Origin of the sequence: Rhizobium sp. 0TCS1.26, assembly GCF_050455525.1 — a bacterium.
Classification (GTDB): Bacteria; Pseudomonadota; Alphaproteobacteria; order Rhizobiales; family Rhizobiaceae; genus Neorhizobium.
In genome coordinates this window covers 110,193-165,744 of the sequence record NZ_JBCIYV010000001.1, presented here as the reverse complement: position 1 = coordinate 165,744, position 55,552 = coordinate 110,193, and the positions used below count along the sequence as shown (strand labels likewise).

Genomic DNA, 55,552 nt, shown 5'->3' with positions numbered 1-55,552 from the left:
CGGCAGGCCTCGAAGCAGGCCAAAGCCGATCAGAACAAGCGAGGCCGCCCCCACCGTCCAGGCGATGACGGTGGAGAAGCGGGAAAGCCGGATCATCAGAGGCGGCTGGGATACGGATGCCTTGCCGATTTCCGCGGCAATGGCGCCGATTTCCGTCGCAAGGCCGGTGGCGACGACCACGCCGGTGGCTCGTCCCCGGATAATCAGTGTTCCAGCGAAAGCCCTTGCTGCTTTGGAACCGGCGGTATCGGTGGATGGATGTTCGACCGATTTGCGGACGGGGAGGGATTCGCCGGTCAGCAAGGATTCGTCACAGAGGAGATCATTGGCTTCGATCAGCATCAGGTCTGCCGGGACCCGCCCCCCGGCTTCCAGCAGGACAATGTCGTCCGGAACGAGGAGACGGGATTCGATCTCTCGGGTCTGGCCGTCTCGGATCACGGTCGCCCGGGGTTGCTCAAGGTTGCGAAGAGCCATCGCAGCGCGCCCGGCGGAATACTCCTGAACACTGCCGATGACGCCGTTCACAAGCAGGACAATGCCGATGAAGACAGCGTCTTCCGGTTCGCTGACGACGAGAGACACCGCAGCCGCGATGAGCAGGATATAGATGAGCGGGCTGCGGAACTGGTGCAGAAAGATGGAGAGGATCAACGGCGGCTTGGGCTGCGGCAGAACATTGGGTCCAAATCGCTGCAGGCGCTCGGTCGCCTCCTGCGTCGTCAGGCCGTGCACGACCGCGGCGCCGACCACGGGATCTTTCAAGGCCAGGACAGCCATGTGCTACTCCGGTTTCTCTGCGCTAGGGATGAGAGAACGACACGCAGCCGTCGCCCATAACGACAAGATTGTTCTAGCGAAGCTGGAGCGCGTGCGAGCAGGACTGGCAGAAGGGCGTGTGGGGAACGAGGTCAAGCCGTTCATCGCTGATGGGACTGCCGCATTTGACGCAGATACCGAAGGCGTCCTGCCTCATTCGGCCAAGTGCAGCTTCAATGGCCACGAGTTCCTTTTGCCCGACCTCTCCGAGTTCCTCCAGCACCTCGTCGTTATTGCGTTCGACGGCACGATCGTCGTCACCGCGCTCGCGAGGCTGCTCGAAGTCATGCTCGATCCTTTCAAGGCGGGCCTTCAGCTGCTGCTGTCGCTGCACAAGGATCGGCCTGTACTTTTCGTCGCGCTGCTTCAGATCCGTGGATGAAGATCTCGTCATGATGCCCTCGCGCATTGATGTTCGCAGACCGGAGCCTCCTCTCCTCAGGGGCCGCTGGCATTGATCATGATCAAGGGAAGAGCGGAAAGACGTTGTTCAAACGCAGCCGAAGCGAAGGTTCGGCTGCGTCGCGATGTTCAGCGGCTCATCCAAAAGTCTCCGCCGGTCTCCATTTCCAATCGCGAATTTCCGGCATGTCCTCACCATGTTCACGGACATACCGCGTGTGCTCCGCAAGCTTTGCGTTGAACATCTCAATCACGCCGCCCGCCTTCTCCTTCAGGCCCGGCACCCTTTCGATCGCCTCGATGGCAAGGTGGAAGCGGTCGAGTTCGTTCAGCACCGTGATGTCAAAGGGCGTTGTCGTCGTGCCCTCTTCGATAAAGCCGCGCACATGGATGTTTCGGTGGTTGGTGCGTTTGTAGGTCAGCCGGTGGATGAGATAGGGATACCCGTGATAGGCGAAGATCACCGGCCGGTCGGCGGTAAACAGCCGGTCGAAAGTTTCGTCGGAGAGACCATGCGGATGCTGGTCCTGCGACTGCAGCGCAAGCAGGTCGACGACGTTGACGACGCGAATGCTGAGTTCCGGAATTGCCTCGCGCAGCAGGGCGACTGCCGCAAGCGTCTCGAGCGTCGGCACGTCGCCGGCGCAGGCCATCACCACGTCGGGCTCGACCGCGCCGTTCTCGTTGCTGGCCCAGTCCCAGATGCCGATGCCGGCTTCACAATGTCGGATCGCCTCGTCCATCGTCAGCCATTGCGGTTCAGGCTGCTTGCCGGCAACGATGACGTTGACGCGGTTCCAGGTCTTCAGGCAGTGGTCGCCGATCCACAACAGCGTATTGGCGTCCGGCGGCAGGTAGATGCGCACGATATCCGCCTTCTTGTTGGCGACGAGATCGAGAAAGCCGGGGTCCTGGTGGGAGAAGCCGTTATGGTCCTGCCGCCAGACATGCGAGGTGAGCAGGTAGTTCAGCGAGGAGATAGGCTTGCGCCACGGCAGCTCGCGGGAGACCTTCAGCCACTTTGCATGCTGGTTGAACATCGAATCGACGATGTGGATGAAGGCTTCGTAGCAGGAGAACAGGCCATGCCGGCCGGTCAGCAGGTAGCCTTCCAGCCAGCCCTGGCAGAGATGCTCTGAAAGAACCTCCATCACCCGGCCGTCGCGTGACAGATGGACGTCGTAGGGCTCGATCCTTTCCATCCACACGCGGTCGGTGACTTCGAAGACATTGCCGAGCCGGTTCGATTCCGTCTCATCCGGACCGAAGATGCGGAAGTTCGAACTCGCGTCGTTGAGTTTCAGCACGTCGCGCAGATATCTGCCGAGGATCTCGGTCGTCTGCACCATGTCGGCGCCCCGCGTCTTCACGGGCACCGCATAGGCGCGAATGTCCGGCACGATGAGTTCCTTGCGCAACATGCCGCCATTGGCGTGCGGGTTGGCACCCATGCGGCGTTCGCCGCCAGGCGAAAGCGCCCGCAACTCCTGCTTCAGCCGGCCGTCGGCATCGAACAGGTCGTCCGGATCGTAGCTCCGCATCCAATCCTCGAGGATTTTTCGGTGGCTCTGGTCCTCGCGGCAACCGGAGACCGGCACCTGGTGGGCACGCCAGAAGCCCTCGACCTTCTTGCCGTCGACTTCCTTCGGTCCGGTCCAGCCCTTGGGGCTGCGGAGCACGATCATCGGCCAGCGCGGGCAGCCTTCGGATGATATCCCTTCGCGGGCGTCCGTCTGGATCGCGCGGATGCGGTCGAACACCATCTCAAGTGTCACGGCCATCTGTCGGTGCATGTCTGCCGGTTCGTGTCCTTCGACGAAGAACGGCTCGTATCCGTAACCGCGGAAGAGATGGTCGATATCCTCGTCTGCCATGCGGCCGAGCAGGGTCGGGTTGGCGATCTTGTAGCCGTTGACATGCAGGATCGGCAGCACCGCGCCATCGCGGGTAGGGTTGAGGAACTTGTTCGACTGCCAGCTTGCGGCGAGCGGTCCGGTCTCGGCCTCGCCATCACCGATGACACAGGCGACGACAAGGCCCGGATTGTCGAAAGCCGCGCCATAGGCATGCACCAGCGCATAACCGAGCTCGCCGCCCTCATGGATGGAGCCGGGCGTTTCCGGGGCGGCGTGGCTTGGAATGCCGCCGGGGAATGAGAACTGCCGGAACAGTTTTCGAATGCCGTCGGCATTTTCGCCGATCTCCGGATAGATCTCGCTATAGGTGCCTTCGAGATAGGTACTGGCCACCATGCCCGGCCCGCCATGGCCCGGACCGCAGACATAGATCATGCTGAGATCGCGGTTGCGGATGATCCGGTTCAGATGCGTGTAGATGAAGTTGAGGCCGGGCGTCGTGCCCCAGTGGCCGAGCAGGCGTGGCTTGATGTCCTCCGCCTTCAGGGGCTCGCGCAGGAGCGGATTGTCGAGCAGGTAGATCTGTCCCACGGAGAGATAGTTGGCAGCACGCCAATAACGGTCCATCAGCCCCAGTTCCTGATCGGTAATCGGGGGCGGTGCATTCGGTTGGACGCTATGCTCCATGACTGGCTCCTTGTGTGGCCGTGCGATGATTGCGGTCGTCTTCAGCGTCGAGAAGGGACATTGCTTCCTCCGCGATCATCTGTTCCTCGTCGGTGGGGATGACATGAACGGCGATGCGGCTTGCAGGAGTGCTGATCTTCGAGGCGCTGCGCTCGTTTGCACGTCCGTCGAGTTCCACTCCGAGCCAAAGCAGCCGGTCGGCGATCTGGGCGCGGATCTTCGGCTGGTTTTCGCCGACACCGGCCGTGAAGATCAGGCCGTCTACCCCGCCAAGAGTGGTCGCCAGCCGGCCAATTTCACCGGCGATCCGCAACGTGAACAGGTCGACGGCCTGACGGGCATGCTCGCCGCCGTCTTCCATCAGTTCCCGGGTATCGCCGCTGAGGCCCGAGACGCCGAGCAGGCCGCAGTGGTGATACAGCATGTCCTCCACCTCCTTGAGCGATCGTCCGAGCGGCCCGAGGAAGTGCATCAGGACGCCAGGATCAAGCGCACCTGGACGGGTCGCCATCGGAATACCGTCGAGCGTGGAAAAGCCCATGCTGGTGTCAAGGCTCTGGCCATCATCGATCGCGCAGAGGCTCGCACCGCTGCCGAGATGGGCGATGATGACCTTGCCCTTGGCGATGTCCGGCGCCTTTGTGGCAAGTTCACGCGTCACATACTGGTAGGACAGGCCGTGAAAGCCGTAGCGCTTGATGCCGCGCTCGTGCCAGGCCCGCGGGATGGCAAAGCGCCGGACGAGATCATCCTGGGTGGAATGGAAGGTCGTATCGAACGAGCTTGTCTGGAAAAGCTTTGGGTGAAGATGCTTCACGGCCCGGATCAGCCGCAGCGCCTGAGGTTGGTGCAGAGGCGCAAGTTCGTTGAGCGAGCGGATCTGTTCGAGTGTTTGGGAAGTCAACTCCGCCGGGCCGGTGAACAGATCGCCGCCATGGACGATCCGGTGCCCCGCGGCAATCACCGAATCGAGATCGAAATGTGCACCGAGTTCCCGCAGGACTTCTCCCATCAGGTCGGACAGGTTGTCACCCGCATCGCCTTTCAGCGGCAGCTCGAACCGGGTCGGGCCTTCCTTGAGGTGGAGCATCAACGGGCGGTCAGAAAAATCCACCACGGCCTTGCCGATGCGTTGCGGTCCTGCTCCACTGAGCTGGAAAATGCCGATCTTCACGGTTGAGGAACCGGCATTGAAGGTCAGAAGAAGTCTTCCAGTCATCCAGCGTTTCCGATCTCGTTGCGCCACATCATACGCCCTCTCTCAGCCACCAACTTAGCAAGGGCGGCAGATGCCGTGCGGACCTTGGCGGGATCTGCCCTGCTTGTCAGGATGATTGGAACGCGTGCTCCCAGGACCAGGCCCGCCGCGTCCGCGCCGGCAAAATAGATAAGTTGCTTGGCCAGCATGTTGCCGGCTTCCAGGTCGGGAACGAGGAGTATGTCTGCCTCGCCGGCGACCGGTGAGCGAATGCCTTTGGCGCTTGCCGCCTCGATACTGATCGCGTTGTCGAAGGCGAGGGGGCCATCGACGATCGCGCCTTCGATCTGGCCGCGTGCTGCCATGACGGTGAGCGCTGCGGCATCCAGAGTTGCCGGCATCTTGCTTTTCACGGTCTCGACTGCAGCAAGGACTGCGACGCGCGGCTGGGCAATGCCGAGGACATGCAGGAAATCAATGGCATTCTGGCAGATGTCTCGTTTGTCGTCGAGATCGGGTTTGATGTTGATCGCCGCATCCGTGATGATGAGGAGCCTGTCATAGGCCGGGATATCCATCACGTAGACGTGGCTCATCCGGCGCCCGGAGCGCAGGCCAGGCGAACGAATGACGGCCGACAGCAGCTCATCGCTGTGCAGGCTACCCTTCATCAAGGCTTCGACCTTGCCCGTTGACGCAAGTTCGACGCTGCGGTCGGCTGCTGCATGGCTGTGTTCGACCGGTTCGATCTCGATGCCGGCAAGCGACAGTCCGGCAGCATCCGCTACCGACCTGATCTTGTGCTCGGGTCCAACCAGCACCGGGCCGATCAGGCCCTGTTCCTTCAGTTCGACGGCAGATCGAAGTGTCTCGGTCGAGCAGGGGTGAACGACAGCGGTGCGCATCGGCGGCAGCGCCATCGCCTCGTGAACGAATGTCTCGTAACGGCCGTGATGCCTGAGTGCCAATTCCACAGGATGCTTTCCTTGCTTCAACCGCCACCAGTTTCGCCCAGTGCTCGGCCACGCGCCTTGATGCAGCGCAATGCCTCGCGACGACCCCTGTGACAGCATGTCTCGAAGTCGCCGCCAGACTTTCAGGCCCAGAGAGCTCGGCTGACGGCGCCAGTGACGATGGAAAGGAAGCTATGGTGGAGACAGAGGATCAACGGAGCACCATCGATCTCCTGAGCAACCCGGCAACCTATGGAATCTGCGGGCCTGTCGAGCGGATCGAAACACACATCTCGGTCATCTTTCTTGTCGGCAACAAGGCCTACAAGATGAAGAAGGCACTGCAACTTCCCTATGTGGATTTTTCGACCGCGGCGATCCGCGCGGAGGCTTGTCGCAAGGAGATCTCCTTGAACAGCGAGACTGCGCCAGGGCTCTACATCGGCTTGCGCCGCATCACGCGCAGCGCTGATGGCGGCCTGGAGATTGACGGTAGTGGTCCTTTGGTGGAAGCGGTCGTCGAGATGAAGCGGTTTGATCAGGCGCAGCTTTTCGATCGCATGGCCACTTCCGGCAGGCTGACGCCCGCGCTGCTGACGGAAACGGCCCGCATGATCGCCGGTTACCACGCCACGGCACCGGTGGTTTGCGCCGGCGGCGGGGCCGACAATATTGCCGCAGTGCTGGCAATCAACGCGGCGGGTTTCGCCACCAGCCACGTTTTCGCCTCCGCCGACGTTGCAACGTTTGACGAGCGACTGCGTGGTTTGCTCGGTCGCCATTCCTCCTTGCTCGACCGGCGCGCGCAGGAGGGCAGGGTGCGCCGCTGCCATGGTGACCTGCATCTTCGCAATATCTGTCTCCTCGATGACCGGCCGTGCCTGTTCGACTGCATCGAGTTCAACGCGCGGATTGCCACCATCGATGTGCTCTATGATCTGGCATTCCTTCTGATGGACCTGTGGCATCGCGGCTTTGCCGACTTCGCCAATCTCATCGCCAACCGCTACCTCGATGAAACCGGCGACGACGAAGGTTTCTGCCTGCTGCCATTCTTCATGGCGATCCGGGCTGCGGTGCGCGCGCATGTGACGGCGACCCAGGCCGAGGAACCGGTTCAGGACGTCACGAGATTGTCCGACGAGGCGAAACGGTATTTTCAACTGGCAAATGCGCTGTTGGATGAAAAGCCGCCACACCTGATCGCAATCGGCGGACTGAGCGGGACGGGGAAATCGACCGTCGCGGACCGCCTGGCGCCGAAGCTGGGTGTGGCGCCAGGCGCGCGCCTCGTCGAAAGTGACCGCGTTCGCAAGGCGCTGCATGGAGCGCGAGCAGAAACCCGGCTGCCGGCCGCCGCATACACTGCGGAGGCGTCGCAGCGCATCTACAGCGAGATGGCGCGACGCACGCAGCTCATTGTCGGCCAAGAAAGCTCCGTGGTCGCGGACGCCGTCTTTGCCAAGCCCGAGGATCGGGCGCTCATCGAACATGCCAGCGGGAATGCACACTTCCACGGCATCTGGCTCGATGCACCGCGAACGGACCTCGAGCGCCGGATCGAAGCCCGTCGCGGAAGTTCGTCGGATGCCGATGTGACGGTGTTGGCAAAACAGCTGGAAGCAGAGATTGGCGTTGTTTCCTGGCACCGGATCGACGCCTCGATGTCGGCAGACCGGGTCGTCGATACGATCATCGAATGCATCTGTGATCCACAGAAGAGAATGGCATTGTCAGAGGACAGCAATCGGACGGACCAAGTGGAACCAATCGCAGTCTGAGCCACACCTCTGTTCCATAATCTCTGTTATCTGATCTTTGTTCGGTTGGGGATGGGCTCAAGGATGACGTGCGACTTGGGAAGAACGCGCAACTCGCCTCAAGCCCTGTGTCTCGTCGCCCCTTGCCTGATGACCAAGCCCCAACAGCAAGCGCGACCGTGACGGATCGCTTCGTGACCTCAAGCGATCACGGACCGGGCGTCACCGTCGACTGTGTCATCTGGAAATATACCCAGACCGCCGCGAACGCCGCGAGCGTGACGAGACCGATCGCGACCCGGCGCAGCCATGGCGGCGTCTGGCGCGGCGGCTTGACCGGTTTCGGCTTCTGGAACTTGATGACGTTGTTCATTGTCCACCCATGCTGCTCTCCGATGCCTGCCTAGCCGATTTTCGCTGCATCTGCCAGACGGTTGTCGCCGCAGTGTCTCCGTCGAGAAGCCGGCAACCCGAGGCATAGACGACTTGCCGCCCGATCCAGTACCCGGACTTGCAGGAACCCGCGCCGTTGGCAGGATAGCGTCGCCTGCGCCCGTCGAGCAAAAAGCGAAACGAGCGAGCCAAACCGACACGACCGGTCGCCATGCGACCGCTCTTATTCGAGCACATGGTTCATGCTTCGGCGTCAACAAGGAGGATTTCCGTCATGGAAGCAATCTTCACGCGTGGCAACGCCAGCGACGATACTCTTGGCGGGCGCATCTCGCTTGCCCGCGACACCGTTGGCCTGACCTTAGAAGAGGTCGCGCGAAAAATCGGCGTCGAGGCCGACACGCTGCGCTACTGGGAAAACGACCAGGCCGAACCCGGAGCCAATCGGCTGAGCATGCTCGCCGGCGTCCTGCATGTCAGCCTGTCGTGGCTGCTGACCGGCTTGGCGACGGTCCCGACTGGGCCGGGTTCATCGAGGCGCCGCCACTTGCGCCGCTCCACATCGGCAATCGGATCCCGCCACGCCACTGACGCCCGCGTCACACCGCGCCATCATGGCTGGTCTCCCAGCAGTCGGCCGTCCCTATCCTCATCCTCGACTCAATATGTCCATGTTCGACGCGCACCATTGACCTTCGTGTCGCAAGAGGCGATGTCCGGCGCTGCCTGTCACCGGCATTGTTTCATTTCGGTGCAGGTGGCGGAACCGTCCGGGGACAAAGCCGTTGGTTTGGCGACGGCATGACCTGTCCTGGAACAGGAGGCCGGCGGATCGCGTCACGCGCTTTGCACCGAGCAATCGGCGCCAAGCTTTGCGCAAGCAAGGAGGTCTAGATCTCCCTGCGTGAGCCGGATTGGACGCGGCGAGAAGGGGCTATGACATGAATGACATGGACACGCAGATGGACCTGCAGGACAGCGCGATCGCGCTCTTTTTGGAAGACAACGACGCCGATCAGCTGACCGATATCCTGGTCCAGGCACTCGACGACGCGCTGCGCCTGCTGCAGGAAGACGTCGCCCGCGAAACCCTTCACTGAATTTCACGCCATCCCGTCAGGCGGTATCTGCCGCCGGACGCGGAAACTCGATGCATACCTTCAGGCCGCGCCCGTTGCGGCCTGTCTCGAGCCCGACGCCGCCGCCATGCAGGGCGGCGATCTCCTGGACGATCGGCAGACCGAGACCAGTTCCCGGCCCTTCGCGGCGGCTGCCGCGATCGAAGCGCAGCATGACATCGGCGCGCTTTTCCGGTGCAATGCCCGGCCCGTCATCCTCTACCTCGACAACCACCCGGCCCTGCCGTTCGACGACCCGGACCGTGACCTCCGCGCCCTTGCCCGCATAGAGAAAGGCGTTCGACAGGAGGTTCTTCATCAGTTCCGTCAGCAGCAGCGGCTCGCCGCGCACAATGGCGCTGTCTTCGCCGTCGTAACCGAGATCGATGCCGACTTCGGCAGCCGGCGGCACGTGCTCGGCGGTAACCTCCTGCGCCAGGCGTCCGAGATCGACCGCCTGCATGGCCGAGCGGGCGGCCCGCGATTCGGCATCCAGCCGCGACATCAGCAGCAGCTGCGCCAGTACCCGCTCGATATGGGCGACGGCCTGATCGGCGCGTTCGATCGAAAGCGACGCGACCTCCGGCCGGTCGGCGCGCGCCGCGAGAGCCAGCTGGGTTCGCACCACGGCAAGCGGCGTGCGCAGCTGATGGCTGGCATTGCCGGTGAAATGGCGCAGCGCGTCCAGCGACGACTGCAGCCGCACCATGAAGGAATTGACCGTCTCCACGAGCCCCTCCACTTCGCTCGGCACGTGCTCGCCGATCGGCTGCAGATCGTCGGGATTGCGCCGGCCGATCGCGCCGCTCAGACGGTAGAGCGGCCGCAGCGAGAAGGACACGGCGATCCAGACGATCGCTGCGGCGCCAAGCATCATCAGTCCCAGCCGCGCGGCGGAATGGATGAGGATCGAGCGCGCCAGCTGGCGGCGGGCGATCGTCGTCTCGGCGACGGTAACCGTGAACGGCACCGACGACACGCCGGTCGAGGCGGAGCGGGCAAGCGTTGCGACGCGGATCGGTTCGCCCCGAAACGTGGCGTTGTCGAAGGCGGTGGACTGGCCTTCCCGGCGCGGCAAGGCCGGCAGAGACTGGTAGCCGGTGATGAAGGTGCCGGGCGGACCATCCACCCTGTAGAAGACCCGATCCTGCGCCGCGGACGTCAGCATCTCCAGCGCGACATAGGGGATGTCCACCTGCAGCGCACCGTTTTCCGCCACCACGACACGTTCGGCGATCGCCAGCGCCGAACCAGCCAGGACCCGGTCGGAGACGGAATTGGCGGTCTGCTGCGCCTCGCGCCAGGTGTCCAGCAGCGCCAGCGTGCCGAGCACGGCCGTGCCGGCCAGAAGCCAGGCCAGCAGCCGTCCGCGCAGAGACCGGGAAACGCTGCTCATGCGTCCACGGCGATGGTATCGAGATAGTAGCCGATGCCGCGCGCCGTCTTCACGGTCAGCCCGTGCGACAGCAGCCGCTTGCGCAGGCGGCTGACATACTGCTCGATGGCATTGGCCGACAGGTCGTCATCGAAGCCGGTCAGCGAACCGATGATGGCATCCTTGGCGACCACCTTGCCGGCGCGCAGGAACAGCAGTTCCAGCAGCGCCAACTCGCGCGCCGGAAAGTCGATCGGCCGTCCGCCGGACGAAAAGGTGCGCGAATTGAGGTCGAAGGTCAGCCCGCCGAACTCGACGCGCGACGATCGCAGGCCGGCCTGGCGGCGCAGGAGAACGCGGATGCGGGCTTCAAGCTCGGAGATGTCGAACGGCTTGGTCAGGTAATCGTCGGCTCCGAGGTCCAGCCCCCTCACCCGTTCCTCCGGCGCGCCGCGCGCGGTCAGGATCATCACCGCCGACTGGTTCTGCCGGGCGCGGATCGAGCGCAGCACGTCGAGCCCGTCCATCTCCGGCAGGTTGAGGTCGAGAATGATGAGGTCGAAGTTCTGCGCGGCGGTCACGGCTTCCGCCGAAAGCCCGTCGGCGACAACATCGACCGCATAGCCGCTGCCACGCAGGATGGCCGACAAGCCGTCGGCAAGCGTGCCGTTGTCCTCGACCAGCAAGATACGCAAGAAAGATCGCCCCCGTTTGCGGCGGAGAATACGGGCGAAACGCCCGGCTGTCATCCGCAATTGCTGGTGTCCACGGGCTTCCGGCTTGTGCCGCAAGAGGCGGTCGGGCATCATGTGGGCATGACGTTGCGGATCGCCATCCTTTGCCTGTGTGTCGCACTGGCATCCCCTGCCGGTGCGGAGGCGATCGACTATCCGGCCGTCGACGGCGGGCAGCCGGGCCAGCAGTTGCTGGTCTATTCGTCGCTCGACGAACCGCTGGCGCGGCCAATGCTCGATGCCTTCCAGCGCGCCAACCCGACCATTGCGCTTCGTTACGAGGAAATGCTGACCGGCGAGATCTACGACCGGATCGTCAGCGAGACCGATGCCGGCCAGAAAACCGCCGACTTCGCCTTTTCCTCGGCAATGGACCTGCAGGTGAAGCTTGCCAATGACGGCTACGCGCAGCAGAGCCGCCTGCCGCTCAGTGCCAGCTGGCCGGCCTGGGCGAACTGGCGCGATACCGCCTATGCACTGACCTTCGAGCCGGCCGTATTCGTCTACCACAAGCCGAGTTTTGCCGATCAGCCGCCGCCGGCCAGCCGCGCCGAGCTTGTACGCTACCTTCAGGAGCAGGGCGATTCGGTGTTCGGCCGCATCGGCACCTACGATATCGAGCGCTCCGGCGTCGGCTTCCTGTTCATGTCGCGCGACCAGGAACAGTTCGGCGACATCTGGTCGGTGGTGCGGGCGATGGGCGCCTCAGGCGTCAAGCTCTACTCGACCAGCCAGGCGATCCTCGAGCGGATCGCCGACGGCCGGTTCCTGCTCGGCTACAACATTCTCGGCTCCTACGCCGCCGACTGGGCGTCCAAGCACAGCGATATCGGCATCGTCCTGCCGAAGGACTACACGGTCGTCATGTCGCGAATCGGGCTGGTGCCGCAGGCGGCGCGATCACCCGAGCTCGGCCGGCGTTTCCTCGAATTCTTCATGTCCAAGCAAGGCCAGACGATCCTCACCGAGGAGCTGCAGATCCCCGCGGTCAGCCCTGACGTTTCGGTCGGCAACACGGCCGACGCGATGCGCGAAACGCTGGGCGGCCAGCTGAAACCGGTGCCTGTAAGCCCCGGCCTGATGGTGTATCTGGACCAGGTGAAACGGTCGCGGCTGATTGCCCGGTGGAACGAGGTCCTGCGCCTGCAATAGGCTGGCGCGGCGCTTCATTATCGGCCAATGTGGATGCGTCAGCTAGATGTCAGCATAATATGGTGGCTTGAGGCTATTCGGGCTCGCGTGGAGGCGCACCGAAGCACATGGGAGAGGCAGGGCCGGCCGCGACAGCGGGCCGGCAAGACAGGTCCCTCCCCTGCAAGACGAACAGACGCGCGTCGAAGACGCCAATGGAGGACAGACCCTTGAAACACGTATTTCTCGCATCGCTGATCTCGGCTGCCATGGCCCTGCCGGCCTTCGCCGCAGACTACACGATCATGGCGCCGGCAAGCCCGGGCGGCGGCTGGGACCAGACCGCCCGCTCGCTGCAGACCGACATGCAGAAGGAAAAGATTGCCGGCCGCGTGCAGGTCGTCAACGTCACCGGCGCCGGCGGCACGATTGGCCTTGCCCAGTTTGCCAGCCAGCAGAAGGGTAACCCGAACGCGCTCATCGTCGGCGGCTACGTCATGGTCGGCGCGATCCTCACCAACAAGTCGCCGGTCTCGCTCAAGGACGTCACGCCGATCGCCCGCCTGACCGGTGAGTACGAAGCCATCGTCGTTCCGGCGTCTTCGGAAATCCAGAACATCGGCCAGCTGGTCGAAGCGCTGAAGAAGGATCCGGGCGCGGTATCCTGGGGCGGCGGTTCTGCAGGCGGCACCGACCACATCGGCGTCGGCCTGATTGCCAAGGCAGCCGGCGTCGATCCGACGAAGATCAACTACATCGCCTATTCGGGCGGCGGCGAAGCCCTTGCAGCCATCCTCGGCAGCCAGGTTACCGCCGGCATTTCCAGCTACGGCGAATTCGAATCGCAGGTGAAGTCGGGCACGCTGCGCCTGCTCGCCGTGTCCAGCGAACAGCGCATCGAAGGCGTCGACGCACCGACGCTCAAGGAATCCGGCCTCGACGTGGTTCTGCAGAACTGGCGCATGGTTGCCGCAGCCCCCGGCCTGACGCCGGAGCAGAAGGCCGCCGTTTCCGCCGATGTCGAGAAGCTGGCCAAGTCTGCCACCTGGCAGGAAACGCTGAAGACCAAGAACTGGCAGGATACCTACCTCGCCGGCCCGGCCTTCGAAGAACAGCTCGCCAAGGACGTCGCCGCGACGGAGACCATCCTGAAGGACATTGGACTGGTTAAATGAACCTCGATCAGCAGCCGAAGGCTGACGCGCGCCGCCCGGATTGGGCGGCGTTTGCGATTGCAGCCGTACTTCTCGTCATCGCCGGCGTCATCTTCTGGGACGTCTCGCACCTGCGCTCGATGGGTGGATATTCCGGCATCGGACCGGCAACAATCCCCGACGTGATTGCAGCCGTGCTCGTGGTGCTCGCCATCTGGACCGTTTTTGCCGGCATCCGCCGCGATTTCCCCGCGCGTGAGAAGCAGGAAATCGGCCCCGTCGTCTGGGTCGTGGGCGGACTTGCGGCGCAGATGCTGCTGCTCAACACCGCCGGCTTCTCGATCGCCACAGGCGCGCTGTTTGCCGCGACCGCTGCCGGCTTCGGCCGCCGCAAGCTTTGGATCTCCTTCCCGATCGGCGTCGTCTTCTGTCTGATCGTCTGGCTGATCTTCACCCAGCTCCTCAATCTGTCCCTGCCTGCGGGACCGCTCGAACAGCTGTTCGTCTAGAAAGTCGGATCATGGGCACTTTCGAATTCCTTCTTCAGGGCATCGCTGTCGCAATGCAGCCGATGAACCTGTTCTACGCGCTGATCGGCGTGACGCTCGGCACTGTCGTCGGCGTCCTGCCAGGCATCGGCCCGGCGCTCACCGTCGCCCTGCTGCTGCCGGTCACCTACCAGCTCGATCCGGCGGGCTCGCTGATCATGTTCGCCGGCATCTATTACGGCGGCATGTATGGCGGCTCGACCACGTCGATCCTGCTCAACACACCGGGCGAAAGCGCGTCGATCGTCACCGCGCTCGAAGGCAACAAGATGGCCCGCGCCGGACGCGGCGGCCCGGCGCTGGCGACCGCTGCCATCGGCTCGTTCGTGGCAGGTCTCATCGCGACGCTGGCGCTCGCCTTCATCGCCCCCTACATCGTCAGGCTGGCGCTGGTGTTTGGCCCGCGCGAATATTTTGCGCTAATGGTGCTCGCCTTCGTCACCGTCTCCTCGGCATTCGGCGATTCGACGCTGCGCGGCCTGACCGCGCTGTTCATCGGCCTTGCGCTGTCGACGATCGGCATCGACCAGCTGACCGGCCAGGCACGCCTGTCGTTCGGCGTGCCGGACCTGCTCGACGGCATCGAGGTGACGACACTTGCCGTCGCCATGTTCGCCATTGGCGAGACGCTGTTCATCGCCGCACAGGGCAAGACCGGCCCGGAAACCATCGAGGCCATCAAGGGCTCGGTGTGGATGACCAAGGAAGACTGGAAGCGCTCGTGGAAGCCCTGGCTGCGCGGCACGCTGTTCGGCTTCCCGATCGGCGCGATGCCGGCCGGTGGCGCTGAGATCGGCACCTTCCTCTCCTATGCGGCCGAAAAGCGGCTGTCGAAGCATCCGGAAGAGTTCGGCCATGGCGCGATCGAAGGCGTTGCCGGCCCGGAAGCCGCCAACAACGCATCGGCCGCCGGAACGCTGGTGCCGCTGCTGACGCTCGGCCTGCCGACGTCCGCAACCGCCGCGATCATGCTGGCCGGCTTCCAGCAGTTCGGCCTGCAGCCGGGCCCGCTGCTGTTTGCTACCAATCCGCAGCTCGTCTGGGGCCTGATCGCCTCGCTGCTGATCGCCAACGCCATGCTGCTGATCCTCAACCTGCCGCTCGTCGGCCTGTGGGTGAAGCTGCTGGCAATCCCCAAGCCGTGGCTCTATGCCGGCATCCTGCTGTTTGCGACGCTTGGAACGATCGGCGCCAACCCGTCGGTGTTCGAGCTCGGCATGCTGCTGGCCTTCGGTATCCTCGGCTATGTCATGCGCGTCTTCGGCTATCCGATCGCGCCGGTGGTCGTTGGCCTGATCCTGGGCCCTCTCGCCGAGCAGCAGCTGCGCCGGGCGCTCGCCATCAGCCAGGGCGATCCGTCGGTGCTGTTCACCTCGCCGATCGCCGCCGTACTGCTGATCCTTGCGGCACTGGCGCTGATCCTGCCGCTGATCATGCGTGCCCGCGGCCGTGGTGCCGTGCTGTCGCAGATGGCCGCCAACGAGGACTGAGCACCGCTCCCTATAGCGCTCGATCGAACGACACGTCCGCCGGCCTTCGCGCCGGCGGACGCCGTTCCGGACGCTGGGAGACCGACGCGGAACCAATTGGGGATCCTGCCGTTGTCGGCGAAAATCCCAGGTGGACGGTGATGACCCCATGACTTTCGCGCTTCAACCCTTGCTCCGAGCGACAATCTGCAACGAGCTTCACCACTCTCGCGCGACGTCCCGTCGATGAGCGGCCGCAAGAAGCTCTTCACCTACGGCACGATGATCTTCGGCTTCGGGCTTGCCGGCTACCTGCTCTATGTCGGGCTCAGCCAGTTCACCTGGAAGGAGATCGTCGATTCGGTCCGGGCGATCCCGGCCTGGAACCTCAGCCTCGCCTTCTTCTACTGCGCGGTCTCCTACATCTGCCTCACCGGCTTCGACTGGGCGGGCGTGCGCTACGTGAAGAACGACCTGCCCTACCCGAAGATCGCGCTTGCCTCGTTCGTCGCGCTTGGGCTTGGCCAGAGCATCGGCCTTGCCGGGCTGAGCAGCGGCGCCATCCGCTACCGCTATTATGCCCATTGGGGCATGTCGACGGAGGACGTCGCGAAGATCGTGCTGCTCTCCGGCGTGACGGTCGGCCTCGGGCTCCTGGTTCTGGCCGGGATCGTCATGGTTCTCAACCCGACCGACACGTCGGCGATCCTGCGCATCGGGCCGTCGGCAGTGATGATCATCGGCGTCTGCTGCCTGATCGCGGCGGTCGGCTATGTGGCGCTTGCCGCCTTCCTGCGCACGCCGCTGAAGATCCGCGGCTGGACCTTCCAGATGCCGACGGTGCCGATCGCGATCGCCCAAATTGTCATCGGCACGCTGAACTTCGCCGTCGTCTCGGCCTGCCTGATGGAGTTGATGCAGGCGACCGAGAACGTCAGCTTTCTCAAGGCGGCGACCGCCTTCGTGATGGGCAACATTGCGATCCTGGTGACGCACGCGCCGGGAGGCTTGGGCGTTCTGGAAGTGACGGTGCGCCACGTCATGGGAGACCAGGCCTCGATCGGCGCGCTGGTCGCCTTCCGGGTGATCTACTTCTTCATCCCGTTCTTCATCGCGCTGCCGATCTCGCTGATCGGCGAGGCGGTTTTCCGGGCGGCCAAACGGCGCAAGGCCAACGCTGAGGACAGCCATGGCGGCGCCGTCACTCCGGCCGTCAACCCGTCTTCCGCGTAAGACTTGCCGGCGCCTTCTGCAGGTCTTCTTCCCAGCCGAAGACGCTTCGCCCGGCGAATTCTGCCGAGCGGCGGAACTCGCCGGCAACATATTCCTTGAGGTCTGGGCCGGTGACGTAGCGCTCCATCATGCGGCTCTGATCGTCCAGCCTTTTCAGCGCCTGCAACTCCTCGTCGCGCCCCAGCCGGCCTTTCGATACGGCCGACTTCATCACCTTGATGGTCTCGTCGTAAACCTTCAGCGGCACCGGGAACGGGTGGCGGTCCTTGCCGCCATGCGCCAGGGAATGACGGGCGGGATCGGAGAAGCGGCATGGCGCGCCGTGCACGACTTCGGCCACCAGCGCCAGGGCCTCGACCGTCCGAGCCCCGACCCCCGGCGTCAGCAGCAGGTCCTGAAAATCCTGTGGCCCGCGATCGGCCGCCGCTGCAAGAGCGCCGTGGAGGCGCCGCATGTTGACATCCTTCTCGCGGACGTCGTGATGATCCGGCATGACCAGGTGCGGCAGCATCGGCTGGGCTGCCGGCAGGGCCGGTATCTGCCGCAGCGTGGCAATCTCCTCAACGATCCGGTCCGGCCCCAAAGTGCCCAGCAGGTCCAGCTGTCCATTGCGCGAAGGGGCGGCGCGATGATCCGCAAGATTGACGATGTCCCCCTGCCCGCGCCCCTCGATTGCCGCATGCGGCGAATCGAGGAAGCTGGTCATGCCCTCGGACATCCAGTGGTAGCGGCGCGCCTGCCGGAGCTCGCCATTCATGCCCTGCTGCACCACGACCCAGCGCCCATCGTCGGTGATGATGAAGCCGTGCAGGTAGAGATCGAAGCCATCCTGCACGGCGGCACTGTCGACTTTGGCAACGAGCCGGCTGGTGCGCGCCATCGCAGCACCGTCGAAGCCGACACGGTTGCCGATCGCCATCAGCTCGTCCGGCGTCCTGCGCGACTGCAGGCCACGCCCGCCGCAGACATGAATGCCGAGTTCTCCGGCCATCGGCGTCAGGCCGCGCTTCAGGGCGCCGATGACGCTGGTGGTGATGCCGGACGAGTGCCAGTCCATGCCCATCACTGCGCCGAACGACTGGAACCAGAAAGGATGCGCGACGCGCCGCAGGAATTCGTCGCGCCCGTAGTGCTGGACGATCGCCTCGGTGATCAGAGCGCCGAGCCGGGTCATGCGCTGGCCGAGCCATGCGGGTACGCGCCCGCCATGCAGGGGTAGATCGGCGCTGCCGGCTCTCTTCGTCATGTTCTTCTTTCGTTCGTCGAGCCTGCATAGCATCTAATGCGTGGCAGTGCAGTAGCGCCGGGAACTTTTTGCCCCTTCTGCGCGTCAAAACATCGACGACAGTGACGTTCCGACCCCAAGAGGAGGCAGCATGCAGACCTACTACCGATACCATGGCGGCGAGCCGGCTCCGGGCGCGCTGGTGATCCGCTTCTACCATTCGGGCGGAGAGATCCGCGGCTACATCCGCAAGGTCGCCGAGCGCGGCGGCGAAGACACGATCTTTCCCGGCGAGGAGATGGAGCCGGACGATGCGTTCCGCATGGCCGACAACAAGAACCGCGATCCCGCCGGTCGACCGATTTTCGTCGAACTCTCGGAGGGTGTCGAGTGGAACCCGGCATGGGGCACGCTGATCTGATCACGGCCGGCGCACTCAGCACCGACCGGACGCCCGGGGCGAAGATCCGCATCGGCATCTCCGGCTGGAGCTATGCCGGCTGGCGCGGCGTGTTCTACCCGCCGAAACTGCGGCATGCGGATGAACTCCGATTTGCCGCAGAGAGATTTCGGTCGATCGAGATCAACGGCAGCTTCTACCGCATGCAGACGCCGCAAAATTTCGGTGACTGGCAGGCCCAGACGCCGGACACGTTCGAGTTTGCGGTGAAGGGACCAAAATTCATCACCCATATGAAGGGTCTGCGTGACGTGGAGGTGCCGCTCGCCAACTTCCTTGCCTCCGGGCCGCTGCGCCTCGGCCGCAAGCTCGGTCCGATGCTGTGGCAGTTTCCGGCGCGGCGAAGTTTCGACGCCGATCTGTTCGAGGCGTTCCTGGCGCTGTTGCCGAAGACACAGAGAGAGGCTGCCGAACTGGGTGCCCGTCACGACCAGCGTCTGCGGGCGCCGGCCTTCCTCGACGTGGAGGAGGACCGGCCCATCCGGCACGCCGTCGAGATCCGCAGCGACAGTTTTCGCGACAACAGGTTCATCGCACTCCTGCGGCGCTACAAGGTGGCGCTGGTGGTGGCCGACACCGTGGAGTGGCCGCTGCTCGCCGACCTGACGTCCGACTTCGTCTACTGCCGCCTGCACGGATCGGAGGAACTCTACGCGAGTGGCTACGCGGACGACGCTCTCGATCGGTGGGCCAGGTTGGTGGCCACCTGGGCCGATGGCGACGACCCGGAGGACGCGCCGCACGTGACGACGCGCCTTCCCCACCGCAAGAGCGGCCGCGACGTCTATCTCTACTTCGACAATGATGCGAAAGTGCGCGCGCCGAAGGATGCGCAGAGCCTCATCGCCAAGCTTTCGGCCGCTCTGCCGCAGGCGTGATAGGCTGGGCGCATTTCTTGGAGGCGCATGCCTTCATTTCCGGCGCAGTTTGTTCTAGAGACAGTCCTTCAAACCCGCCGGAGGCGGCTTTCAGCGCCCTTTGCAAGGTAATGTCGATCGATGCTTGATTCCCTCAGAAACGCCGCCCGCAGCTGGGCTGCGAAACTGCTTCTCCTGCTGCTGGTGGTATCGTTCGCCGTCTGGGGCGTTTCTGCATCGCTCGTCGGCCCCAGCAGTACATCGGTGATGACCGTTGGCGACCAGAAAGTCTCTCCGGAAGAATTCCGCCTCGCCTACCAGCGCCAGCTTGCGGCGATCAGCCGGCAGTTCGGCACGCAGCTGACATCGGAACAGGCGCGCGCCTTCGGCATCGAGCAGCAGGCATATTCGCAGCTTGCCGCCGGTGCAGCGCTTGACCAGCTGTCGCAGAACATGCGGCTCGGCCTGTCGCAGGATCGCCTGGCGAACCTGATCGCCGAAGATCCGGCGTTCCGCGGCAATGACGGCAAGTTCGACCGCCAGCTGTTCAGCGCCCGCCTGCGCAATGCCGGCATCCGCGAAGAAGACTATATCAGCGAGCGCAGCAAGGTTGCCGTCCGCAGCCAGATCGTCGATGCCGTTTCGGATGGCTTCCAGCCGCCGAAGGTGATGATCGACGCGCTGAAGCTCTACCGCGACGAAAGCCGCGACCTCGACTACATCCTGCTGTCGAACGCCAATATCGACCCGATCAAGGCACCGACGGAAGACGTGCTGGCGGCCTGGTTCCAGGGCGTCAAGAACCGCTACCGGGCGCCGGAACAGCGCCGCTTCGCCTATGTGACCCTGCAGCCGACGGATGTCGCGGATACGACGACGGTCGGTGAGGAGCAGGTGCGCGCCGAATATGACCGCCGCAAGGATACCTACCGCACGCCGGAAACCCGCACGATCGAACAGCTCGCCTTCCCCAACAAGGAGATGGCGGATGCGGCGCTCGCCCAGATGAAGGAACGCCAGCTGACCTTCGACCAGCTGGTTGCCGACCAGGGCAAGCAGCCGGCAGACGTCATGCTCGGCGATTTTACAAGGGATCAGCTGCCCGATCCTGCCGTCGCCAACGCCGCTTTCGCGCTCGGCCCACAGGGTGGCGTCACCCCGGTGGTCGAAGGCGCCTTTGGGCCTGTGGTGCTGCGCGTCACCAATGTGCGGCCGGAGACAACCCGTTCCTTCGACGAGATGAAGGAAGAGATCCGCAAGACCCTGGCGCTGAGTGCCGCTGCACAGGACGTGCAGTCGGTCCACGACCGGTTCGAGGATCTGCGCGGTTCCGGCTCGTCGCTGGAGGAAGCCGCGTCGCAGCTGAAGCTGAAGTCGGTGACCATCACCAGCGACCGCAGCGGCAACGACGACAAGAACACGCCGATCGCCGATCTTCCGAAGGCCGCCAACCTGCTGCCGGAAGTATTCCGCACCGATACCGGCGCCGAGACGCTGCCGGTCAGCCTCGGCAATGACGGCTACGTCTGGTTCGACGTCCGCGAGATCATTCCGGAGCGCGAGCGTCCGCTTGCCGAGGTGCGCGAGAAGGCGACCGCCGACTGGATCGCCGATCAGCAGCGCACGGCGCTTGCCGCCAAGGCGGAAGAGCTGAAGGCGCGGCTGGACAAGGGCGAAACGCTCGCGACGATCGCCGGGGAACTCGGCCTGACCGTCGAGACCAAGACCGGCCTGCACCGCCAGGACAGCGACGCCATCTTCGGACCGGAGACTGTCAAGGTCGCATTCTCGGGGCCGGAGGGCGTCAATGCCGCAGCGCTCGGAGCGGATGGCGAAAGTCGCCTGCTGATGCATGTCAGCAGCGTTGCCCACACGCCGGCAGAGGGACAGGATGCCGGCGACCAGCAGATCCAGCAGGTGGCCAAGGCTGCCGGTGACGACATGCTGGACCAGATGGTCAGCCAGTTGCAGAAGAGCTACGGCGTGTCGATCAACCAGGCGCTTGCCGACCAGGCCATGGCGCGCTGAGGGCCCATAGGGGGAAGTGCCGATGCCGGACTTGAAACCATTCATCGCCAAGGTGGCGAATGGCGAGCCGCTGAGCCGCGACCAGGCGCGCGACGCGTTCGACATCCTGATGTCCGGCCAGGCGACCCCGTCGCAGATCGGCGGCTTTCTGATGGCGCTGCGGGTGCGCGGTGAGAGCGTCGAGGAGATCGCCGGTGCGGTTGCGACCATGCGGGCCAAGATGGTGCCGGTCGACGCCCCTGCCGGCGTCATGGACATTGTGGGCACCGGCGGCGACGGTCTCGGCACCTACAACATCTCGACGCTTGCAGCGCTGATCGTGGCAGGCGCCGGCGTGCCGGTCGCCAAGCACGGCAACCGCGCGCTCAGCTCCAAATCCGGGACCGCCGATGCGCTGACGGCGCTGGGCGTCAAGCTGGACATATCGCCGGAGCTGATCGGCCGCTGCATCCGCGAGGCCGGCATCGGCTTCATGTTCGCCCAGGTCCACCACGCGGCCATGCGCCATGTCGGACCGAGCCGCGTGGAACTCGGAACACGGACGATCTTCAATCTGCTCGGCCCGCTGTCCAACCCGGCCGGCGCCAGGAAGCAGCTGCTCGGCGTCTTCTCGCCCCGCTGGCTGCAGCCTATCGCCGAGGTGATGCGCGATCTTGGCTCGGAAACCATCTGGGTCGTGCACGGCGACGGGATGGACGAGATCACCACGACCGGCGTCACGCATGTGACGGCGCTCGAGGGCGGCGCGATCCGCAGCTTCGAGCTGACGCCCGAGGATTTTGGCGTCCGGCGTGCGACGATCGACGAGTTGAAGGGTGGCGACGGCGAGGCCAATGCGCGGGCTTTACGCGGCGTGCTGTCCGGCAACCGCAACGCCTACCGCGACATATCGCTCTGCAACGCCGCCGCCTCGCTGGTGATCGCCGGCAAGGCCGCCGACGTGATGGAGGGCATGGCGCTTGCCTCCGCCGCGCTCGACAGCGGCCAGGCAGCCCTGGTGCTCGACAGGCTTGTCGCCGTCTCCAACGAGACTAAGTGAGAGTGATGACCGACATCCTGAAAAAGATCGAAGCCTACAAGCTGCTGGAAATCGAGGCCGCCAAGGCCAGCGTGCCGCTTGCGGACCTGAAGGCGATGGCGGCCGACCAGACGCCGCCGCGCGGCTTCCTCAAGGCGCTGCAGGCGAAGAAGTCGGAAGGCCGGCTGGGCCTGATCGCCGAGATCAAGAAGGCAAGCCCGTCGAAGGGGCTGATCCGCCCCGATTTCGATCCGCCGGCACTGGCAAAGGCCTATGAAGCGGGCGGTGCCGCATGTCTTTCCGTGCTCACCGACAGCCCGAGCTTCCAGGGCGCGCCGGAATTCCTGACCGCTTCCCGCACGGCCTGCCACCTGCCGGCACTGCGCAAGGACTTCATGTTCGACACCTATCAGGTGCACGAAGCGCGCGCCTGGGGCGCCGATTGCATTCTGCTGATCATGGCGGCCCTGACCGATGACGATGCGAGACGCCTGGAAGACGAAGCGTTCGGGCTCGGAATGGACGTGCTGATCGAGGTCCACGATGCGGAGGAGACCGAGCGGGCGCTGAGGCTCGCGTCCCCGATGATCGGCATCAACAACCGCAACCTGCGGACCTTCGAACTCAGCCTGGCGACGAGCGAGGCTCTGGCCGGTCTGGTTCCGGCCGACCGCCACCTCGTCGGCGAGAGCGGCATCTTCACGCATGCCGATTGCCAGCGGCTGCAGGCCTGCGGCATCACCTCGTTCCTCGTCGGCGAAAGCCTGATGCGGCAGAACGACGTGGCTGCGGCGACGCGGACGCTGCTGTCGGGAGACACCGCCAGCCAGGCAGCCGAATGATGAGCGACGGACCCCGCCTCACCCATATCGGAGCCTCCGGTGAGGCCCATATGGTCGATGTCGGCGACAAGTCGGAGACGGTTCGCATCGCCACCGCCGAGGGTTTCGTGCGCATGCTGCCGGAAACGCTGTCGCTAATCCTGGCGGGCAATGCCAAGAAGGGCGACGTGATCGGAACGGCACGGCTGGCCGGCATCATGGCGGCCAAGCAGACGGCGAACCTCATTCCGCTCTGCCATCCGCTGATGCTGACCAAGGTGACCGTCGAGATCACCGAGGATCATGCGCTGCCGGGCCTGCGCGTCGAAGCAACGACGAAGCTCACCGGCAAGACCGGCGTCGAGATGGAAGCGCTGACCGCCGTTTCCGTTGCCTGCCTGACGATCTACGATATGGCCAAGGCGGCCGACAAGGGCATGCAGATCGACGGCATCCGCCTCGTCCAGAAGACCGGCGGCAAATCAGGCGATTGGCGCCGCCCGCAGGACTGATGATGAAAAGCACAGATCTCCTGCCCGTCTCGGAAGCCCTTGCCCGTCTGCTCGATGCCGCAAGGCCGGTGACGGACCAAGAGGTGGTGCCGCTGCGCCAGGCGGCCGGCCGGGTGCTTGCCGAAGATATCGCCGCCCGCCTCACCCAGCCACCCTTTAATTCCTCCGCCATGGATGGCTACGCTCTGCGCACGCAGGACGCGCCTGAGATCGGCGCCGAACTTACGGTGATCGGCCACGCGGCGGCCGGCCACGCCTTTGTCGGAACGGTGGGGCCGGGCGAGACGGTGCGCATCTTTACCGGTGCGCCGGTGCCGGACGGCGCAGATGCCGTGCTGATCCAGGAAGACGCCGAGGTTTTGGACGGCGGCCGCATCCGCACCCGTTTTACCGTCACCAAAGGGCGCCACATCCGGCCGCGCGGCCAGGATTTTGCCGAGGGCGAGACGGTGCTGTCAGCCGGCACGCGCCTCGACTACGCGCATGTGACGGTCTGCGCAGCGATGAACCATCCAAAGCTTGCCGTCTACCGGAGGCCGCTGGTGGCGGTGCTTGCGACCGGCGACGAACTCGTCGAGGCCGGCCAGGTGCCGCAGGCCGACCAGATCATCGCCTCCAACACATTTGGCATCGCCGCGCTGATCGAGGCCGCCGGCGGAAGCGTGCTGGATCTCGGCATCGTCGCCGATCGCGCAGACCTGATCGAGACGGCGGTCGACCGGGCGCTCGCTGCGAAGGCGGACGTGCTGGTGACGCTGGGTGGCGCCTCCGTCGGCGACCACGATCTGGTCCAGTCCAGCCTCAAGGCAAAGGGTATGGCGCTGGATTTCTGGCGCATCGCCATGCGCCCCGGCAAACCGCTGATGGTCGGTTCGCTGGGCGCCATGCAGGTGCTCGGCCTGCCCGGCAATCCTGTCGCCAGCCTCGTCTGCGGCACGCTGTTCCTGGAGCCGCTGGTGGCAAGGCTCGGGCATCGGCAGCCGCCGGACCGGATGGCCGAGGCGATCACCGCCACGCCACTTTCGGCCAACGACCACCGCCAGGATTACCTGCGGGCGCGGCTATCGCGTGACAGCGAAGGACGGTTGGTGGCGCACAGCTTCGGCAAGCAGGATTCGTCGATGATGAAGATCTTCGCTACCTCAGACTGCCTGATCCTGCGTCCTCCGCAGGCGCTGGAACTGCCGGCGGGAGCGCCCTGCCCGATCATCCTCATCCGTCCCTTCGAGGGGTGATCCGTGCCCGGCGCTCGGCCGTAACATACGGCAGATCTTCAGTAATCAGGGAGCGCGCCGTTTATCCATGGACCCATCCTCCGCCATCATCCTCTGGTTCCGCAAGGATCTCCGCCTCGACGACAATGCCGCGCTGACCGCTGCCGCGCAAAGCGGCCGGCCGGTCGTCTGCGTCTATGTGCGGGAGCCGGAAACGGCCAAGATCGGCCCGCTCGGAGGCGCCCAGCGCTGGTGGCTGCACCATTCGCTGACGGCGTTCGGGGCATCGCTGGAGGCTGCGGGAAACCGCCTGGTCCTGCGTTCCGGCGATCCCGTGGCGGTTCTAACAAGTCTGGCTGCGGAGACGAAGGCCAAGTCCGTTTTCCTCAACCGCCACTATGAGCGCGACGCGGAGGATGCCGAGATCCTCAAGGCGCTTTCCGGCCAGGGCCTGGAGATCAAGCGGTTCAAGGGTCAGTTGCTGCACGATCCGGAGACGACGCGCACCGGTTCCGGCGGCGCCTACCGCGTTTATTCGCCGTTCTGGAAGGCGCTGGAACGGAGCGGCGAACCGCGCGAGCCGGTGGAGGCGCCGGACCACATCCTTGCCCTCGAGACGCTGCCGCAGTCCGAGCCGCTGACGTCGTGGGATCTGCTGCCGACGGCGCCGAACTGGGCCGCCGAATTCGACGAGCTCTGGGAGCCGGGCGAAGCGGGTGCGCATGACAAGCTCGAGGCCTTTCTCGAAAGGCCGGTACAGACCTACAGAGAAGATCGCGACTTTCCCGCACTCGACGATGCCAGCTCAAGCCTGTCGCCGCACCTGGCATTCGGCGAGATCTCGCCGGCACGCATCTGGCACGCGACGCGCGGCATCCATGCGTCCAGCAATGTGATCCATTTCCGCAAGGAGCTCGCCTGGCGCGAGTTCTGCTACCACCTGCTGGTCGAGTTCCCCGACCTCGACCGGAAGAACTGGAACGCCCGTTTTGACGCCTTTCCCTGGACCTATGACGAGGTGCAGTTTAAGGCCTGGACGAAGGGCCGGACCGGCTATCCAATCGTCGACGCCGGCATGCGCCAGCTCTGGCGGTACGGCGTGATGCACAACCGGGTGCGGATGATCACGGCCTCCTTCATGATCAAGGACCTGATGATCGACTGGCGCAAGGGCGAGGCCTGGTTCCGCGATACGCTGGTCGATGCGGATCCGGCGTCGAACGCCGCCAACTGGCAATGGGTCGCCGGTTCAGGGGCAGACGCCTCGCCGTTCTTCCGGGTGTTCAACCCGATCCTGCAGGGCGAAAAATTCGATCCGCAGGGGGAGTATGTCCGCCGCTTCGTTCCGGAACTGGAACGGCTGCCAAACAAGTATATCCACCGGCCGTTCGAGGCGCCGGCGGCGGTTCTCGAAAAGGCAGGCATCTTGCTGGGCGAGACCTATCCGAGGCCGGTGGTCAATCATGCCGAGGCGAGAGACAAGGCGCTTGCCGCCTATGCAGTGGTGACGGGCCGCGGCGAACGCGACGAAGCCGACGGTCCACTCGGGTAGCCAGATGCACTGAAGGCCGCCCGCGATCGGCGGACGGCCTTCAGCCAGATCTGCGATGGAGGCTCAGACGAGCCGGCTCTGCTCCAGGGCCGCCTCGATGAAGCTCTTGAACAGCGGGTGCGGATCGAGCGGACGGCTCTTCAGTTCCGGATGGTACTGGACGCCGATGAACCACGGATGATCCGGATACTCGATGGTTTCCGGCAGCAGGCCGTCCGGCGACATGCCGGAGAACACCAGGCCGCAATCCTCGAGACGCTGCTTGTAATCGATGTTCACCTCGTAGCGGTGACGGTGACGCTCGGAGATGTCGCTCGATCCATAGATCTCGGCGATCTTCGTGTCGCGCTTCAGGGCCGCCTTGTAGGCGCCCAGACGCATGGTGCCGCCAAGGTCGCCGCTTGCCGAACGCTTCTCCAGATCGTTGCCCTTGACCCATTCGGTCATCAGGCCGACGACCGGCTCCTTCGACGGACCGAACTCGGTAGACGAGGCAGCCTCGATGCCGGCAAGATTGCGGGCTGCTTCCAGCACCGCCATCTGCATGCCGAAGCAGATGCCGAAATAGGGAACGTTGTGCTCGCGGGCGAAGCGGGCGGCGTTGATCTTGCCCTGCGCTCCACGTTCGCCGAAGCCGCCGGGAACGAGGATGCCGTGCACCTTTTCAAGATAGGGAGCTGCGTCTTCCTTCTCGAAGATTTCCGACTCGATCCACTCGAGCTTGACCTTCACGTGGTTGGCGATGCCGCCATGGTGAAGCGCTTCGATCAGCGACTTGTAGGCATCCTTGAGGCCGGTGTACTTGCCGACAATGGCGATCGTCACTTCGCCTTCCGGCGTGTGGATGCGGCTGCACACCTCTTCCCAGGCGGCAAGACGCGGCTTGGGTGCCGGTTCGATGCCGAATGCCGCCAGCACTTCCGAATCGAGGCCTTCCTTGTGGTAGGCCATCGGCACGTCGTAGATGTTGGCAACGTCGAGCGCCTGGATGACCGCCGACGGACGGACGTTGCAGAAGAGCGACAGCTTGCGACGCTCGGCCTCGGGGATTTCGCGGTCGGCACGCACCAAGAGGATGTCGGGCGCAATGCCCATGGCCTGCAGTTCCTTGACGGAATGCTGGGTCGGCTTGGTCTTCAGCTCTCCGGCTGCCGGAATGAAGGGCATCAGCGTCAGGTGCAGATAGACGGCCGCGCCGCGCGGTAGTTCGTTGCCGAGTTGGCGGATGGCCTCGACGAAGGGCATCGCCTCGATGTCGCCGACGGTGCCGCCGATCTCGCAGATGACGAAGTCGTACTCGTCATTGCCTTCGGTGACGAAATCCTTGATCTCGTTGGTGACGTGCGGAATGACCTGGACGGTCGCGCCGAGGTAGTCGCCGCGGCGTTCCTTGTCGATGATGTTCTTGTAGATGCGGCCGGTGGTAATGTTGTCGCTCTTGGTCGCCGAACGCCCCGTGAAGCGCTCGTAGTGGCCAAGGTCCAGATCGGTCTCGGCACCGTCGTCGGTGACGAACACCTCGCCGTGCTGGGTCGGGCTCATGGTGCCCGGATCGACGTTGAGGTAGGGATCAAGCTTGCGGATCCGAACCCGGTAACCTCTCGCCTGTAGCAGGGCTCCGAGGGCTGCGGCCGCAATTCCTTTTCCAAGAGAAGAAACCACGCCGCCTGTGATGAATACATATCGCGCCATGGGAGTCACCGGATACCTTCAAACGAACGATTCCACCAGCCGAAAATTCACTTCGGTCCGTCAAAGCTGTTGAAATCTGCACAAAAGAAAACCGGCAGGCTTGCGGCCTGCCGGATGTTTTATCGGAACGCGACCTTACCGGCCGGTCGGAACAGCGGTCGGATCGGCCGGTGCCGGAGCAGCGGGCGCATTGGTGGCCGGAGCAGCCGCGCCATTCGTGGCGGGCGCGCCGGGCGCCGGGCCGAGCGAGTCGAGAATGCCGTTGCCCTGGCCCTGCTGGGTCGCCGGGATCCGATCGAGAATATCGGTCGGGCGCGACTCGTAGCGGCCAAGAATGCTGAGCGTCAGCGAGGTGATGAAGAACAGCGTCGCGAGGATCGCCGTGGTGCGGGTCAGCGCATTCGCCGTGCCGCGTGCCGACATGAAGCCGGAACCGCCGCCGATGCCGAGCCCGCCGCCTTCGGAACGCTGGATCAGCACGACGCCAACGAGCGCCAGCACGATCATGAGATGGATAACGATCAATACGGTCTGCATATCAGTCCAGTCCTGCGCGCCGGTCGGGCGGCATCCACAAACAGTCTGGCCGGGTCTTTACCCGAGCCCGATCAGCATTCCAAGGGGCAAGTGCGATTTGCCGTCGCTTTCCGCCGAATTAGGCGGTCAGCGTTTCGTATACGCCGTAGATGGCGAGGAAGTCGGCGGCTTTCAAGCTCGCCCCGCCGATCAGCGCGCCGTCGACATTGGCGACCGCCATCAGCTCGGCTGCATTGCTCGGCTTGACCGAACCGCCGTAGAGTATGCGCACGCCGCGGCCTTCGGCGCCGAAGCGGGTCACGAGTTCGGAGCGCAGGAAGGTATGCGCCGCCTCGACATCCTCGACAGTCGGCGTGACACCGGTTCCGATCGCCCAGATCGGCTCATAGGCGATCACCGTGTTTTCGGCATCCGCCGTATCCGGCACAGAGCCGGCGAGCTGGCGCCTGAGGATCTCCAGCGTCTGGCCGGCCTTGCGCTCGTCGGCCGTCTCGCCGATGCAGATGATTGCCGTCAGGTCCGCAGCATAGGCGGCCTCCGCTTTTACCCGCACCAGATGATCGGTCTCGGCGTGATCGACGCGGCGTTCCGAGTGACCGACGATGACGCAGGTCCCGAAGCAATCGGCGATCATCTCTGCCGAGATGTCACCGGTATGGGCGCCGGAGACGTTCTGGTGGCAATCCTGGCCGCCGATCATCAGCGGACTGTCCGTGGACAGCGCGGTCGCGACGTAGAGCAGCGTTGCCGGCGGGCAGAGCAGGCTGTCGACCTTTTCCGCCAGCGGACCATCGACGCCCTCGGCAATCGCCTTGATCTGGTCGAGCGACGCGCGCGTGCCGTTCATCTTCCAGTTTCCCGCCACCAGCGGTCGAATGTCCGGCGTCATCCCTCAGCAATCCTTCCAGTTCCCTGCCGTTCGAGCCCGGCCCGGTTCGCGACCGGGCGACGTCGTATCGGCATCCTCAACTCCTGACGAGGTGGCGTTCTAGCCCGATACGGCGAAAATTGGTATGCAAAACCATCCGCGTGCCACCAACTATGGTTAAGGCAGCGACCTGCCGCTCTAGCGGGCGGTCAGCATGAAATTCAGAATGTCCCGCCAGTCCGCCATGCGGATCGGGGTGCCGTGGCCGCCGGTCTGGAACAGCTTCATGCGCGCCGGGTAGCGCGCGGCGATCATCTTCTTGTAAAGCGCCACCTGGTTTTCGGCAGGATAGACGCTGTCGGCGCTGCCATGGGCGAAATAGACCGGCAGCTTCAGGCGGGCGGCAGGCGTCGTCAGGAAGCCTGGATCCGGCGGCCCGCCGAGGATCACGAGGCCCTTCAGGTAGCGGACCGCCTCCTTGTCGCGCGATACACTCTGGCAGACGAAACCGCCCATCGAGGCGCAGGCGAGGATCACCGGGCGGCCCATCGACAGCTCGAAGGCCTGGCGGATCAGCGCCGCGATGTCGGCTGCGCCATTCGGGTCGAAGGACCGTACCGAGGGTGCGTAATAGGTGCCGCCGTTCAGAACCGCGAGGTTCTTCAGCCGGTTGAAGTTGCCGCCGAACGTGTAGTCGTTGGCGCCCAGCCGCCGATCGCCGCCGCGACCATGGATGAAGATCACGGTGAACGCGGCGTTCTCCAGCTTGCCGACACGCGTCACGTCGAGCCTCTGCCCGCCAAGCGTCAGCGTCTGGTTCTCCTGGTAGCGGCGCACTCGCGTTTCGACATACTGCGATTTAACCCGCCGCTCGGGCTCCTCGTCGCGGCTATTGATGTCGCGCAGTTCCTGGTAGTCGATCACCTGGAAGGCGCCGCCGTCCTGCGTCTCCAGCACGGCCTGGCGCGAGAACAGCTCGTCCTTGAACGGACGGATCGGCCCGTCTTCCGCTGCCGCAGCGATCGGAAACAGCAACGACAACGCCAGGCAGGCGGCGCGAATGGCCAAATGATCTGTGGACATGCGACGGTTGATCCACTTCCTTGAGAGCGACGCCTTGCCATCCGGGGCTCGACGGCGCAAATCCTGAGCCTAATCCTGCTCTCAGCGCGCAGGCATCGCGAAAAAGCCGGTTATCTGGCACACTCGCGAGCGATTCGATAGCCGACGGCGGACGGATGCGTCCCGCCCCCTCGCCTGCCGCCGCGCATCACAGGCCAGATTGACGGACCCCATGGACGATACCAGCGATCTCTTTGCCAGCATTCCGAATGCCACCACCAAAGCCGCCGAGCAGCCGGCGGACCCGCGCCCCAAGGCGTCGGCCCAGCCCGCTCCCCAGCGTCCACAGGCCGTTCCGCAAGCTTCCTCCGATACCTACGACGCTTCGTCCATCCGGGTTTTGGAAGGGCTGGAGCCGGTGCGCATGCGTCCTGGCATGTATATCGGCGGCACCGACGAGAAGGCCCTGCACCACCTTTTTGCCGAGGTCATCGACAACTCGATGGACGAAGCGGTGGCAGGCCATGCCGATTTCATCGACGTGCACCTCGATGCCGAGGGCTTTTTGACTGTCACCGACAACGGCCGTGGCATCCCGGTGGAAAACCACCCGCAGGTGCCCGGCAAGTCGACCCTCGAAGTGATCATGACCAAGCTGCATGCAGGCGGCAAGTTCGACGGCAAGGCCTATGAGACCTCCGGCGGCCTGCACGGCGTCGGCGTCTCGGTCGTCAACGCGCTGTCCGACCTGCTCGAGGTCGAGGTGGCGCGCAACCGCAAGCTCTACCGCCAGCGCTTTTCGCGCGGCGCACCGATCGGCGGGCTCGAAGAACTGGGCGACGTCCACAATCGTCGCGGCACCCGCGTCCGCTTCCACCCGGATCCGCAGATCTTCGGCGACCACGCCAAGTTCGACGCCGGGCGGATCTTCCGCATGGCCCGCTCCAAGGCCTATCTGTTCGGCGGCGTCGAAATCCGCTGGAGCTGCGATCCGTCCCTGGTGCAGGCCGGCGGCGAAATCCCCGACAAGGCGGTCTTCCATTTTCCGGGCGGTCTCAAGGACTATCTGGCGGCGACGCTCGGCAAGGACTTCACCGTCACCCGCGAGATCTTTGCCGGCCGCACGGAAAAGACCGGTGGCCATGGCGCGATGGAATGGGCGGTGACCTGGTATGGCGGCGACCCGCAGATCCACTCCTACTGCAACACCATTCCGACGCCGGAGGGTGGCACCCACGAGGCGGGCCTGCGCATCGCCCTCACCAAGGGCCTGAAGAACTACGCCGAACTGACCCAGAACAAGCGCGCCGCGCAGATCACCACCGACGACGTCATGATCTCGTCCGTCGGCATGCTCTCGGTGTTCATCCGCGAGCCGGAATTCGTCGGCCAGACGAAGGACAAGCTGGCGACCGTTGAGGCCCAGCGGATCGTCGAGAACGCCCTGCGCGATCCGTTCGACCATTACCTTGCAGGCAACCCCGGCGAGGCTGCCAAGCTCCTCGAATGGGTGATCGAGCGCGCCGAAGAGCGGCTGCGCCGTCGCAAGGAAAAGGAAGTCAACCGCAAGACTGCGGTGCGCAAGCTGCGCCTGCCCGGCAAGCTTGCCGACTGCTCGCAGAACACCGCCGAAGGCGCCGAACTGTTTATCGTCGAAGGCGATTCGGCCGGTGGCTCGGCCAAGCAGGCGCGCAACCGCATGAACCAGGCGATCCTGCCGCTGCGCGGCAAGATCCTCAACGTCGGCAGCGCCAGCCGTGAAAAGCTGTCGGCAAACCAGCAGATCGCCGATCTCATCCAGGCGCTCGGCTGCGGCACGCGGACAAAATACCGGGAAGAAGACCTTCGTTACGAGCGCGTCATCATCATGACCGATGCCGACGTCGATGGCGCGCACATCGCTTCGCTGCTGATCACCTTCTTCTATCAGGAAATGCCGGAGATGATCCGCGGCGGGCATCTCTTCCTCGCCGTCCCGCCCCTCTACGTCATCCGCCAGGGTGCGAAGTCGGTCTACGCGCGCGACGACGTGCACCGGGCGGAACTGATGGAGACGGTATTCAAGGGCAAGAAGGTGGAGATCGGACGCTTCAAAGGTCTCGGCGAAATGATGCCGGCACAGCTGAAGGAAACGACGATGGACCCCTCGAAGCGGACGCTGCTGCGCGTCGGCATCGACGAGGTCGATTTCGAAGGCACGCGCGAGGCGGTGGATAACCTCATGGGCACCAAGGCCGATGCGCGCTTCCGGTTCATCCAGGATCGCGCCGCGTTCGCCGACAATCTCGACATCTGAAACGGACAAAGGCGGCTCGATGCCGCCTTGCGGTCTGTAGCGAAGTCCCGTTCCAAGCCAGACAGGCTTGAGGATCAGTCCTTCGTCGCTTCCCCGTGGCTTGCCAGCAGGCGGACCATCGCGCCGATCAGTGCCTGCGCCTCGTAGGGTTTGCGCACCACCGGTGCCGTGAAGCTTGCCGGAATGACAGATCGGTCGCTGTAGCCGGTTGCAAAGACGAAGGGTACCCCGCGGCGCGTCAGTTCTTCGGCAATCGGCAGAGACGTGCCCGAGCCGAGATTGACGTCGAGAATGGCGATGTCCGGCGTGAACGTCTTCAACTGGCGAAGCGCTTCCGCAGCGGATGGAGCGGTCGTCACGCGCGAGATGCCGTGGCTTTCGAGCATTACCTCGACATCGGCAGCCACCAACATCTGATCCTCGACCAGAAGCAGCTCGAGGTCGCCCATAAGCTCCGTGATTTCCGCAGGCGACGCGGCGTGAAGTTCCACCGTCTCGTCCGTGGCGACCACATCATTGCCGTGCACGTGGCGGGCCGGCACGATGAAATCACCACGCAGTCCGCCCGGATCATAGGTGACGCGGCTCTTGCCGCCGAGCTCGTAGGGTATGCTTCGGTCGATCAGCACCGTTCCGAAACCGGCACGCGCCGGCGGCGTCACAGGCGGTCCGCCGCTCTCCGTCCAGGTGATCTCGCAGTCGCCATCCTGCGTCCGCGTCCAGGCGATCTCCACCTGGCCCTCGCCCGCCGACAGGGCGCCGTATTTCGCCGCGTTGGTCGACATCTCGTGCAGCACCAGAGCCATGACCGAAAAAGCCCGGCTGTCGAGCCAGACGTTGGGACCGCGAAGCGTGACCTTGCGGTTGCCGTCGCTGTACGGCTTCAGCTCAGCCTCAAGCAGTTCGCGCAGGGGACCGCCGTCACTGCCGCGCACCACCTGGTCGTGGGCCAGCGCGAGCGCCTGGATGCGGCCCTTCAGAACCGACACGTAATCGCCAAGCTCCCGGCCTTCCTGCACCGGATGGCCGACCAGCGCCTTGATCACCGCCAGGATGTTCTTGACGCGGTGGTTCAACTCCTCGTTCAGCATCCGTTGCCGCACGTCGGCCTTGCCGCGTTCGTCGGCGATCAATTCGTTGTGGTGCAGCACGATCTCGACCAGCACGGCGCGGATCGCCTCGGCGATTTCCCACTCGCCGTCGGTCCAGCGCTGCGCCTTCATGTGGACGGTTTCTTTCCAGATCGCAAAGCTCTTGCGCGGCGTCAGCCGGTCGCCGAGCGGTCCGGTCTCGTAGGACTTGTCCGGGTTGCCGGCCCAGTTCAGCGTCTGGACGAGTTCCTTGCGGAAGAAGAACATGTAATCGCGCGGCCGCTGCGACAGCGGAATGGCCAGCACGCCGCAGACATCCGGAGCAAAACTTTCGGATCCCAGCAGATGCTGCGAGATCTGGTCGGTTCCCCAGATGCGGCTGTTGGCCACCGAGCTTACGAAGTCCGCCAGCATTGCGACGCCGCTTGCCGACGGCGTGGTCCCCTGGCCGGTCCACAGACCATCAAGCCACAGTCCGACGCCGTCGCAGGGCAGGATCGCGCTGAACTCGTCCAGCGACTGCCTGAGGAGCCCGGCGATATCGGGATTATGGGCAGCGGCCTGCAGGAACCGGTCGAGCGATTTGCGGGCGACGTTGGCGGTGTCTAGGATCTGCTTCTGCTTCAGCGCGCTCAGATGCAGCGAGAAGAACTCGCCGAACATTTCCGCCGCGATCCGCTGCGGCATGGACAGCGCCCGCGGGCTATAGTGGTGACAGGCGATCAGCCCCCAGAGCTCGCCGTCGACGATGATCGAGATCGACATCGAGGCAGCAACACCCATGTTGCGCAGGTATTCACAATGGACCGGCGAGACGCTGCGCAGATGCGCGAAGGACAGGTTGAGCGGCGCCTGCGTGTCGTCGAATTCCGGCACCACCGGAATGCGGGTACCGGAGGCATCCGAGATGACCCGGATGGTGTTCTTCAGGTACAGCGTGCGGGCCTGCTTGGGGATGTCGCTTGCCGGGAAATACTGGCCGCGGAAGCTTTCGAGGTCACGACGCTTGTATTCGCTGACCACCTTGCCGGCGCCGTCATGCTCGAAGCGGTAGATCATCACCCGGTCATAGGCGAGCATAGCGAAGATCAGCCGGGCCGACTTCTCCACCAGTTCGTCGATGCTGCCGATGGTGCGGATGCGGCTGATCAGCATGCGCGCCGTCTCGAGCGGCGAGTCCGACTGATCCGAGGCAGGCTCGAACTCGATGATCGCGCACTCTTCCAACCGATGCACGGAGACGTCGAAGCGTCCAGCCGGCATGGCGAGCGCCATGCGCAGTGCCGGGCGGGCGGGATCGTCGGAGGTGGCCAGCGCGTTGCGCAGCGTGTGGGCGGCTTCCGCGCCCAGCGCCTCGTCCAGCCGCAGGCCGTTGAGCACCGGAGGAAGTCCCAACATCCCCGGGGCGTTCTCCGAATGCCGCAACACGCCGCTGCCGGACGCATCGCAGACCAGAAGACAACCATGGGGCTGAATGCTGCCGGGGATATGGATGGGTTCGCGGTCGCAATTGGTAAGATCGACCGTGGAAGCGTTAGGCATACAAATTTCCCTTGAAGGCGGTCTCCGCGTGAGCGAACACCGTCCGCGACGCATCGACCACCTTGTCCATATCCATCGTCGGCGCACTGTCGAGCATCTGCAGAAAGCTCTTCCAGCCGTCCGACTGCGCCTGACTGGCCAGATGACGGGCGCCGTAGGTGTCATTGAGACCCAACTGACCGGCACGCGAAACAAGCACGCGCGCGCCGAGCGACGATCCTTCCAACACGTAGAGCGCACCCAGCAGTGTTTCCAGATCAGCGTGGTGAGGAATCGACGGTTCAATACGCCGTTCGGTCACATTCAGATCATCCATGTCGCGCAGGATCATCTCGCCGATGGCCGTCGGCCGCCATTCACCGAAGTGGCGTGGCCAATCGAGACCGGCAAGCCAGGCTTCCAGCGGCAGTCTGAAAGAATACAGTCCCTGCAAATAGATAGAGTAGTGCTGCAACGTGTCGAAAGAGCCGACGGCAGCATCGACCGCCTGATGGCGATCAGCTGTACGCTCCCTCAACAGGAAGCGGCGTGTCGATGGGGGCATATGGGCAAAAACTAATGTTGACGATTTCCTTATTTCTAGCGCATCTGCGCCTTACGGCAAGCTGCAATCTCCGATACGGCTAAGATCGGTCCAACTGCATTGTTGCGGACCCGGCGACCGCGCGCGTGAAACAGGGATGATGTTGACCCGTGAGTGAACCAGACAAGACTCCACTTGGACCGCGTTGGCTTGGCCCGGTGGCACCGATGCGCATCGCGCTGATCCCGCCGATTTCCGTCGCCCGCTGGCTGCTGGTGCTGACGGTGTTCGCCGGCATCTACTTCTTCCATGGCTTCCTCGTGCCGGTGCTTGCCGCGCTGGTGATCGGCTTTGCCAGCTGGCCGCTCTACCGCGACCTCCTGCGGCGCACCCGCGGCAATACGACGATTGGCGCCACCATCGCCATCCTCATGGTGATCGCCTTCATCGTCGTGCCGATCGGCATCGCCATTTCCTACACCATCGGCGAGGTTCGCCAGTGGATCGGCTGGGCGCTGGAGGTCAACCGTTTCGGCTCACCGCCGCCGCTGTGGATCGTCAACCTGCCGATCGTCGGCGAATGGCTGGCCGGGCAATGGGTCCGCCATGTCGGCGAACCGGGTGCCGTGGGCGAGCTCGTGCAGCTCGTCAGCGGCGCCAATATCGGCAATATCTACCGTGCCGTGGTGGCGGCAGGCGACGGCGCCTTCCACCTGGTGCTGACGCTGCTGTTCATGCTGATCGCGCTGTTCTTCGTCTACCGCGACGGATCCGCCTTCTCGCGGCAGATCGACATGCTGGGCGAACGCATCCTGCCGTCGCGCTGGGAGCGCATCTCGCGCGTCGTGCCGGCGACCATCAGCTCCACCGTGACGGGCATGACGCTGATTGCCATCGGCGAAGGCATCGTGCTCGGCATCGCCTACTGGATCGCCGGCGTGCCGTCGCCGGTGACGCTCGGCGTATTGACCGGCGTCATGGCGCTGATCCCGGGTGGCGCGCCGCTGTCGTTCACCCTGGTATCCATCTACCTGGTCGCCAGCGGTTCGGTCTTTGCCGGCATCGGCCTGCTGATCTGGGGCTCGGTCGAGCTGTTCATCGTCGACAAGACGCTGCGCCCCAAGCTCGTCGGCGGGCCGATCAAGCTGCCGTTCCTGCCGACGTTCTTCGGGCTCGTCGGCGGCGTCAAGACGATGGGCTTCCTGGGACTGTTCATCGGGCCGGTGCTGATGGCGCTGATCGTCGCCATCTGGCGCGAGTGGATGCGCGAGATCGAACTGTCCAACATGGCAGCGATCGTCGACGCCGAGCTTGCCGAGGAGAAGCAGGCGCGCCGGACCGCCTGACCCTTATCGCTTGAGGATCGTCGTCAGACCGGCGACGATCCGATCCGCTTTTCCATGAACAGGCTGAGCGGATCGGGACGGTAGCTGCCGAACGCCTCGATTTCGATGTAGCCCGCCTTGCGGTACAGCCCGATCGCTTCCGGCTGATGGATGCCGGTCTCCAGGCGGATGGTGCCGACGCCGAGACGCATTGCTTCCGTCTCCAGCGCTGCAAGCAGCCGCTTTCCGAGCTGCAGGCCCCGCGCCGCGCCGTCAACGAACATCCGCTTGATCTCGGCTGAACCGTCTCCCGCGATCACGAGCGAGGCGCAACCGAGGATCTCGGTGCCGCGCCTTGCGACGAAGAACGAGACATTCTCCGCCTCCAGTTCCTCGATCGGCAGCATATGGTTGCTCTCGGCCGGATAGAGCGACGCGGCATAGGCGTTCGACAGATCCAGCAGACGCAATACGCCCGGCTGACGCGGCGCCTCGCGGCCAATGACGATGGCTTCCTGCATCTTGCCGATCCCCCTTCAGATTTCCGCCTTCACGCGGACACGATCGTCTTCTTAGTGGTGACGGCAGCACCTGCCAAGCCACCGACCCGGGAGACGATATGCGCACCGCACTCGTGATGATGACGATCCTCGGCTGCGACGACGGCACGACGGACTGCCAGTATATCGCCACCATCAACCAGCGCTGGCCGACGATCGAGCTGTGCAATGCGGTGTCGGAAAAGGAGCTCGGCGCATTCACCAACGTCTCCTACCCGACCGTCATCGCCGTCTGCCAGGATCCGGCTGTTGCCGAAGCTCCAAAGGCAGAGGAAAAGCGGCCAGCCGACACCAACGCGGTCAACACCATGGCAGCCGTCCCGACGCCTGCCGAGGAGCGCGCTGAAGAGCAGTCGTTGGCGCGGCGGGCACTGGAGCGGACGAAGGCTGTGCTGCCGACCGTCGACGGCATGCGAAACCTCGTTGAGAAGCAGGTCAACCTTGTCGAGGACGGCTATTCCTGGATGGTCCGCAAGCTGCGCTGAGCCGCGTCGGTCAGGCGGCGATGGCCCTGTGGCTGGCAAAGGCGCGCGCCAGGCGACGCTCCTCGCTGTGGTGCATCGTCTCGACAAGATCCAGCAACTGGCTGACGGGGGAGAATGGATCGGCGGGGCGGTTCAGCCTGTCGATCAGCGGCTGACAGATGCTCTCTCCGGCCGACAGATAGGGCCGGCGCATCAGCTCCCGCCACAGAAGCGTCGCCTCGACGAAAACCTCGGCGATATCACGCCCGAGCCTGGAGGCCTCATAGAGCGCCCTCACCGCATGCCGACGTCCGGTCGCCAGGATCGAGCGTACCCGCCGCTCCTCAAGCCCGGAGATGTTCGTCAGCGCCGAGGCGAAGAACTCGATCCGTCCGCTGCACAGCGCATGCATGAGGAAGGCCGGTGTCAGGCGGCCGGCCTGCCGCAGGCGATCGACCAGCACCGGCATCTCGTCGGGCAGCGCCGTCTCCAGCATCGCCAAGGTCGCGGCCTTGTCGGCCTCCTGTGTCAGATGTGCGATACGCGACGGGCTGAGCGTGGCGCGCACCAGAAGCGAGTTCGTCAGCGCCGCCGTCACCTGCTGGACCAGCCGATTGCGCGCGGAGGCTGGCAGGTCCGCCCGGGCCAGCAGCAGGTCACGGACGCCGGCATGATGGCCATGCCGTTCCGCCAGCCGGCAGAGCGTCTGGCGAGCGACCATGGCCGAGGAATTATCGAGTAGGAGGATGGCTTCGGCCGCATCACCGACTTCGGCGATTGCCGCGCAGGCACCGCGGGTGAGACCCGGGCGTGCGGCGATCAAGCCGCGCGATACCGCACCAGACCGGCCGATCAGATCCACCAGGTCCATCTCGGTGAGGATCGGAGACAGCGTCAGGACGTGGCAGGCGATTTCGGGCTGATCTTCCGCCAGCGCCAGAACGACGCCGCGCGGCGCCGCAGCGGAACGCCCCAGCGATTCGGAGAGTGCCTGGCGAACCAGCGGCGACGGATCGTCGAGCAGATGCATCATGGCGTGGATCGCGGCCTGGCGCGTCTCGTCAGCCGGACCGACCCGCAGATAGGCCCGCACCAGCGCGTGCGCGGCTTTCGCCCTGTCGGCTGCACCAGCCGTTTCCGCCCACTGAAGAAATGCCTTAACGATCACTGGTTACGCCTCGACTGCCGGGAGCAGACGACCGCCGCTTCCCCTTGAGGCAAGCTAGTCAGAAATAGTTTATGATCGGTTCACCATACCTCTTAATGTTTCGGAGCCCGCCCTGCAGCCCCTGCCCCAACCCTTGAAAAGCCTCGAGTTTCCCGTGGCCTGGCAGCTCGTCGCCGCCGGCGATCACCTGCATGAGACAGCCACCGGTCGCATTCCATCGCTCGGTCGCGCCGTTCTGCTTCCGCCGATCGATTCGCCGCAGATCCGGTCGGCCATCGGCCGCGCGATCGCCGCCGCAGAACAGTCCGTGATCCTTCCTCGCGTCCGCGATCCAGCCGAGGTGCAGCATCTCGACGTGCTGCTGACCGTCGCCGAGACCGAAGCGGGACAGACAGTCGGCGCAACCACCATCATCGCGGTGTGCGGCGATACCGCGGAAGGCGTGCTGTTCGGCCAGGATTTCCGGCGGCTGAGCACCCGGCTGAAGGCGCTGGCGTTCGATGCATCGGCGCTGATGGTATCGATCGGCCTCGCCGATGCCATCGCCGACCGGGACCCCGAGCCGCTTCGGGTAGCCCGCGCAAACGTCATTCTGGCAGCCGCTGCCGCTGGCCTCAAGGCGCTCGATACGGCGACGCACCAGGCTGACCCGGCGCTCTTTCGGCTGGAATGCGAAGAGGCGCGGCGCCAGGGCTTCCATGGCAGGATCGCCCGCCAGGCATGGCAAGCGGAGGTCATTGCAGCGATGTTCGGCCGACGCTGACTGTCAGGTGGACGGACGCTTCAGCTGGAACACGTCGGTGCCGCCATCGGCGTAATCCATGTAGCCCATGCGCGCCACGGGCCGCGCCAGCTGCATGTCGATCCGCCCGTCGCGAATGATCTCCTCGCTGATGTGGATACCCACCACCTCGCCGAACACCATGATCGACGTCGACGCGTGACCATCCAGTCCGTGCGGCTGGATGATCTGCGTGACGCGGCATTCGAGCGCGGCATAGGCTTCCGCCACATAAGGCGCATCGACGACGCCGCCAGCCTTCGGCGTCAGGCCGGCGAGCAGGAACTCGTCGACGCCGTACTCGACCGCCGCAGACGAGGCGTTCATGCGATCGACGAGGTGGCGGCTGACGAGGCTTGCGGTGAAGACGCCGGTCTCCTCGGCGTTCTTCAGGCTGTGCTTGCGGCCGCTCGAGGAGAACATGACGATCTTCGGCTGGTCGGAGACGATGTTGAAGAACGAGTATGGCGACAGGTTGCGCGATCCGTCCGTGCCTCTGGTGCCGATCCAGCCGATCGGGCGCGGCGAGACGATCGCCTTGAACGGATCATGCGCCATGCCGTGCCGGTTGCTGTCGGTGGTGTAGAACATCGCTCAGATCTCGTCGCCGCCGACCCAGGTGACAATGTCGGTCAGCTCCGGGCGCGGGCGGTCGGTCTGCGGAAAATCGCTCGACCCGATGTAGAGGAAGCCCGCCAGCTTCTCCTCCGGCAGGACGCCGAGCACCGCCTTGGCCTGCTCGTCATAGGCGATCCATTCCGACAGCCAGTTGGCAGCATAACCATGGGCGTTGGCGGCCATGAACAGGTTGAGGCAGACGGCGCCGGCCGACAGCTCCTGTTCCCAGACCGGGATCTTGACGTGCGGCGCGGCACGGCTGACGACCGCGATCACCACCGGCGCGCGGGTCAGGCGGTTGCGCTCGACCTCCTGCAATTGCGCCGACAGATCCGGGGTCTTCGACAGCGCGATGGCGGCCAGCTGCGAACCGATCTCGGCGCGCCTGTCGCCGCGGATGACGATGAACCTCCACGGCGCCAGCTTTCCATGATCCGGAACGCGCGAGGCGAGTGTCAGCATGCTCTCGATCTCGTCTCTGCCGGGACCGGGCTCAGCCATCTGCAGCGCGGGGATCGAGCGGCGGGTGCTCATGTACTGGAAGAGAGGTGTGGGGTTTTGCATAATCTTGACCTGCAGGAGACGTCGGAGGGCGTGGCACCTTGAAATTGCCGCGAGGTTCGGTTTCAAGTGGCGGCTCAACTATCGAGAGTCAACGGTCATCAACCGAATGCACGCAGTTTCACGGGCACGCCTTTTCGCAGTCGTCGCCGCCGTCGGCATCATGCCGGCCGGCATGGCGCCGGCGGAGGATGCGTTCCAGTCCTTCAAGCAGATGGACAGCACGGCCAAGATGCCGAAGCTGAACGCGTTCACGCCGACCGTCGGCCGGCAGGCGCCGGTCGCCCGCGAAGTGACGCTGAACGCCAAGCTGACCGCCGACGGCCAGCCGATGCAGACGGGGCTCACCTGGCGCGTCTTCAGCCCGCAGCCCGGCCCCGACGGCAAACTGCCGCTGGTCGCCTCGTCCGAGGGCGGGGGCGCGCATTTCCAGCTGACGCCCGGGGCTTATTTCGTCAACGTCGCTTTCGGCCGGGCCGGCGTTACCAAGCGGCTCGACGTTCCGGCCGACGGCGAGTTTGTGCCCCAGGCGCTGGTGCTCGATGCGGGCGGCTTCGTGCTCAATGCGGTTGCCGGAACGGACCAGCGGATCCCCGACAGCAAGCTGCGCTTTTCCATCTATTCGGCGGAAGTGCGCGAAGATGGCGAGCGCGGTCTGGTGATGGCCAATGTCAAGCCGAATACCATCGTCCGCCTGAACGCCGGCACCTATCACGTCGTGTCAGAATATGGGGAGGTGAACGCCTCGGTGCGCGCCGACATCCAGGTGGAGGCCGGCAAGCTGACGGAAGCCACCCTGCAGCACCGCGCAGCGCAGATCACCCTGAAACTCGTCTCGCAGGCGGGCGGGGAAGCCGTCGCCGACACCGCCTGGTCGGTGCTAACGGCCGGTGGCGACGTGGTGGCGGAAAGCCTCAGCGCCTTCACCACCATGGTGCTGGCGGAAGGCGACTACACCGCCGTTGCGCGCAACAAGGACAAGATCTACCAGCGGGAATTCCCGGTACAGTCCGGCCATAACTCCGATGTCGAGGTGTTGATGAAGGATCAGCAGCCGGTCGCCGGCGTCGATTCGGACTGAGCACTACTCTGGGTTTGAGGCGCCATTACCGGAGGGCCGCCTCTCCCGACGACAAACAAAAATCCCGCCGGCATGACCGGCGGGATTTTTTGTTGTTACTCGGCGGCGATCCGCCGCTGCGCCTGGCGGCGCTTGACGTCCGGTGGTGTGGCCTCATCGGTGAGTGAGGTCACCGCATCGGCGAGCGACATCGGCGTCTGCGTCTGGCTGCCGAGGCGGCGGATGTTGACCGTACGGTTCTCGGCCTCCTGGCGGCCGCAGACGATGATCACCGGCACCTTGGTGACCGAGTGCTCGCGGACCTTGTAGTTGATCTTCTCGTTGCGGAAATCCGTCTCGACGATCAGGCCTGCGTCGCGCAGCGTCTCGGCGACTTCACGACCGTAGTCGTCGGCGTCCGATGTGATGGTTGCGACGACCACCTGCAGCGGCGCGAACCACAGCGGCAGATGGCCGGCGAAATTCTCGATCAGGATGCCGAGGAAACGCTCCATCGAGCCGCAGATCGCCCGGTGGATCATCACCGGCTGGGTCTTTTCCGAATTGCTGTCGATGTAGAAGGCGCCGAAGCGTTCCGGCAGGTTGAAGTCGACCTGCGTCGTGCCGCACTGCCATTCGCGACCGATGGCGTCCTTCAGCGTGTATTCGAACTTCGGCCCGTAGAACGCGCCCTCGCCCGGCAGGATGCCGGTCTTGATGCGGCCGCCCGACTGCGCCTCGATCTCCTTCAGCACGTCCATCATGACGCTTTCGGCGCGATCCCACAGATCGTCCGAACCGACGCGCTTCTCAGGCCGGGTGGAGAGCTTCACCACCACTTCCTTGAAGCCGAAATCCTCGTAGACCGAGAGGATCAGGTCGTTGATGCGCAGGCACTCCGCCGCCATCTGCTCTTCGGTGCAGAACACATGCGCGTCGTCCTGGGTGAAGCCGCGGACGCGCATCAGGCCGTGCAGCGCACCAGAGGCTTCGTAGCGATGGACGAGACCAAATTCCGCAAGCCGGACAGGCATTTCGCGATAGGACTTCAATCCGTGCTTGAAGATCTGAACGTGTCCCGGGCAGTTCATCGGCTTCAGGGCGAATACACGGTTGTCGGCTTCCTTGTCATCCTCATGGGTGAAGGCGTAGGCCGATTTCACGGCGAACATGTTTTCCTGGTACCAGCCCCAGTGACCGGAGGTTTCCCACAGCGAGGCATCGAGTACCTGCGGCGCGTTGACTTCCTCATAGGTGTTGGCGAGCCGGCGACGCATGTAGGAGGTCAGCGTCTGGAACATCCGCCAGCCCTTGCCGTGCCAGAACACGACGCCCGGGCCTTCTTCCTGGAAATGGAAGAGATCCATCTCGCGACCGAGCTTGCGGTGGTCGCGCTTTTCGGCTTCGGCCAGCACGTGCAGGTACTGGTCGAGTTCCTCCTGGGTCGCCCAGGCCGTGCCGTAGATGCGCGTCAGCATCGGACGGGTGCTGTCGCCACGCCAATAGGCGCCGGCGACCTTCATCAGCTTGAACGCCGTGCCGATCTGGCCGGTCGAGGCCATGTGCGGGCCGCGGCACAGGTCGAACCAGTCGCCCTGGTAGTAGATCTTGAGGTCCTGGTCTTCCGGGATCGCATCGACCAGTTCGACCTTGTAGCCCTCGCCGCGGTCGGCAAATACGTCGCGCGCCTTGTTGCGCGGCCAGACTTCCTTGGTGAACGGCTTGTTGCGCTGGATGATCTCCTTCATCCGCTTTTCGATCTTCGGCAGATCGTCGGGCGTGAACGGCCAGTCTTCCTGACTGTCGGGATGGACGCGCTTGAAGTCGTAGTAGAAACCGTTCTCGATGACCGGTCCGATGGTGACCTGGGTGCCGGGCCACAGTTCCTGGACGGCTTCGGCCATCACATGCGCGGCATCATGGCGGATGAGCTCCAGCGCCCGCGGATCGGTGCGGCCGACGATCTCGATCTTGCCGTCGGTGACGGGATCGGAGAGATCGCGGATCGTTCCGTCGATGGCGATTGCCACAGCCTTCTTGGCGAGCGACCTGGAGATGCTTTCGGCAACGGCGAGACCGGTGGTGCCGGCATCGTAGCTGCGGATGGAGCCATCGGGGAACGTCAGGGAAACGGACATGTTCTTCTCCTTCAAACCAGTCCCGCCAACGAATGCGGGTGGTGAAATGAGCCGCCGCAGGCATCCGGCCCCGGCAGCGATTGACGCCCGGGTGATAAGGGGAAATGTCGATGGAGTAAAGGTGGCGCCGTGGCCGACGGAACCGGCAGCCGCCATCAATGAACCTCGTCGGCAGGCGGGAATGTCGAGGGATCGGCCGTCGTCCGGCGATAGCGCCAGGGTGTCCACCAGTGCTGGCGGGGCGACAGGCTGTCCGGCACCGGATCGAGGCCCGAAGACCCGAAGGGGCCGCAGCGCAGGAAGCGCCAGCCGACCATCCATCCGCCGAACCACAACCCGTGGCGGGCGACGGCCTCGTAACCGAATTCCGAGCAGGTGGGGATGTGGCGGCAGGAATTGCCGATGAAGCCGGAGAGCGTCAGCTGGTAGCCGCGGATCAGGCCCATGCCGAGGAGCCGGCCGGGTGTCTTCCTGAACGGACCCTGCCAGTTACGGCCGCGTCGTGCTTTCGGCTCGTCGTCGTCTTCTGCCTCGCAGGCGGCACACATCGGCTCAGCCCGCCAGTGCCGGGCTCTTCGCCTCGATCTGGTCCAGACAGTCGACCACCGCATCGAAGGTCAGCATCGTCGAGGCGTGGCGCGCCTTGTAGTCCTTGACCGGTTTCAGCACCCGCATTTGCTCGAAGCGGCCCGTGGGTCCTTCGCCGTCTTCCTTCAGCATCGACAGCATGGCGTCGCGGGCTGCACGGATTTCCGTGGAGGTTGCGCCGACCACATGCCGGGCCATCACCGACGATGACGCCTGGCCCAGGGCGCAGGCGCGCACCTGGTGAGAGAAGTCGCTGACCACCCCGTCATCGAGCTTGATGAAGACCTTCACCTTCGAGCCGCAGAGCCGCGAGTGCTTCTCCGATGTGGCATCGGCGTCTTCGAGTGCACCGGCGCGCTCGATATTGCCCGCCAGCGCCAAAATCCTGCTGTTGTAGATATCGTCCATGCGTCTTCTCGCTCTACCGGGACCTGGATATCGCGCTCCTGAACAGAGCGTCAACCGTCCGCCGCTGGTGTAAAGACCATCCTCCACCTATATGATAACCGTGATCGACCGCATCAAGGCAGAAATGTTTGCCGCAAAGCCGCGTGAAAGCAGGATGCGTTATCTTGTCAAAGTCGATCCGAGAGGCCAGAAAGCGCGTATCATCCGAGCCGGGTGCCGATGCGCTTCCGTGCCGATGAACGATCAGGTGCGGCCTTGACCCGCATCAGGAGACCAAGACATGGACGCAATCGTGAAGAATTTCCCTGCCGCCCAGACGCAGGCCCGTCCCACCCAGCAGGAAGCCGAGGATGCCGTGCGCGTCCTCCTGCGCTGGGCCGGTGACGATCCGTCGCGCGAGGGTCTCATCGATACGCCGAAGCGGGTCGCTACCTCGTATCGCGAACTGTTCGGCGGCTATGACCAGTCGCCGGAAGAGGTGCTCGGACGGACGTTCGAGGAAGTCGCCGGCTATGACGATATCGTCCTGGTGCGCGACATCCCGTTCTATTCCCATTGCGAGCACCACATGGTGCCGATCATCGGCAAGGCGCATGTCGCCTATCTGCCGAACGGGCGCGTGCTCGGTCTTTCCAAGATCGCACGGCTGGTCGACGTCTTCGGCCGGCGGCTGCAGACGCAGGAAGCCATGACGGCACAGGTCGCCCATTCGATCCAGGACGTGCTGCAGCCGCGCGGCGTTGCGGTGATGGTCGACGCCGAGCATCTGTGCATGTCGATGCGCGGCATCCGCAAGCAGGGCTCCTCGACGCTGACGACGATGTTTACCGGCGAGTACAAAGACAATGCCGCCGAGCAGGCGCGCTTCCTGTCGATGATCCGCCGCTGACATCCGGCGGCCGGCCATTTCCCCGCCGACCTTCAGGCAGATACGGAAACCCTCCATGACCATCGATTTCCAGGCAGCGCCGGCCGACAAGGCGGCGCTCGAAGATGCCGGGCCGTTCACGCCGCGCTTCGATGCGACGGGCCTCGTCACAGCTGTTGTCACCGATGCGGCCGATGGCCAGCTGCTGATGGTCGCCCACATGAACAGCGAGGCGCTGTCGCTGACCATCGAGACCGGCATCGCCCACTATTACAGCCGGTCGCGCGGCAAGATCTGGAAGAAGGGCGAAACCTCCGGCAACGTCCAGCAGGTCACGGAACTTCTGACGGACTGCGACCAGGATGCCGTCTGGCTGAAGGTCAAGGTGGGCGGTCACGATGCCAGCTGCCATACAGGACGGCGCTCGTGCTTTTACCGGGCGATCGTTCAAAAGGATGGCGCAGCAGTGCTTGAACTCGTCGACGAACAGCGACATTTTGATCCGCAAGCGATCTATGGCGGTTCCAAGGACCTCTGAGCAACGGTTGGCTTCTCCGGTGCGCTGCCCCTGATCAACGCTTTCGAAACGATTGCGGGCGTTCAATGAACGTCCGGCGCGCGCGCCTCTGAGGACGTCGAGACCATGCTGAACTGGAGTTGGAACCGCAGCGAGCCGCCAGGCGCAGCCGCCGACGCGGGCGGCGGACAGACGGCAACCGCGCTCATCGCCGATCCGAAACCGAAGACGGCAAAACTGGCCCTGGCACTGGGTGGCGGGGCTGCCCGCGGCTGGGCTCATATCGGCGTGCTGCGGGCCCTGGACGAGGCCGGCATCGAGGTCGGGATGATCGCCGGCACGTCGATCGGCGCGCTGGTCGGCGGCTGCTACCTTGCCGGCAAGCTCGACGAGCTGGAAACGTTTGCCCGATCGCTCACCATGCGCCGGATTGCCGGCCTGCTCGATCTGTCGATCGGCGGCGCCGGCCTGTTCGGCGGCATGCGACTGACCAAGCGCATGCAGGAACACCTGGAAGACGTGGCCATCGAAAGCCTCGACAGGCCGTTCGTTGCCGTGGCCACCGAATTGCACAGCGGCCACGAGGTGTGGATCACCAGCGGCTCGCTGATCACCGGGCTGCGGGCCTCCTACGCCCTGCCCGGCATCTTCGAGCCGGTAAAGTGCAATAACCGGACGCTGGTCGACGGCGCACTGGTCAATCCGGTGCCGACCTCCGTCTGCCGCGCCTACGAGCAGCCGCTGGTCGTGGCCGTCAATCTCAACTACGACATCTTCGGCCGCTCGGCGGTCGTCAAGCACAATGCCAGCGTCCAGCCGGTCATCGAGGGCCAGCACACAAAGGTGCGCGAGGCGCGGATCGGCATGACCGGCGTCATGGTGCAGGCCTTCAACATCATCCAGGAGCGGATCTCGCGCGCGCGGCTTGCCGGCGACCCGCCGGATCTGGCGCTGCATCCAAGGCTGAGTGACATCGGCCTGTCGGAGTTCCACAGGGCCGGCGAGGCCATCGACCGCGGCTACAAGGAAGCCCAGAATCGCATCACCGAGCTGAAGCGGATGCAGGAAGCCGTGGCGGCAATCTGATCTGTCGCGAAAGACACAACACCAGCATCCGGAGGGCAGCGGCTAGCCGCCCTCCGACTGCGTACTCACGCGCCCTGCCCGTCAGATCTAGAGAACATGTCCCGGGCGGCTTCGGGAGCACATGCACAATCGCACCGCTCCCGAACGCTGCGGGCTAGAGGGATTCAAAGCCATCGAAAGCCTAGCCGGCGATATAGGCGCGGATCTGCTCGGCCTCCGTCTCCACCTCCTGTATGCGCGCCTTGACGACGTCACCGATCGAGATGATGCCCACCAGTTTCCCGCCGTCTTCGACCGGCACGTGGCGGAACCGGCCGTGGCTCATGATCTCCATCACCTCGTTCAGCGTCGTCTCTTCGCGACAGCGGGTGACGTTGGTGGTCATGGCGTCGCCGATCGACTGTGACAGAACCCCGCCCCCCGATCTCGCCACGCAGCGCACCAGGTCGCGCTCGGTGAAGATGCCGGAGATGCGGTCGTCCAGCCCTGTGACCACGACCGCCCCGATGCGGTTTTCATTGAGTATCTGCGCCACTTCCTCGATCGTCCTGTCCCGGCTCACCGAGACGACGTTGCGGCCTTTGACATCCAGCATGTTCCTGACAGAAACAGGCATCAACTCCTCCTATTGATGTACTCCCTAGATGCGGCGGCGCCCGCCCCGACGCCCACTCCCGGCGCTCCGCATGCGAAATGGTGCGCTTCCGGAGCGTTGATTGCAACCGTTTTTGGCAGACTGAAAGGCCGGCCCTCAAGCCGTTCCGCGGGATACGGGAGTTGCCCGGTTCGGCATTGGGTCGAAGAAACCGAACAGCAGGTAACCGAACAGGAAGCCGCCGATATGCGCGTCCCAGGCAATCGGGCCGGCATCGCCGCCGACCAGCGGCATGCCGAAGGCGATCAGCACATTGCCGAGAAACCACAGCAAAGTGAAGATGAGGACGGTGCGGTTGCGCATTGCCGAAACGATGCCCTGGCGCGGCAGAAGATGCGCGTGCGCATGGGCCAGTCCACCGCCACCGGCCGGGAAGGCGAAGCGGCAGGCAGCGCCCATCAGCGCCGAGATGACGCCGGAGGCACCGATCAGAATGGTTTCGGCGCCCCAGTTGAGGAAGGCATGAAAGAAGGCGGAGGCCGCGGCCGAGAGGACCCAGAAGACGAGATAGCGTGACAGCCCGATCCGACGGAAAACCGGCGCACCGAATGCCGCCAGCCACAGGCCGTTAAAGGCCAGGTGCTCAACGCTTCCATGCAGCAGGGAATAGGTCACCGGCGTCCAGGCCCATTCCAGTCCCTGCTGCGACAGCGGATAGACATAGCGCAACGGCGTGAAGGCGAGCTCGAACAGCATGTAGGACCGCAGCTCGTCGTTCAGCACATAGCTTTCGAGCACGAAGAGGCCAATCAGCAGCGCCAGGGTCGCGACAAGCGGACCGGGCAGATTGATGGCCGGCTGACGGGTGGAGGCGGCCGGAGCGGAGAGTTCCGAATGCGGCTCGGCCTGCGCCGGCAGACCGGTGTCGGTCGGCAGCTGGTTCTCCCACGGCGTCTTCGGCTTGTCGTCCATTCAGCGGCCATCCCTTGCATGCATCCGCTAGACCTACATCACCGGCATCTGCAGGGAAAGCGTCGAGCACCCGAGGGCGGCAACAACCACGTGATGCGTCGCGACGGCACGGCCGGGAAAACTTGCGCGGACTGGCATGGAATTCGCTCATTCAGCGGAAAGAGAGGGCATGACGCCCGATTCCGACCCGGAACGATACAGTTGATGCCCATGCTGAGCGACCGAAGCAACGAAATATTCACCTATTGGAACGGCCTGCGCCACGGCCGGGCCGCACCGTCGCGGCGGCAGATCGACCCCTCGGTGCTGCGTCGCCGGCTTCCCGATCTGTTCATGCTGGATTGCGAAGGACTGGACCCGAAGTTCCGGCTCGCAGGCACGCGCGTCTGCGAGAACTTCGGCCGCGAACTGAACGGCGAGCATTTCCTCGATCTCTGGATCCGCAGCGGACGCGATCACGTGACGGAGGCGGCGCTGACGGCGCTGAGGACAGAAGAGGCCGTCACGATCTCAGCGCGCCTGGAAGGCGAAAGCGCCACGGAAGCCTGCGAGATCCTGCTCCTGCCGATCCGCTCGCGGTCGCACTTCGCCGATCGGCTGCTCGGCTCCGTCATCCTGCTGGAGCCGCCGCGATTTGGCGGAATAGGCCCGGGCACGACGCTCGCCTTCGAAAGCTGGCTGCCGACACGCCGGAATTTCGATGGTCACCGGCAGAGCGTCCCCAGCGTCCCCACCGAAGCGGAACCCACGCTCCTGCGACGCCTGGCGGAAGCCGCCGGCCTTGCGCGTCGACCCCTTCGCTGAACCGTGCGCCGCCGGCGCCAACCCCGCGACGGCTCTCTCTCCGGGCAGAGAACCATATGTTAACCGCGAGGTTGTAAAGCTTCGGTCGAAGACGACAGACGAAAGACTGTGATGTTCTCCTTCCAGCATGCAAGTTCCTCGCCGCAGCCTGCCGCGCCGCGCAGCTTCCAACGTGTGTCCGTCAACATGACGGGCCGCCTGATGCTGGCCAATCATGAGGAATATCCGTGCGTGGCGGTCGAGATGTCGCCGGGCGACGTCGTCATGTCCTGCGCCGGGATTCCGAACCTCGGCGAACGAGTGATCGCTTATATCGATCATCTTGGCCGGCTCGAGGGCCAGGCGCTTTCGATCGACACCACCAGCTTCATCATGTCGATCACCGCCACCGACCGCAAGCGCGAGAAGCTGGCGGCCCAGCTTACCTGGCTTGCCAATCGCCATGAACTCGGTCTGCCCGAGGATCGCCGCCACGATCGCCTCACGCCGCGCGTCACGCGCGCCGAACTGGCGCTCGAAGACGGTCGCCGTTTTGCCTGCCGCCTCGTCGACCTGTCGCTCTCGGGCGCGGCCATCGATGTCGAGATGCGCCCGGACATCGGCACGCCGGTGACGCTCAACGGCTTGCGCGGCCGCGTGGTCCGGCATTTCGCAGAAGGCGTGGCGATCGAGTTCGCCAGCGTCCAGACGCGCGAGAGCTTGCGCTCCTTCCTCTAGAACCCATCTCCGCAGTCTATAGATCCGAAAGGCCGCTCGATCATCGGCGGCAGTCCGTCCTGGCGTACCATCGCACATGAACCGGCGCTGAACCGTCGTTCGGCCGTTCGATGTCCCGCGTCCCTCAAGACCATCATCCGGCACCATTTGCAGCCCGCGACTTGGCCAACTGTGCGAAATCGGAGCGGACGGAAAACTTTTTCTCGCTCCGGCACACTTTTTTTGGGCGCGGATTCCGTCCCATGCCGACGGATTTCGACGTCTTCTGCGGTCGAACCATGCCCTTGGGCGATGTGGAATGGTGGACTGCGGGCTTTCAAAGGGTTGCCGGCAGTGTCCGACGGCGCCGATGCATCCTGAGAAAAATGATGGAGCGACCGACACTTGCGGCGCGACCGCCGGCAATTGAAGAGAAATCGCCTCGAACTTGCATAAAATTTTCCTCAAATTCTCTTCGCATTCGAGGCAAATTTTCCGCGCATTTGATCTTCATTCGACTCAATGTTGCTTCAAACAAGCGATTGTTTCGACTGGTAAATTTCGCCAGCGATCAAGGTGGCCATGAGAGCTTTCTCCCAACGAACGGGGAGAAACAGAGATGTCCACCGCCAAGACCATCGCCACCGGCTTTGCCGCCATCTGCCTGATGCTGATCTCCGGCCAGTCGGCCCTGTCGGCTCCTGGCGCGATGCAGATCACCGGCAAGGCAAATCCGCCGATCGGCCACTATGAATTCTGCCAGACCTATCAGGCTGAATGCGCGGTCACCGAACGGGATGCCGGAGCGATGGCGCTGACCGAAGCCGGATGGCGCGAGATCCTCGACGTGAACTACTCGGTCAACAGCCAGATCACGCCGATGACCGACCAGGAGATCTACGGCGTCGAGGAACGCTGGGCCTATCCCCGCACCGTCGGCGACTGCGAAGATTTCGTGCTGCTGAAGCGCAAGATGCTGATGGAGCAGGGCATCAGCGCCACCAACCTGCTGATCACCGTCGTCCTGCAGCCGAACGGTGAAGGCCATGCCGTGCTGACAGTGCGCACCGACCGCGGCGACTTCATCCTCGACAACATGCGCAACAAGGTGATGCTTTGGTCCGAGACCGAGTACACTTTCCTCAAGCGCCAGTCGACGTCCGATCCGGCTGCCTGGGTCAAGCTGCAGGACGGCCGCGCCAACGCCGTCGCCAGCTTCCGCCGCTGATCCGATACAGACGACCTCCTTCCGATCGCCTGCGTCCCTCCCCGGGCGCGGGCGATTAACGTTTTATTTACCATGATTACCGAAACATGCGCTTGCCGGGCCGCCCCGCCGGAGCCGGCCCACCCCGAACGGACAAGCGCCATGCGGCACAATCAGCTTCCAAGCGTCGGCGCACAGGGCGCGCATGCGCCGCTGCTGTCGAACGCCCTCCTCTACCGGCTGACCGGCGCCATCGCCGCACTCGCCTTGCTGACCGCCGGCATCAGCTTTGCCGGGCGCTGGTACGGAGAGCGCCTCAGCCTCTCCGGCCACACCGACAGCACCGCCATCCATCGCATCCAGGTCGGCGCCGATGCGCTGGCGCTGCCCGCCAACATGATCCGCTTCCGCGACCAGCGCCGGGACGGCGACGCCGAGCGCGTCAACCTGTACCTTGCCTGGCCGGAGATGCAGGGCTACAGCCAGCCGCTTCGCGACCGGTTCCACCAGCTGTCTTTCGCCAACGACCTGCTGTTCCTGGAGATTTCCGAAGCGACGATGTCGCGCGACATGTCGGGGCGGCTCGAACCGATCTACGCCCGCCTGTTCGACGGCAGTGGCGAAGATGCGGGAGCCGGGCTGACGCGTCATCGGCTGCGGCCCGATAGCGGCTACAGCGGCGAACTGGTCTTCACCGCGCCCCGCAACGGACGGCCGGATTACGTCGTGCGCTGCGCCATCCCGGCCGAGCCGTCGGCCGCGACCAGCGGCGACTGCCAGCGCGACATCCACCTCGGATCCGGCCTCAGCGTGCTTTACCGCTTCTCTTCGACGCTTCTTCCGCAGTGGGACCATATTGATGCCGCGATTGAGACCTTTGTCGGAACCCATCTCGTCGGGGTGACCGAGAACGAAGGCTAGAACCCTGCCAAATTTCCTAAGGCTTCGTTCATCATAAACCTCTTGGTAACGCCCCTGGCCTAATGTGGCTGGAACGGATGCTGCGGGGGCGCACCGGATAACGCAAATGCAATATAGTGAGTGAGTGCAGCCGTGCTGAAACACATCAACACAACATCCTTCCCCAAGGGTGGCGCCTCGATTTTCAAGAAGGTCGCTGGTTTCCTCGTCGTCGTGTCGGCCCTCTTGGCCGTCAACGTTGAGACGGCTTCGGCAAATCCGAAATATGCCGGCATCGTCGTCGACGCCAAGACCGGCAAGGTGCTGTACAGCGAAGATCCGGACGGCCTGCGCTATCCTGCCTCACTGACCAAGATGATGACCCTGTACATGACGTTCGAGGCGCTCGAGTCGGGTCGCATCTCGCTCGACTCGCGGGTTCCGGTATCGGCCAATGCAGCCGCCGAACCGCCAACCAAGCTTGGCGTGCGCGCCGGCGGCTCGGTGACCGTCGAACAGGCCATGCAGGCGCTGATCACCCGCTCGGCCAACGACATGGCAACGGCGCTCGCCGAATATCTCGGCGGTTCGGAAGCGCGCTTCGCGCAGCTGATGACCAACAAGGCCCGGGCGCTCGGAATGACCCGCACCACCTATCGCAATGCCAACGGCCTGCCCAACACGGCGCAGATGACGACGGCTCGCGACCAGGCCCGTCTCGGCATCGCACTGCGCCAGCACTTTCCGCAGTATTACCCGTATTTCTCGATCCGCTCCTTCCAGTTCGGCAAGCAGACGATCGGCAACCACAACCGGCTGATCGGCACCGTGCGCGGCGTCGACGGCATCAAGACGGGCTACACCCGTGCGTCGGGCTTCAACCTCGTCACCTCGGCGCAGGCCGATGGCCGTTCGATCGTCGGCGTCGTCATGGGCGGCACCAGCGGCGGCGCCCGCGACGCCCAGATGCGCAAGCTCGTGGCTGCCTACATGCCGAAGGCTTCGACCGGCGGCTCCAGCAACCTGATCGCCCAGACGCGCAGCCCGGCTCCGCCGATCGCCGCCTCCGTACCGGTCCCGGTCATGGCGCAGAACTCTCCGGCCGTCGTTGCTGCACGCGATGAAGTCGCCTCGCTCGACCTGCCGAACGCCGGTCCGCTGCCGTCCGGCCGCTATTCGGAAAAGCTCCCGGGTGCCGCAGCCTACGCATCGGAACCGAAGGCACAGCGCGGCGCGGCCGCCCTGTCGGCAGCCATGACCCGCACGGCCGCCGTGCCGACCCCGGCACCCGCCTACATGCCGCCGGCCTCCATTCCCGAACAGACGGCCGAAAACACCGACAAGGTGACGACCGCCTCCACCCGTCAGACGTCGACCCCGTCCGGCTGGGTCATTCAGATCGGCGTATCGCCCACCCGCGATGCCGCCATGGGTCTCCTGCAGAGTGCGCAGGACAAGGGCGGACAGGTATTGCGTTCCGCCAAGCCATTCGCGGTTGCCGTCGCCAACGGCAGCAACCAGCTCTACCGCGCCCGTTTCGGCGGCTTCGGTGACCAGAAGGATGCCATCAACGCCTGCAATGCCCTGAAGAAGAAGGGCGTCGCCTGCTGGGCCGCGATGCAGTGATGACGACCGGGCCGGTTCGCCGGCCCGCAAGGAGCGTGTGCTGCTCCGAAGACCGATCCTCGATTTGTTTTGCGTTACGAGGTCAACATGGCAATGAACGAGAATAACCTCGACTTCCTCCCGCCTGCCGGGACGAAATCGAAAATGAAGGGCAGCGCCCTTCACCCGCTGCATGAGGCGGCTCTGCGCCTTACGGCGATCGGCATCAACCGCCCGAAGGAACGCACCCGCGACCTGGTCGCCATGCTCCTGTCGCACGGCGCTCGCGCCTGGCGTCATTCGCAGCCGGTAATCCGCATACACCTGCATGTCTGCGCACGCAGCGGCAGCGCGCCGCTGCGGTTGCGCCTACGCTGATCCTACAGGAGGCCGAGCTCGGCGAGCTCGCGCCTCAGGTCTTCCGGCATCGACGCCATGTCGTCGCCGATGTCTCCAAGATCACGCGGCGCGTCCTCCGTCGTCAGGTAGCGCCATCCCTGGAA

55 protein-coding genes (2 of these 55 only partly in view) are annotated in these 55,552 nt (G+C 64.5%); 30 read left to right on the top strand and 25 right to left on the bottom strand.

The features are described 5' to 3' along the window. The 5 genes from AAIH46_RS00865 to AAIH46_RS00845 form a co-directional block, all read right to left on the bottom strand. Positions 1-780, bottom strand: the start of a protein-coding gene (locus tag AAIH46_RS00865) for a cation-translocating P-type ATPase (RefSeq protein WP_430303613.1). It extends 1,899 nt beyond the left edge of the window; only the first 780 of its 2,679 coding nucleotides appear in the window; it begins with the start codon at positions 778-780; the stop codon falls past the left edge of the window. 73 nt (positions 781-853) lie between these two features. Next, a complete protein-coding gene (locus AAIH46_RS00860; protein ID WP_430304950.1) occupies positions 854-1,213 on the bottom strand; it encodes a TraR/DksA family transcriptional regulator in 360 nt (119 codons plus the stop codon). Between the two features lie 145 nt (positions 1,214-1,358). After that, on the bottom strand, positions 1,359-3,764 hold the full coding sequence (locus tag AAIH46_RS00855) for a phosphoketolase family protein (protein ID WP_430303612.1): 2,406 nt from the start codon (positions 3,762-3,764) through the stop codon (positions 1,359-1,361). Then, positions 3,754-4,983, bottom strand: a complete 1,230-nt coding sequence (locus AAIH46_RS00850; protein WP_430303611.1) for an acetate/propionate family kinase — start codon at positions 4,981-4,983, stop codon at positions 3,754-3,756. The genes AAIH46_RS00855 and AAIH46_RS00850 overlap by 11 nt, the downstream gene beginning before the upstream one ends. After that, on the bottom strand, positions 4,980-5,936 hold the full coding sequence (locus AAIH46_RS00845; protein WP_430303610.1) for a bifunctional enoyl-CoA hydratase/phosphate acetyltransferase: 957 nt from the start codon (positions 5,934-5,936) through the stop codon (positions 4,980-4,982). Before AAIH46_RS00845 ends, AAIH46_RS00850 begins: the two co-directional genes overlap by 4 nt. Before the next feature lie 173 nt (positions 5,937-6,109). Between AAIH46_RS00845 and AAIH46_RS00840 the strand changes: the two genes are divergently transcribed. Further along, positions 6,110-7,696 (top strand): AAA family ATPase, encoded by a 1,587-nt coding sequence (locus tag AAIH46_RS00840; RefSeq protein WP_430303609.1) that lies wholly within the window; start codon positions 6,110-6,112, stop codon positions 7,694-7,696. A gap of 187 nt (positions 7,697-7,883) precedes the next feature. Here AAIH46_RS00840 and AAIH46_RS00835 read toward each other — a convergent pair whose 3' ends face one another. Beyond that, positions 7,884-8,048 (bottom strand): hypothetical protein, encoded by a 165-nt coding sequence (locus tag AAIH46_RS00835; protein ID WP_430303608.1) that lies wholly within the window; start codon positions 8,046-8,048, stop codon positions 7,884-7,886. Positions 8,049-8,342: 294 nt separating this feature from the next. Between AAIH46_RS00835 and AAIH46_RS00830 the strand changes: the two genes are divergently transcribed. After that, positions 8,343-8,873, top strand: a complete 531-nt coding sequence (locus AAIH46_RS00830; RefSeq protein WP_430303607.1) for a helix-turn-helix domain-containing protein — start codon at positions 8,343-8,345, stop codon at positions 8,871-8,873. A gap of 136 nt (positions 8,874-9,009) precedes the next feature. Continuing rightward, positions 9,010-9,168 carry a hypothetical protein gene (locus AAIH46_RS00825; protein WP_430303606.1) on the top strand — a complete coding sequence of 53 codons (159 nt, stop codon included), beginning with the start codon at positions 9,010-9,012 and terminating at the stop codon, positions 9,166-9,168. Between the two features lie 16 nt (positions 9,169-9,184). Here AAIH46_RS00825 and AAIH46_RS00820 read toward each other — a convergent pair whose 3' ends face one another. Together AAIH46_RS00820 and AAIH46_RS00815 are read right to left on the bottom strand one after the other, a co-directional pair. After that, on the bottom strand, positions 9,185-10,582 hold the full coding sequence (locus AAIH46_RS00820) for a sensor histidine kinase N-terminal domain-containing protein (RefSeq protein WP_430303605.1): 1,398 nt from the start codon (positions 10,580-10,582) through the stop codon (positions 9,185-9,187). Further along, positions 10,579-11,256: a response regulator transcription factor gene (locus AAIH46_RS00815; RefSeq protein ID WP_430303604.1), complete on the bottom strand. Its 678-nt coding sequence runs from the start codon at positions 11,254-11,256 to the stop codon at positions 10,579-10,581. Before AAIH46_RS00815 ends, AAIH46_RS00820 begins: the two co-directional genes overlap by 4 nt. Positions 11,257-11,376: 120 nt before the next feature. On the opposite strand from AAIH46_RS00815, the gene AAIH46_RS00810 reads away from it, so the two are divergent. The 5 genes from AAIH46_RS00810 (at position 11,377) to AAIH46_RS00790 (ending at position 16,830) form a co-directional block, all read left to right on the top strand. Beyond that, positions 11,377-12,447 carry an ABC transporter substrate-binding protein gene (locus AAIH46_RS00810; protein ID WP_430303603.1) on the top strand — a complete coding sequence of 357 codons (1,071 nt, stop codon included), beginning with the start codon at positions 11,377-11,379 and terminating at the stop codon, positions 12,445-12,447. 209 nt (positions 12,448-12,656) lie between these two features. After that, complete coding sequence (locus tag AAIH46_RS00805) at positions 12,657-13,601, top strand: Bug family tripartite tricarboxylate transporter substrate binding protein (RefSeq protein ID WP_430303602.1); 945 nt, start codon at positions 12,657-12,659, stop codon at positions 13,599-13,601. Beyond that, entirely contained in the window at positions 13,598-14,089 is a 492-nt protein-coding gene (locus AAIH46_RS00800; RefSeq protein ID WP_430303601.1) for a tripartite tricarboxylate transporter TctB family protein, read from the top strand. Before AAIH46_RS00805 ends, AAIH46_RS00800 begins: the two co-directional genes overlap by 4 nt. Before the next feature lie 11 nt (positions 14,090-14,100). After that, positions 14,101-15,618, top strand: coding sequence for a tripartite tricarboxylate transporter permease (locus AAIH46_RS00795; RefSeq protein WP_430303600.1), 1,518 nt, complete (start codon positions 14,101-14,103; stop codon positions 15,616-15,618). 225 nt (positions 15,619-15,843) lie between these two features. Beyond that, positions 15,844-16,830 (top strand): lysylphosphatidylglycerol synthase transmembrane domain-containing protein, encoded by a 987-nt coding sequence (locus AAIH46_RS00790; protein WP_430303599.1) that lies wholly within the window; start codon positions 15,844-15,846, stop codon positions 16,828-16,830. Here the strand turns inward: AAIH46_RS00790 and AAIH46_RS00785 are convergent. Further along, positions 16,811-18,076, bottom strand: coding sequence for a DUF763 domain-containing protein (locus AAIH46_RS00785; RefSeq protein WP_430303598.1), 1,266 nt, complete (start codon positions 18,074-18,076; stop codon positions 16,811-16,813). The two genes, AAIH46_RS00790 and AAIH46_RS00785, sit on opposite strands and share 20 nt — an antisense overlap. Before the next feature lie 130 nt (positions 18,077-18,206). Between AAIH46_RS00785 and AAIH46_RS00780 the strand changes: the two genes are divergently transcribed. From AAIH46_RS00780 to AAIH46_RS00745, 8 genes are all read left to right on the top strand, one after another. Next, positions 18,207-18,476 (top strand): hypothetical protein, encoded by a 270-nt coding sequence (locus tag AAIH46_RS00780; protein WP_430303597.1) that lies wholly within the window; start codon positions 18,207-18,209, stop codon positions 18,474-18,476. Next, positions 18,458-19,393, top strand: a complete 936-nt coding sequence (locus AAIH46_RS00775) for a DUF72 domain-containing protein (RefSeq protein ID WP_430303596.1) — start codon at positions 18,458-18,460, stop codon at positions 19,391-19,393. Before AAIH46_RS00780 ends, AAIH46_RS00775 begins: the two co-directional genes overlap by 19 nt. A gap of 120 nt (positions 19,394-19,513) precedes the next feature. Continuing rightward, positions 19,514-21,400, top strand: a complete 1,887-nt coding sequence (locus AAIH46_RS00770; protein ID WP_430303595.1) for a SurA N-terminal domain-containing protein — start codon at positions 19,514-19,516, stop codon at positions 21,398-21,400. A 22-nt stretch (positions 21,401-21,422) separates the two neighbouring features. Then, a complete protein-coding gene (gene trpD / locus AAIH46_RS00765; protein ID WP_430303594.1) occupies positions 21,423-22,439 on the top strand; it encodes an anthranilate phosphoribosyltransferase in 1,017 nt (338 codons plus the stop codon). 5 nt (positions 22,440-22,444) lie between these two features. Beyond that, positions 22,445-23,260, top strand: a complete 816-nt coding sequence (trpC, locus tag AAIH46_RS00760; protein ID WP_430303593.1) for an indole-3-glycerol phosphate synthase TrpC — start codon at positions 22,445-22,447, stop codon at positions 23,258-23,260. Beyond that, positions 23,260-23,751 carry a cyclic pyranopterin monophosphate synthase MoaC gene (gene moaC, locus AAIH46_RS00755; RefSeq protein ID WP_430303592.1) on the top strand — a complete coding sequence of 164 codons (492 nt, stop codon included), beginning with the start codon at positions 23,260-23,262 and terminating at the stop codon, positions 23,749-23,751. The genes trpC and moaC overlap by 1 nt, the downstream gene beginning before the upstream one ends. Positions 23,752-23,753: 2 nt before the next feature. Next, positions 23,754-24,986: a molybdopterin molybdotransferase MoeA gene (locus tag AAIH46_RS00750; protein WP_430303591.1), complete on the top strand. Its 1,233-nt coding sequence runs from the start codon at positions 23,754-23,756 to the stop codon at positions 24,984-24,986. 67 nt (positions 24,987-25,053) lie between these two features. After that, positions 25,054-26,517 carry a cryptochrome/photolyase family protein gene (locus tag AAIH46_RS00745; protein WP_430303590.1) on the top strand — a complete coding sequence of 488 codons (1,464 nt, stop codon included), beginning with the start codon at positions 25,054-25,056 and terminating at the stop codon, positions 26,515-26,517. A 63-nt stretch (positions 26,518-26,580) separates the two neighbouring features. On the opposite strand, the gene AAIH46_RS00740 is transcribed toward AAIH46_RS00745, so the two are convergent. The 4 genes from AAIH46_RS00740 to AAIH46_RS00725 form a co-directional block, all read right to left on the bottom strand. Then, entirely contained in the window at positions 26,581-28,218 is a 1,638-nt protein-coding gene (locus AAIH46_RS00740; protein WP_430303589.1) for a CTP synthase, read from the bottom strand. A gap of 126 nt (positions 28,219-28,344) precedes the next feature. After that, entirely contained in the window at positions 28,345-28,746 is a 402-nt protein-coding gene (gene secG, locus AAIH46_RS00735) for a preprotein translocase subunit SecG (RefSeq protein ID WP_430303588.1), read from the bottom strand. Positions 28,747-28,864: 118 nt separating this feature from the next. After that, positions 28,865-29,635, bottom strand: coding sequence for a triose-phosphate isomerase (gene tpiA / locus AAIH46_RS00730; RefSeq protein ID WP_430303587.1), 771 nt, complete (start codon positions 29,633-29,635; stop codon positions 28,865-28,867). Between the two features lie 177 nt (positions 29,636-29,812). Further along, positions 29,813-30,697: an alpha/beta hydrolase gene (locus AAIH46_RS00725; RefSeq protein ID WP_430303586.1), complete on the bottom strand. Its 885-nt coding sequence runs from the start codon at positions 30,695-30,697 to the stop codon at positions 29,813-29,815. A 211-nt stretch (positions 30,698-30,908) separates the two neighbouring features. Between AAIH46_RS00725 and parE the strand changes: the two genes are divergently transcribed. Then, complete coding sequence (gene parE / locus AAIH46_RS00720; protein ID WP_430303585.1) at positions 30,909-32,972, top strand: DNA topoisomerase IV subunit B; 2,064 nt, start codon at positions 30,909-30,911, stop codon at positions 32,970-32,972. A 74-nt stretch (positions 32,973-33,046) separates the two neighbouring features. Here parE and AAIH46_RS00715 read toward each other — a convergent pair whose 3' ends face one another. Further along, on the bottom strand, positions 33,047-35,605 hold the full coding sequence (locus tag AAIH46_RS00715) for an HWE histidine kinase domain-containing protein (protein ID WP_430303584.1): 2,559 nt from the start codon (positions 35,603-35,605) through the stop codon (positions 33,047-33,049). After that, the gene (locus tag AAIH46_RS00710) at positions 35,598-36,122 is read right to left on the bottom strand and encodes a biliverdin-producing heme oxygenase (RefSeq protein WP_430303583.1); all 525 of its coding nucleotides are present in this window, start codon (positions 36,120-36,122) and stop codon (positions 35,598-35,600) included. The genes AAIH46_RS00715 and AAIH46_RS00710 overlap by 8 nt, the downstream gene beginning before the upstream one ends. A 233-nt stretch (positions 36,123-36,355) precedes the next feature. On the opposite strand from AAIH46_RS00710, the gene AAIH46_RS00705 reads away from it, so the two are divergent. Continuing rightward, positions 36,356-37,474: an AI-2E family transporter gene (locus tag AAIH46_RS00705; protein ID WP_430303582.1), complete on the top strand. Its 1,119-nt coding sequence runs from the start codon at positions 36,356-36,358 to the stop codon at positions 37,472-37,474. A 23-nt stretch (positions 37,475-37,497) separates the two neighbouring features. On the opposite strand, the gene AAIH46_RS00700 is transcribed toward AAIH46_RS00705, so the two are convergent. Further along, the gene (locus AAIH46_RS00700; protein WP_430303581.1) at positions 37,498-37,974 is read right to left on the bottom strand and encodes a GNAT family N-acetyltransferase; all 477 of its coding nucleotides are present in this window, start codon (positions 37,972-37,974) and stop codon (positions 37,498-37,500) included. Positions 37,975-38,072: 98 nt separating this feature from the next. Here AAIH46_RS00700 and AAIH46_RS00695 point away from each other — a divergent pair, with 98 nt between their 5' ends. After that, positions 38,073-38,498, top strand: coding sequence for a hypothetical protein (locus AAIH46_RS00695; protein ID WP_430303580.1), 426 nt, complete (start codon positions 38,073-38,075; stop codon positions 38,496-38,498). Between the two features lie 10 nt (positions 38,499-38,508). Here the strand turns inward: AAIH46_RS00695 and AAIH46_RS00690 are convergent, their stop codons facing one another. Further along, positions 38,509-39,645: a DUF2336 domain-containing protein gene (locus AAIH46_RS00690; RefSeq protein WP_430303578.1), complete on the bottom strand. Its 1,137-nt coding sequence runs from the start codon at positions 39,643-39,645 to the stop codon at positions 38,509-38,511. A gap of 154 nt (positions 39,646-39,799) precedes the next feature. Between AAIH46_RS00690 and AAIH46_RS00685 the strand changes: the two genes are divergently transcribed. Next, a complete protein-coding gene (locus tag AAIH46_RS00685) occupies positions 39,800-40,408 on the top strand; it encodes an aldolase/citrate lyase family protein (protein WP_430303577.1) in 609 nt (202 codons plus the stop codon). A gap of 3 nt (positions 40,409-40,411) precedes the next feature. On the opposite strand, the gene AAIH46_RS00680 is transcribed toward AAIH46_RS00685, so the two are convergent. Together AAIH46_RS00680 and AAIH46_RS00675 are read right to left on the bottom strand one after the other, a co-directional pair. After that, positions 40,412-41,017, bottom strand: coding sequence for a flavin reductase family protein (locus tag AAIH46_RS00680; protein ID WP_430303576.1), 606 nt, complete (start codon positions 41,015-41,017; stop codon positions 40,412-40,414). Positions 41,018-41,020: 3 nt separating this feature from the next. Further along, the gene (locus AAIH46_RS00675) at positions 41,021-41,608 is read right to left on the bottom strand and encodes a nitroreductase family protein (protein ID WP_430303575.1); all 588 of its coding nucleotides are present in this window, start codon (positions 41,606-41,608) and stop codon (positions 41,021-41,023) included. Between the two features lie 106 nt (positions 41,609-41,714). Between AAIH46_RS00675 and AAIH46_RS00670 the strand changes: the two genes are divergently transcribed. Further along, positions 41,715-42,686, top strand: a complete 972-nt coding sequence (locus tag AAIH46_RS00670) for a hypothetical protein (protein ID WP_430303573.1) — start codon at positions 41,715-41,717, stop codon at positions 42,684-42,686. A 95-nt stretch (positions 42,687-42,781) separates the two neighbouring features. Here AAIH46_RS00670 and thrS read toward each other — a convergent pair whose 3' ends face one another. The 3 genes from thrS to AAIH46_RS00655 all read right to left on the bottom strand — a co-directional run bounded on the left by thrS (position 42,782) and on the right by AAIH46_RS00655 (position 45,799). Continuing rightward, the gene (gene thrS, locus AAIH46_RS00665; RefSeq protein ID WP_430303571.1) at positions 42,782-44,803 is read right to left on the bottom strand and encodes a threonine--tRNA ligase; all 2,022 of its coding nucleotides are present in this window, start codon (positions 44,801-44,803) and stop codon (positions 42,782-42,784) included. 155 nt (positions 44,804-44,958) lie between these two features. Further along, on the bottom strand, positions 44,959-45,351 hold the full coding sequence (yidD, locus tag AAIH46_RS00660; RefSeq protein WP_430303570.1) for a membrane protein insertion efficiency factor YidD: 393 nt from the start codon (positions 45,349-45,351) through the stop codon (positions 44,959-44,961). Between the two features lie 4 nt (positions 45,352-45,355). Next, positions 45,356-45,799, bottom strand: a complete 444-nt coding sequence (locus AAIH46_RS00655; protein WP_430303569.1) for an iron-sulfur cluster assembly scaffold protein — start codon at positions 45,797-45,799, stop codon at positions 45,356-45,358. 280 nt (positions 45,800-46,079) lie between these two features. Here AAIH46_RS00655 and folE point away from each other — a divergent pair, with 280 nt between their 5' ends. From folE to AAIH46_RS00640, 3 genes are all read left to right on the top strand, one after another. Then, positions 46,080-46,688, top strand: a complete 609-nt coding sequence (gene folE / locus AAIH46_RS00650) for a GTP cyclohydrolase I FolE (protein WP_430303568.1) — start codon at positions 46,080-46,082, stop codon at positions 46,686-46,688. 55 nt (positions 46,689-46,743) lie between these two features. Then, positions 46,744-47,205, top strand: coding sequence for a phosphoribosyl-AMP cyclohydrolase (gene hisI / locus AAIH46_RS00645; RefSeq protein WP_430303566.1), 462 nt, complete (start codon positions 46,744-46,746; stop codon positions 47,203-47,205). Positions 47,206-47,310: 105 nt separating this feature from the next. Further along, positions 47,311-48,270, top strand: a complete 960-nt coding sequence (locus AAIH46_RS00640; protein ID WP_430303565.1) for a patatin-like phospholipase family protein — start codon at positions 47,311-47,313, stop codon at positions 48,268-48,270. A gap of 181 nt (positions 48,271-48,451) precedes the next feature. On the opposite strand, the gene AAIH46_RS00635 is transcribed toward AAIH46_RS00640, so the two are convergent. Beyond that, on the bottom strand, positions 48,452-48,886 hold the full coding sequence (locus AAIH46_RS00635; protein ID WP_430303563.1) for a CBS domain-containing protein: 435 nt from the start codon (positions 48,884-48,886) through the stop codon (positions 48,452-48,454). 135 nt (positions 48,887-49,021) lie between these two features. Then, positions 49,022-49,837, bottom strand: coding sequence for a rhomboid family intramembrane serine protease (locus AAIH46_RS00630; RefSeq protein ID WP_430303562.1), 816 nt, complete (start codon positions 49,835-49,837; stop codon positions 49,022-49,024). Positions 49,838-50,041: 204 nt separating this feature from the next. Between AAIH46_RS00630 and AAIH46_RS00625 the strand changes: the two genes are divergently transcribed. From AAIH46_RS00625 to AAIH46_RS00600, 6 genes are all read left to right on the top strand, one after another. Then, positions 50,042-50,641 (top strand): PAS domain-containing protein, encoded by a 600-nt coding sequence (locus AAIH46_RS00625; RefSeq protein ID WP_430303561.1) that lies wholly within the window; start codon positions 50,042-50,044, stop codon positions 50,639-50,641. A 111-nt stretch (positions 50,642-50,752) separates the two neighbouring features. After that, the gene (locus AAIH46_RS00620; RefSeq protein ID WP_430303560.1) at positions 50,753-51,358 is read left to right on the top strand and encodes a PilZ domain-containing protein; all 606 of its coding nucleotides are present in this window, start codon (positions 50,753-50,755) and stop codon (positions 51,356-51,358) included. A gap of 598 nt (positions 51,359-51,956) precedes the next feature. Beyond that, entirely contained in the window at positions 51,957-52,565 is a 609-nt protein-coding gene (locus AAIH46_RS00615) for a transglutaminase-like cysteine peptidase (RefSeq protein WP_430303559.1), read from the top strand. Between the two features lie 141 nt (positions 52,566-52,706). Further along, complete coding sequence (locus AAIH46_RS00610) at positions 52,707-53,465, top strand: hypothetical protein (RefSeq protein ID WP_430303558.1); 759 nt, start codon at positions 52,707-52,709, stop codon at positions 53,463-53,465. 213 nt (positions 53,466-53,678) lie between these two features. Then, a complete protein-coding gene (locus tag AAIH46_RS00605) occupies positions 53,679-55,070 on the top strand; it encodes a serine hydrolase (protein WP_430304949.1) in 1,392 nt (463 codons plus the stop codon). A gap of 87 nt (positions 55,071-55,157) precedes the next feature. Further along, complete coding sequence (locus AAIH46_RS00600) at positions 55,158-55,427, top strand: hypothetical protein (RefSeq protein WP_430303557.1); 270 nt, start codon at positions 55,158-55,160, stop codon at positions 55,425-55,427. A 2-nt stretch (positions 55,428-55,429) separates the two neighbouring features. On the opposite strand, the gene AAIH46_RS00595 is transcribed toward AAIH46_RS00600, so the two are convergent. Continuing rightward, on the bottom strand, positions 55,430-55,552 hold the 3' end of the coding sequence (locus AAIH46_RS00595; RefSeq protein ID WP_430303556.1) for a DUF1489 family protein. It continues 315 nt past the right edge of the window; the window shows 123 of its 438 coding nt (coding positions 316-438); the start codon falls outside the window, past its right edge; the stop codon is at positions 55,430-55,432.

Excerpts from the sequence above, each read along its gene's own strand:
- AAIH46_RS00635 (WP_430303563.1), bottom strand. The coding sequence starts at position 48,886 with ATGCCTGTTTCTGTCAGGAACATGCTGGATGTCAAAGGCCGCAACGTC.
- AAIH46_RS00610 (WP_430303558.1), top strand. The coding sequence starts at position 52,707 with ATGCGGCACAATCAGCTTCCAAGCGTCGGCGCACAGGGCGCGCATGCG.
- AAIH46_RS00620 (WP_430303560.1), top strand. The coding sequence starts at position 50,753 with ATGTTCTCCTTCCAGCATGCAAGTTCCTCGCCGCAGCCTGCCGCGCCG.
- AAIH46_RS00775 (WP_430303596.1), top strand. The coding sequence starts at position 18,458 with ATGGGGCACGCTGATCTGATCACGGCCGGCGCACTCAGCACCGACCGG.
- AAIH46_RS00855 (WP_430303612.1), bottom strand. The coding sequence starts at position 3,764 with ATGGAGCATAGCGTCCAACCGAATGCACCGCCCCCGATTACCGATCAG.
- AAIH46_RS00795 (WP_430303600.1), top strand. The coding sequence starts at position 14,101 with ATGGGCACTTTCGAATTCCTTCTTCAGGGCATCGCTGTCGCAATGCAG.
- AAIH46_RS00850 (WP_430303611.1), bottom strand. The coding sequence starts at position 4,983 with ATGACTGGAAGACTTCTTCTGACCTTCAATGCCGGTTCCTCAACCGTG.
- trpD (WP_430303594.1), top strand. The coding sequence starts at position 21,423 with ATGCCGGACTTGAAACCATTCATCGCCAAGGTGGCGAATGGCGAGCCG.
- AAIH46_RS00800 (WP_430303601.1), top strand. The coding sequence starts at position 13,598 with ATGAACCTCGATCAGCAGCCGAAGGCTGACGCGCGCCGCCCGGATTGG.
- secG (WP_430303588.1), bottom strand. The coding sequence starts at position 28,746 with ATGCAGACCGTATTGATCGTTATCCATCTCATGATCGTGCTGGCGCTC.
- AAIH46_RS00670 (WP_430303573.1), top strand. The coding sequence starts at position 41,715 with ATGCACGCAGTTTCACGGGCACGCCTTTTCGCAGTCGTCGCCGCCGTC.
- AAIH46_RS00785 (WP_430303598.1), bottom strand. The coding sequence starts at position 18,076 with ATGACGAAGAGAGCCGGCAGCGCCGATCTACCCCTGCATGGCGGGCGC.
- AAIH46_RS00820 (WP_430303605.1), bottom strand. The coding sequence starts at position 10,582 with ATGAGCAGCGTTTCCCGGTCTCTGCGCGGACGGCTGCTGGCCTGGCTT.
- trpC (WP_430303593.1), top strand. The coding sequence starts at position 22,445 with ATGACCGACATCCTGAAAAAGATCGAAGCCTACAAGCTGCTGGAAATC.
- AAIH46_RS00615 (WP_430303559.1), top strand. The coding sequence starts at position 51,957 with ATGTCCACCGCCAAGACCATCGCCACCGGCTTTGCCGCCATCTGCCTG.
- folE (WP_430303568.1), top strand. The coding sequence starts at position 46,080 with ATGGACGCAATCGTGAAGAATTTCCCTGCCGCCCAGACGCAGGCCCGT.
- AAIH46_RS00745 (WP_430303590.1), top strand. The coding sequence starts at position 25,054 with ATGGACCCATCCTCCGCCATCATCCTCTGGTTCCGCAAGGATCTCCGC.
- AAIH46_RS00835 (WP_430303608.1), bottom strand. The coding sequence starts at position 8,048 with ATGAACAACGTCATCAAGTTCCAGAAGCCGAAACCGGTCAAGCCGCCG.
- AAIH46_RS00680 (WP_430303576.1), bottom strand. The coding sequence starts at position 41,017 with ATGTTCTACACCACCGACAGCAACCGGCACGGCATGGCGCATGATCCG.
- AAIH46_RS00625 (WP_430303561.1), top strand. The coding sequence starts at position 50,042 with ATGCCCATGCTGAGCGACCGAAGCAACGAAATATTCACCTATTGGAAC.
- tpiA (WP_430303587.1), bottom strand. The coding sequence starts at position 29,635 with ATGACGCCGGACATTCGACCGCTGGTGGCGGGAAACTGGAAGATGAAC.
- AAIH46_RS00860 (WP_430304950.1), bottom strand. The coding sequence starts at position 1,213 with ATGACGAGATCTTCATCCACGGATCTGAAGCAGCGCGACGAAAAGTAC.
- yidD (WP_430303570.1), bottom strand. The coding sequence starts at position 45,351 with ATGTGTGCCGCCTGCGAGGCAGAAGACGACGACGAGCCGAAAGCACGA.
- AAIH46_RS00725 (WP_430303586.1), bottom strand. The coding sequence starts at position 30,697 with ATGTCCACAGATCATTTGGCCATTCGCGCCGCCTGCCTGGCGTTGTCG.
- AAIH46_RS00770 (WP_430303595.1), top strand. The coding sequence starts at position 19,514 with ATGCTTGATTCCCTCAGAAACGCCGCCCGCAGCTGGGCTGCGAAACTG.
- parE (WP_430303585.1), top strand. The coding sequence starts at position 30,909 with ATGGACGATACCAGCGATCTCTTTGCCAGCATTCCGAATGCCACCACC.
- AAIH46_RS00810 (WP_430303603.1), top strand. The coding sequence starts at position 11,377 with ATGACGTTGCGGATCGCCATCCTTTGCCTGTGTGTCGCACTGGCATCC.
- AAIH46_RS00600 (WP_430303557.1), top strand. The coding sequence starts at position 55,158 with ATGGCAATGAACGAGAATAACCTCGACTTCCTCCCGCCTGCCGGGACG.
- thrS (WP_430303571.1), bottom strand. The coding sequence starts at position 44,803 with ATGTCCGTTTCCCTGACGTTCCCCGATGGCTCCATCCGCAGCTACGAT.
- AAIH46_RS00675 (WP_430303575.1), bottom strand. The coding sequence starts at position 41,608 with ATGCAAAACCCCACACCTCTCTTCCAGTACATGAGCACCCGCCGCTCG.
- AAIH46_RS00705 (WP_430303582.1), top strand. The coding sequence starts at position 36,356 with ATGCGCATCGCGCTGATCCCGCCGATTTCCGTCGCCCGCTGGCTGCTG.
- AAIH46_RS00715 (WP_430303584.1), bottom strand. The coding sequence starts at position 35,605 with ATGCCTAACGCTTCCACGGTCGATCTTACCAATTGCGACCGCGAACCC.
- AAIH46_RS00695 (WP_430303580.1), top strand. The coding sequence starts at position 38,073 with ATGCGCACCGCACTCGTGATGATGACGATCCTCGGCTGCGACGACGGC.
- AAIH46_RS00830 (WP_430303607.1), top strand. The coding sequence starts at position 8,343 with ATGGAAGCAATCTTCACGCGTGGCAACGCCAGCGACGATACTCTTGGC.
- hisI (WP_430303566.1), top strand. The coding sequence starts at position 46,744 with ATGACCATCGATTTCCAGGCAGCGCCGGCCGACAAGGCGGCGCTCGAA.
- AAIH46_RS00655 (WP_430303569.1), bottom strand. The coding sequence starts at position 45,799 with ATGGACGATATCTACAACAGCAGGATTTTGGCGCTGGCGGGCAATATC.
- AAIH46_RS00840 (WP_430303609.1), top strand. The coding sequence starts at position 6,110 with ATGGTGGAGACAGAGGATCAACGGAGCACCATCGATCTCCTGAGCAAC.
- AAIH46_RS00700 (WP_430303581.1), bottom strand. The coding sequence starts at position 37,974 with ATGCAGGAAGCCATCGTCATTGGCCGCGAGGCGCCGCGTCAGCCGGGC.
- AAIH46_RS00780 (WP_430303597.1), top strand. The coding sequence starts at position 18,207 with ATGCAGACCTACTACCGATACCATGGCGGCGAGCCGGCTCCGGGCGCG.
- AAIH46_RS00825 (WP_430303606.1), top strand. The coding sequence starts at position 9,010 with ATGAATGACATGGACACGCAGATGGACCTGCAGGACAGCGCGATCGCG.
- moaC (WP_430303592.1), top strand. The coding sequence starts at position 23,260 with ATGAGCGACGGACCCCGCCTCACCCATATCGGAGCCTCCGGTGAGGCC.
- AAIH46_RS00640 (WP_430303565.1), top strand. The coding sequence starts at position 47,311 with ATGCTGAACTGGAGTTGGAACCGCAGCGAGCCGCCAGGCGCAGCCGCC.
- AAIH46_RS00750 (WP_430303591.1), top strand. The coding sequence starts at position 23,754 with ATGAAAAGCACAGATCTCCTGCCCGTCTCGGAAGCCCTTGCCCGTCTG.
- AAIH46_RS00630 (WP_430303562.1), bottom strand. The coding sequence starts at position 49,837 with ATGGACGACAAGCCGAAGACGCCGTGGGAGAACCAGCTGCCGACCGAC.
- AAIH46_RS00790 (WP_430303599.1), top strand. The coding sequence starts at position 15,844 with ATGAGCGGCCGCAAGAAGCTCTTCACCTACGGCACGATGATCTTCGGC.